Genomic DNA, 56669 nt, shown 5'->3' on the forward strand with positions numbered 1-56669 from the left:
CAGCGACGGTGCCGGCAGCATCGCCTACAGCCTCACGCTGGGCGCCACCAACGTGGCCACCGGCCTCTACGCGCTGGACGCCAACGCCGCCGATGGCCAGGGCGAGGCGATCGTGCTGGTCGACAACGGCGGCATCATCGAAGGCCAAGCCGGGGCGGGTGGGGACGTGATCTTCACCATCGACGTCAACGGCGATGGCGAGGTCACCTTCACGCAACTCGCCAACGTCTGGCACCCCGACGACACGGACGCCGACGACGTGGTCAGCCTTGTTCTAGACGCCGACGAGCTGACACTGGAGCAAACGGTGACCGATGCCGACGGCGACAGCGTCAGCGCCGCCATCGACCTCGGCGCGGGCGGTCTGTTCAGCATCCGCGATGACGGCCCGAGCATCACCACCGATATCAGCCAGCTTGATGAACTTGTCGTTAATGAAACCTTCCTTGCCGATCCCGATAGCAGGGAGTTTGCCTTCGTGGACTATTCGGCTGCATTCACCATCGACTTCGGTGCCGACGGTGAGAAGAGCCTGGAGTATGCGCTGAGCATCGACCCCGCTATTGCTACCGCCACTGGCTTGACCGATACCGTGAGCGGTGAGGCCGTGGTGTTGAGTTTGAACACACAGGGCCATGTAGAGGGAAGGACCGAAACAAGCAATGAGTTGGTCTTTACAGTCTCTACCTGGGGTAACGGTGTCGAGAGGTTGGTTCTGACTCAAGACCGAGCTATGAAACACCCGGCTGGTGGCGGTTCCAACGATGAGCTGACATTGCCTGTGAACGCCATTAGCTTCACGGCTACGGCCACCGACAACGATGGTGATAGCACCAGCGAAAGCCTAGCTATCGGCGCGAAGGTGGTGTTCCTGGATGATGAACCCTCTATCACGACGATCGCCGGCAACCTGGAGACTCTGACTGTTGATGAATCCGCATTGGGAACTGCGGCAACCGCCAATTTCGCCAATACCTTTGACATCGATTTCGGTGCCGACGGTGAAGGCCGGGTGGAATACGAGCTCGGTATCAATACCAGTATCGCCACCAACCTGGTCGATACCGCCACGGACCACGCGGTGGTGTTGAGTGTGGTCGGTGGGGTCGTGGAAGGCCGCACCGAGAACAGCGATCAGCGGGTATTCACCGTCAGTGTCGACGGTAATGGCAATGTAACGCTGACCCAGGAGCGTGCACTCAAGCATCCGGATGAGACCGACCCGAATGATGCGGTGAGGTTACCCGCCGAGGCCATCAACTTGACGGCCAGAGCCTTCGACGGTGACCTCGATAGTGTGAGTGGCACCGTGAACCTGGGGGCCAACCTGGTGTTCCGCGACGACGGCCCGAGTGTGGAAGACGATTCCGCCACCCAAGCGAACAGGGGAGACCCGGTCATCATTGACGTCGTCGCCAACGACGACGCGGGCGCTGATGGGGTCGAGCTGGCCACCGGTGTGAATTATGTTGACGGCAGCCTCAGTGGCAACGGCACATTGATCAATAACAACGACGGTACTTTCACTTACGAACCAGCGCCGGCGGAGAAGGGCGATGTCACTTTCCAGTACACCCTCACTGACCGGGATGGAGACACCAGCGCCCCGGCAACTGCCACGATAACCCTGCAGAATAGCGTGCCCACGGCCTCGGATGCCGACGAGACTATGGAGAGCATCCCCGTGACACCCACGACCAACGTGACCTTTATCGTGGATGTGTCAGCGTCGATGAGCGACCGGGATATTGACCTGACCGAAGATGCGATCGATAGCATCATCAGCCAGTATCTGAAAGACAGTAATGTCAACGTCAATATTGTGCAGTTCTGGGGGTACAATTCAGAGTCAACCGGTTGGCAGGATGGGTCAGGCACCAATGCGCAAGGCTTCCTTTACAAGGATAAGGGGGGGACCGACCCCGGCGAAGGGCTTGAAGCGGTCGTAAACGCGTATAACGCAGGGGTGCCCTCTGCCGACCAGGAAATCGCCTATTTTATGGGCGATGGCTCACCCTATGAATTCACGGGTAGCGATTATCGAAATTATCAAGACACCTATGAGAATATTCTGCTCGCCTGGCAGGACTTGGTAAAAAATGTGTTCGACAGAGTACAGGCCTTCGGTATCAATGAAGATGCAGACGGTAATCAGTTGCTGTCGGAGATGCTGGAGCAAATTCTCTCCGATGGCGATTCGCAGGTGGAAGACCCGATCTACGTCGAGGATACTGATGACTTCGACGATATCGTGGATGGCATCGTGATTCCCGGTGCCTTCTCGCTCACCGGCAACTTGCTCGATAGCGTGACTGGTGGGGATGGTGACATCCAGGTCGACAGTATCGTCGTCGATGGCGTCACCTACACGGCTGATGGTGCGGGTGGCACCACGCAACTGCCCGACGGTGGCGTGCGTATCGATGGGCAGGGCAGGCTCGAGGTCGATTTCGATACCGGGGCGTATGCCTATAATGTGTACAATACCTATTCCGAAGACATCCCTGAAAAGACCTTCGGCGTCAATGTGTCTGACGAGGATGGCGATATTGCTACCTTTAATGTCGTGATCAATACGCCTGAGACCGATGATGGTGAGATAAACAGCCTGATGACTGCGTCAGCCTACTCCGTCGAAGCGGAGAATGAGACTCTGATGGGCGGGGATGAGGATGATGTTCTGGTCGGTGGTGCGGGCAATGAGTTGATCGTCGGCGGGGCTGGTGATGACACCCTGACAGGCGGTGCCGGCGATGATGTCTTCGCCTGGTACCTGGGTGACGAGGCCGAACCTGGTCAGGAGGCCGCGGAGGATGTCATTACCGATTTCGGCAATGGTAACGATGTGCTCGATCTTGCCGAAATCCTGGGCGATGCCGATGCGGATACCATCGGGGAGTATATCTATGCCGAACAGGATGGCAGCGATACCGTGCTTTCCATCAAGTCGGGAGGGGGCATCGATGCCTACGGCAGCAATGCCGACCAGGTCATCACCCTGGAAGACGTTACGGTCAGCGGCGGTGACTCGGCTTCCATACTCGAGCGGATGCTGACGGAGCAGCAGTTGAAGCTCGACCAGTGATTCGCCATGCAACCGTGTGGATGATCTTACCTGGCAGGTGCCGGGTAAGGTCTATTACCATGACGTTTACTTTTACCGGGATCGCCGCATTTAGTTGCTATCTGTTAGGAGTTAACCATGTACGTCAAACGTGGCGACGATGGTCGCATCGAACTGGTCAGCCGTGATCAAACACCTGAGTGCAGTGAGTCGCTGGCGGCGGATTCACCCGAACTGCTGGATTTCCTGATGGAGGAGTCCGCCGGCGGGGGGCGAGCACGTTTTCATGCATCAGATCTGGCATTTGTGCGTGTGCTCGAAGATGTCATCGAGCTGATGATGGATAAAGGCGTGATTCGATTCATGGACCTCCCCGAGGCCGCCCAGGATAAGCTCATGGATCGCCAGTCGCTACGTCGCCGGCTTAATGGTTTGAATCTGGTGGGTGGCGATGAAGACGACGATGAAGTGATCTGATGTGACTCACTTCATCGTCGACTTCCTGGATTCATGGAATAGCGGCATCACCCGGGCCTGTCATGCTGGCGAATGCCGGGTCCCGTCACGCCATCCAGGCCGAGTTCGACCAATACCTCGCGTTCCTTGAGGGTATCCACGCCTTCGGCGATAGCCAGTATGCCTACCGAATGACTGAGGGTTGCCATGCCGCGCAGTATTGTCTGCTGCTCGGGGCTGTTATCGACCCCCTTGACCAGCGAGGCATCGAATTTCAGGTAAGCCAGGCCAAGATCCTGCAGATCCGAGATACGGCGGAACTCCCGACCCACGTGCTCGAGGCCAAGTTTGCAGCCGAAGGGTTGAAGTTCGCGACACAGGCTGCGGAAATTCTCGAGATCATGCAGCGCCACGGATTCAGGCAGTTCAACCCACAGTTGGTTGGCCAATTCCCGCTGAGACTCCAACAGGGCTCGAAAATCCAGAACGAACCGCGCACTCCGAACCGATGATGCCGAGAGGTTGATGCCGAGTGGCTTGCCATGCCGGGCGATTTCCTTGAGTGATGCACGCGCCACGGCCATATCGAGTTCTTCATTGAGTTCGAGCCGGGATATCCACGGCATGAAGACGCCGGCCGGCCGCCACTCGTTCTTGAGACGCAACCGAGAAGGACATTCCAGATGCAGCAGGTGATGTTCCCTGTCCAACACCGGGAAGTGACCAAGGTAGACGCCGGTCTGCATGGCCTCTTGCAACGCGGTACGCCATTCGGCATGGGTATTGAAGAGCGCTAGCCGTGCAGAGCCCTCGGCAATCAGAGACACAAGATCCCCTTGCTCTTCCGCAGCGGCCAGCGTGCCGTCGAGACTCGACATCAGTGCACCCACACGATCGCCTTGTGAGTAGGCAATGAACGCCGATGGTAGGCCCAGCGATACATGAGTTTCCGACGCCTTGAGCGTGGCCAGCATGGCGGCTAATTCATCTGCCAACGCGGCAGGTTCGACATGTCCTGGCACCAGCACTGCGAAGTCACCCCCGCCGAGTCTGCCAACCACCCCGTCACCATGGTTGTCGCCGAGCACTTCGAGCTGTCCTGCCAGGGCTTTCAGCAAGGCGTTGGTTTGATGATGGCCGAGTGTCGCGCTGACCTCACCGAGGCGACTCAAGCGGACTAGCGCCAGCGTGCCCGAGGCACGTTGATCGCCTCGCTCCAGGGTGATGCGAAGCTGACCCATGAAGGCGTCGCGATTCAGCACGCCGGTGACGGCATCATGCTGAAGGCGACGTCGCAGTTGATCCAGCCTTTCGCTTTCGTTTGCCAGCATGTCCCGAACGCTGGTGGATAACTGGTTCATTGCTTGAACCACTTCGCGCAGCTCGAGAGTACGAGGCTCATCGGATACGGTGAAACGGCGAACGCCGATGTCGCGCGCCTGTTCGACCACGGCGCTCAGCGGACGCTTGATGGTGCGTACTATCCATGCAGCAAGGGCCAGACTCAGCAAGCCTGCCACTGCAAACCACCCGGCCAATTCAAGTGTGCTTCGCCATAATGAGCGGTAGGCGAAACTATGCTGGCTCTGCAGGTGCAGTGTGCCGTATTGCCGCCAGCCATCCTGGATGACCGCTTGGCCGGGAGCGACGTCGAAGCGAACCAGGTTGACGAACCAGGCGGGCACATCGTCGATGTGTGTCTCCGCTTCGCGGCGTTCGATGATCTCGCCTTCAGGGGAGCGAAGTTCGATCAGGCGATAGTGGCCCGTATCGAATTGTGCCGCCAACAGCAACGACATGTTGACCGGGTCCTTGTCGAGCTGAGTCATCGAGAGTGCCAGTGCGTTGGCGTTGTCGGTATTCTTGATCTCCACTTCCTGCTCGATGTAGTGCCGGCTGCTCGAGACCCCGATGAACAGGCTGCCGCCGAAGGCCAGCAGCAGCAGCACCAGAATGGTCAACCATATCTGCTTGATAAGCGACATGTTGTTGTTCTCCCAGGAGGTGTAGTACCCGCGTGATGAGTGTGAATCAACTGAAACCCTGTTCCTGCATGCGCACGACAACGCTGCGCCAACGTGACAACCTGGCCAGAGGGTCGGCGCGCGAATTACTGCTCCCGCCGGCCCACAGGCCCACGCTGTTGAAGCTGAACAGCGGATCCAGGTCGCTGCGACGGGATGCGGGAGAGATCGACGAGACCAGGTTGTCAAGAATCTGCGGTTCTGCGCTGGGTGTGGTGTAGTAGCCCAGCACCATGTGCGCTTGAGTGGTTTGGCTGCGTCCTATGCGGGCACGAACATAAATCATGCGCAACTGCTGCCCTGGGACACCGAGCTGTTTGAGGGTCACATATTTGGCGATGGCATAGTCCTCGCAGTCGCCTTGTCCGTTGCCCATGGTTTCCAGCGGAGTGGCCCAGAAATCCTCCTGACCCCAGGCCTGTCTGTCATCGACCCAGCGCACGCGGCGGTTGAAGAAGTTATTGACCTCGCGCAGCTTGGCGTCCAGAGAGGCACCGGCGAGACGTCCGAGGAGATCGAACCAATCCTCCAGGACCCTGACACCAGCGCTTCCATAGCGTTGGTGCATGGTCTCTCGCAACTTGGATGTGTCGAGGTTGGCATCCACCGTTGCAGGGCCCAAGCCCAGCCCGACAGCCGCCATCAGTGTCCCGAGGCCCACCAGGAAATGGCGGCGCCCGTGCGACACGCTATGACGCGGTGGCAAAGGAGGCATTGGCGAGCTCGAAGCGAATAAGTAATCTCTTAATTCTAGGTGGGTTAGGCAATGAAGGCGAGGATTCCTAAGCCATTGGGCTTAGTGGTTGCTTGCCCCTCAGTGCGTCGCTTGTCAATACCAACACATTGAATTAGTTGATTTTGAGTGTCAGAGGCATGAGATGGCCTGGTGAACCCGCATGTCCATAGGAAGTCACACGATACTGAACCAGCACAGGAGCACAACATGCTCGAATCCGTTCAGCGCTTTTTTCGGCAGGTCATGGCCAACCCAGGGCAGCCAGACGAGTCATCACCGACGCTTGAATTGGCGGCGGCGGCCCTGCTGTGTGAAATCATGCGCGCTGACTTTCATACGGCCCCGTCGGAGCTGGCGACACTGCGGGCGCTGTTGACGCAGCACTTTCGGATGAGTGAAGCCGATATCGATGAGCTAATGGCACTCGCCCAGGATGAGGTGGAGAATTCCGTGGACCACTATCAGTTCGTTAGCCTCGTCAAGCAGCACTATTCCTACCAACAGCGCGTCGAGCTCGTGCGCATGATGTGGGCGCTGGCCTTGGCCGATGGGGAACATCATCCTCTCGAAGAGCATCGTATCCGCCAGTTGGCGGACCTGATGCATGTCAGTCATGCTGATTTTATTCGTACCAAGTTGCAGGTCAAAGGCGAGTGAGTCGCGACACCCTGTTAGACTGTCGTCACCAATGCTTGGGCTCGGAGCACGTTGGCGCAAGTGCAGCAGCATCGGCAGGGAGGAGCTGAGATGTCTCGTGAGATCATTGTCCTTGGAGCGGGCATGGTCGGCGTATCCGTAGCCTGGCACCTGGCCAGCCGTGGGCATGCCGTGACCCTGGTAGACCGCCGGGAGCCGGGCGGTGAAACGTCGTTTGGAAATGCCGGCATCATCCAGCGCGAAGCCGTACGCCCCTATGCGTTCCCCCGAGACCTGAGGACGTTGATGCGTGTCTTGCCTAACCGGCAGGTTGATATCCGCTATCGCCCTGGCGGCATGGTCAGCTCCGCATTGCCATTGCTGCGCTACTGGCACCATTCGGCCCCGCAGCGCTATTCACGCATCGTTTCCGATTACGCCTCGCTGATCGCACTCTCACTGCAGGCACATGCCCCGATGATCAAGGCTGCCGGCGCCGAGGGGCTGATCCGCAAGCAAGGCTGGCTCGAGGTATATCGCAGCGCTGAAGGGCTTGCCGAGCGCAGCCGCGACGCCGATCAGGATGCCCAGCGCTTTGGCATTGCTTCCCGTGTGCTCGATGCGCAAGCACTTTCCGCCATGGAACCGCATCTTGTGGATGGGCTTGCGGGCGCCATCCACTGGGAGCAACCCTGGACGGTTGCTGATCCTGGAGGCTTGGTGAAGGCCTATGCAGAATCATTCAGGCAGCAGGGTGGGCAACTGGTTCAGGCTGGGGTCACCGGAATTTCTCGAGACGGCAAGGGGTGGCGTGTCAGTACCGACCAAGGCGCGATCGAGGGTGAGAGAGTCGTCATGGCGTTGGGGCCATGGTCCAGTAATTGGCTTGCTGGGTTCGGCATTCCCGTGCCTTTATTCGTCAAGCGGGGCTACCACATGCATTACGCGATGCCCGATACGGCAAGCCTCGATCACTGGGTGATGGATGCCGAAGTGGGATATCTGCTGGCACCCATGCGGGCCGGCATCCGCTTGACCACCGGTGCGGAACTGGAGCGACTCGAGGCGCCACCCCATTGGCAGCAACTGGCGGCGGCCGAGAAGGTGGCGCGTGGGTTGTTCCCGCTCGGTAAGCGAATCGATCCCGAACCCTGGAAGGGCGCACGTCCCTGCATTGCGGACATGAAACCGGTGATCGGCCCCGCCCCAGGCCAGCCCGGGCTGTGGTTGGCGTTCGGCCATGGCCATCATGGTTTTACCCTGGGCCCCGTCACGGGGCACTTGCTGGCCCAGATGATGGAGGGAGAGACCCCGGATGTGCCGATGGCTCCGTTTCGGGCCGAGCGCTTCTGAGTGTTTCTGCACTAGACCTGCGATTTCCCGCGCTGCCTGATCAGGTGTATCAGTAGCTTGAGTAGCAGCGTCGCCACGAACACCAGCCATCCGGCGGTAGCCAAAACATTGAAAAGCAACACCTTTTGAACACCGCTCAAAGGGGGAAGTAGCGTTTCAGCGATCACCGCGATCAGAAAGGCCAGGGTCAGGGGTAGTGCGAGAATATGCATCCACATCTCGGTGCGTCGCTTGCGCACATGGTAGCGCCGCAGCAAGATTCTGATCGGACGATGCACGAAACTCACCAGCACCAAGGTGCCCAGCAGCAGCAGTGCGGCCAGGGTGGGTTCGATGCTTCCAAGCCAAGCCGACAAGCTGATCGACCAGAACACCAGCAGCCACATCAGGCCGGCCAGGATCGCAACCAGATCGGCATAGTGGCGTACCTTCGGCATAGTCTATCCCCCGAGTGTGTTGCCGGGCATGATACGGGAATTCAGCGCAGGGTGAAGCGCTTGCGACGCCAATATCGACAATTGGCTATTCGGAACGATCAATTGGCCCATCACCAGGACAAGTACCTCATGGCAAGTGCTTGCCAAAGGCTTCCGGTATACTGGCCATCCACTCCAGCCAAACAATGACAGGATAGCCCGTGACGTCACTGACCCTGACACGCCCCGATGACTGGCACCTCCACCTGCGCGATGGCCAGGCCCTTGACGCCGTTGTACCGGCAAGCGCTCGCCAGATGGGTCGCGCGATCATCATGCCGAACCTCAAGCCACCAGTGACCACCACCCGGCAGGCCTTGGCCTATCGCGAGCGTATTCTAGCCGCGCTGCCGGAAGACAGCAGTTTCGAGCCACTGATGACGCTGTATCTCACCGACATGACACCAGCCGAGGAAATCGAGCGCGCCCATGCCAGTGGCCTGGTACATGCGGTGAAGCTGTATCCTGCGGGAGCCACGACCAATTCAGACTCCGGTGTCACGGATATTGCCAACTGCGATGAGGCCATCTCGGCAATGGCGCGTCTGGGTATGCCGCTGCTGGTTCACGGCGAGGTAACGCATGCCGAGATCGATATCTTCGATCGCGAGGCGGTATTCATCGAACAGGTGATGAAACCGCTGCTTGCTCGTCATCCGACCCTGAAGGTGGTCTTCGAACACATCACCACGGCTGACGCCGCGGAGTTCGTGTCCTCCGCCCCGGCCAATGTGGCGGCGACCATCACCGCTCATCATCTGTTGTTCAACCGCAACCATATGCTCGTCGGCGGGATACGCCCACATTACTATTGCTTGCCGATCCTCAAGCGTGAACGGCATCGTCAGGCGCTACTGGCGGCTGCCACCTCGGGTAGTGGCAAGTTCTTCCTGGGTACCGACAGCGCGCCGCACGCCCAGGGTGACAAGGAGAGTGCCTGTGGGTGTGCCGGTGCCTATACCGCGCCGATCGCCATTGAACTCTACGCCGCGGCGTTCGAGCTGGCGGGCGCGCTGGACAAGCTGGAGGGATTCGCCAGTCATTTCGGCCCCGACTTCTATGGCTTGCCGCGCAACACGTCCACCATCACGCTGGTTCGTGAGCGCTGGGAACTTCCTGCGTCATTACCCTATATCGGTGACCATCGCATCGTGCCTCTGCTGGCCGGTGAGGCCCTGGACTGGAAGCTGGTCGGCTAGCGCATTGGGGCTAATCATTGCCGATTTGCCGGTCGAGGAAGTCGAGACCAGCATCGATGGCGCCACCACGCGTGAGAAAGCTCAGGAAATGCCCCCGCCAACGCTGTAAATAGAGCTCCGCCTCCACGCCGTTGGCGACCAGGGCCTCATGGAAGTCGGTGGCATGGTCCACTGGCACCAGCTGGTCCCAGGTGCCATGGAAGAGAAAGAACGGCGGGGCCTGCTGGCTGAGCTGGCGAGCCGGCGAGGCCAGGCGATACTGATCGGGGACTTCGGCGCGGGTACCGCCAAGGAATTCAACGACCAGGCGCCCGTCGTCAAACTTGAACAGGTCCGTTGGCGTTCCGCCAGCGAGCACCGCCGCCAGCTGTGCATGCTCTCCGCCATGTGGATCGGCAAGCGGGCCACCGGCCCCACCCAGGGCCAGCAGACTCACCAGGTGGCCCCCTGACGAGTAGCCAACCCCCACAATGCGGTCAGTGTCGACTCGCCAAGCCTCGGCATTGTCATGCAGCCAGTGCATGGCCTGCTGAAGGTCGTGCAGTTGAGCGGGGAACCGGTACTCGGGGGCGAAGCGATGTTCGATGTTCACCGTCACATAACCGCGTGCGGCCAGCTGTTCGGCGATTTCATCCATGTCGCTAGGGGTGCGATTCCGCCATCCGCCCCCGTGAACCAGCAGGGCGGCAGGCCGTGCTGCGGTGTCGCGGGAGCTGGGCAGGTTGACCCGGGCGGTAAGCGGTTCAGGCCAGTCGGGCGGGGTATATATCTGCCGGGGAAGCGACGCGAAGGCATGGGGCCTGGCACTCGTCGAGAGCATGTCGGGCGCGGCCAAGCCGTTGCTTGTCAGGTGCGTGGCCGTTGTGCCACAGCCGCCCAGCAGCATCGACACACCCAAGGCGAGAACCAGCGCCACGGCGGGGCCGTGACGCCATGCTCTACGCCTTGGCGTCGTGTACGTCGGGCTGAAACGCGTCATGTTGCGCAAGCCTTGCCACCATGGCTTCCACCATGCGAGCAGAGTGGGTGGCAGCCTTTTCGAGGAACTGTTCGAAACTCAGATGGTTGTCACCACCACCGGCGATATCCGACAGCGCGCGAATCACCACGAAAGGACACCCGTAGAGATGGCAGGTCTGGGCGATTGCCGCGGCTTCCATCTCGGCGGCAAGCATGGTCGGAAAACGCGAGCGCGTTTTGGAAACAAGCTCGGGGCAGGCCATGAACACATCGCCGGTGGCGATCAGGCCTTCGACAACCCGAACTTCACCAAGCGATTCCACGCATTCCCGGGCTATGGCAACCAGCCGTGAGTCCGCATGGTAGGCAGCGGGCATGTCGGGAACCTGGCCGTGCTCGTAGCCGAATACCACGGCGTCGACGTCGTGGTGGCGAACCTCGCTGGATACGACGATATCGCCGATCGCAAGCCCCTTGCCAAAGCCACCGGCGGAGCCGGTGTTGATGACCACTTCTGGCTGATAGATGTCCAGTAGCAGTGTGGTACCCACGGCGGCGTTCACCTTGCCGATGCCGGATTGCAGGATGACCACTTCAACCCCATGCAGTCTTCCGCTATGAAACGTAGAGCCTACATGGCGGCGGGTTTGCCGATCTTCCAGCAGGGCGGCGAGACGCTCGACCTCCTGCGCCATGGCGCCAATGATGCCAATCCGTTTCATGCAAAGACGTCCGCCCATTCGTTGCGTTTCGCCAGGAAGTCGCGGGCCAGCTGTTGCGCGCCCTCGAGACTGTGGCTGGCCGCCCAGCCGCACTGCAACTCGGTGCAGGCGGGAACTTCCGTTGCGACCAGTATGTCTTCCAGGGTCTTTTGCAGCAGCTCGAGAACACCTTCGTAATCGTCGTGGTTGAGCATCGCGATGTAGAAGCCGGTCTGGCAGCCCATCGGGCTGATGTCGACCACCTTGTCGGAGTGGTTGCGTGACATTTCGGCCATCAGGTGCTCGAGGGAGTGCAGTGCCGGCATATCCATGTGCGCCTGGTTGGGCTGGCAGATACGCATGTCGTACTTGTGGATGCGATCACCGCGTTCGCCGGTCTTGATGTCAGCCAGGCGTACGTAGGGAGCCTTCACCTTGGTGTGATCAAGGTTGAAGCTTTCGACGTTCATCTTCTTGTCGCTCATGGGCGAACCTCGCATCGGGAATTCAGATCAAGCGACCATTCTAACCAAGTGCGTCATGCGCTGCGAATGCGCCAGAATAGACTCACTCTTCGTCGATCAGTTCGTGGCGTCGTGCAGGTCGGCCGCATGGACCGTGTTCTCGAGTAATGTGGCCACGGTCATCGGGCCAACCCCGCCGGGCACCGGAGTGATCCAACCGGCATGACGTGAAGCGATCTCGAAATCCACGTCGCCGACGAGTCGGCCGTCATCCTGACGGTTGATGCCCACATCGATGACGATCGCCCCGTCGCGTACCCATTCGCCCCTTACCAACCCGGGCTTGCCAACGGCCACCACAAGCAGCTCGGCACGCCGTACGTGCTCTTCGAGGTTGCGTGTGAAACGGTGGCAAACCGTCGTGGTGCAGCCGGCCAGCATGAGCTCCAGTGCCATGGGGCGGCCAACGATATTGGAGGCACCCACCACCGTGGCATCCAGGCCACGTACCGCAAGGCCTGATTCGCTGAGCAAGGTCATCACGCCCTTGGGTGTGCACGGTCGCAGCAGCGGCATCCGCTGGGCCAGTCGACCGAGGTTGTAGGGGTGAAAACCATCGACGTCCTTGTCCGGTCGTATGCGCTCCAGGATCGGACGGGCATCGAGATGCGCGGGTAGGGGCAGTTGGACGAGAATGCCATCGATGCGTGGGTCGGCATTGAGTTGATCGACCAGAGACTCGAGATCGGCCTGGGAGGTATCAACAGGCAATTGATGTCGAAACGATTCGATACCGGCCTCGAGGCAAGCATTATGCTTGTTGCGCACATAAACGGCGGACGCTGGATCCTCACCCACCAGCACAACGGCTAGCCCTGGAGCACGCGCCCCCGCAGCGTTACGTGCCTGCACTTGGCGGGCAACGCGCTGGCGAACTTGGCTGGCTATGGACTTGCCATCGATCAGTTGGGCGGTCATCGAGCATCCTCGAGCGGGTAGGGTGGGTGATGCGGCTGCTTGTCGTGCATGGCAGCCACGGGTGAAAGTGCCATGATTTTCGCATGGCGGGGCGGGGAAACAAAGCGCTGCCGAACGGGATGCGGCTCTGGGTGCTTGACTCCGCAGGGAAGTCACGTAGAATACGCATCGCTCGACGAGGCCCCTGCGGTGGCGTCAGGCCCGTTGTTTGCCGGCGGAGTGTAGCGCAGTCTGGTAGCGCGCCTGCTTTGGGAGCAGGATGTCGGGGGTTCGAATCCCTCCACTCCGACCACAACATATTGATCTGAAGGATTTTTCTGATCAATGTTGCGGCACGGTGACCTGGTAAGTAGAATGCGCCCATAGCTCAATCGGATAGAGCAACGGCCTTCTAAGCCGTAGGTTGCAGGTTCGAGTCCTGCTGGGCGCGCCATGCGGTCAAGATGGCAACCCTCAGGCACGTTGCGATATGGTGGATGTAGCTCAGTGGTAGAGCCCCGGATTGTGGTTCCGGCTGTCGTGGGTTCGATCCCCATCATCCACCCCATTTCGAAGCGTGACAGCACTGACAATGCCTTACAGGTCTTTCAGCACTTACTGCGGTACATGTGACATCGTGCTCGCAGCAATAGGTGCCCGCAGTATGCGTAAAGCAGTGGTGGATGTAGCTCAGTGGTAGAGCCCCGGATTGTGGTTCCGGCTGTCGTGGGTTCGATCCCCATCATCCACCCCATTGCTTTGGCTATCAATGCTCAGCGGTTACCTATCAGCCGTTTCTTGAATATTTCCCTGTCAATGAAGACTTTCCGTCCAGAATCACATGCCTTGTCGAGAGGTGTGTACATTTCGCGTACGGCGTTTTGGCGATTCCCTGCAGGTTCCTGATCACAGGCAACGTGGCGCCCCTGTGACAGCGTCGCGCGCCATCGGTGACAACTTTTCCTCAGACGTCCCTTGTTTTGCACACGCTTGCCCCCATCTGTTGGGCATGGCGCTTGCCAGTATCGCGCGGGGTTCTTAAAATCCCCCCTTGGTCTTTTCACGCATTCAACAGAACGCCCCCAGTCGGTAGAGGATATTTCATGCAAGTTTCCGTCGATACGACCTCCCAGATCGAACGTCGCATCACCGTTCAGGTGCCGGCAGCCGAGATCGACGAGGCCGTCGCCGCCCGTCTCAAGGACGCCGCCAAGAACGTCCGCATGGACGGCTTCCGCAAGGGCAAGGTGCCGATGTCGGTGATCCGCCAGCGCTACGGCCACGACGTGCGCAACGAGGTGGTGGGCGAAGTGATGCGCGAGCGTTATGTCCGTGCGATTTCCGAGCACGAGCTCAACCCGGCCGGTTTTCCGCAGATCGAGCCCACCGTCAATGAATCCGGCAAGGATCTCGAATTCGTGGCGACGCTTGAGATCTATCCCGAGATTGAACTTGCCTCCATCGAAGGTACCGAGGTAGAGCGTCCGGTGGTCGAGGTGTCTGAGGCCGACGTGGACGAGATGATCGAGACCCTGCGCAAGCAGAATGCTGCCTGGGAGGCCGTTGAGCGTGCCGCCGAGGATGGCGACCAGGTGACCATCGATTTCCAGGGCTTCCTGGGTGATGAGCCTTTCGAGGGTGGCAGCGCCGAGGGTCATGAGCTGGTCATCGGCTCCAATTCCTTCATCCCCGGCTTCGAAGAACAGTTGGTGGGTGCCAAGGCCGGCGATGAGAAACAGCTCAACGTGACCTTCCCCGAGGATTACCAGGCTGAGCAACTGGCCGGTCAGGAAGCGAACTTCAAGGTCAAGGTTCACAAGGTCAGCGGCCAGGCACTGCCCGAGGTCGATGCCGCCTTCGTCGAGAAATTCGGTGTCGAGGATGGCGATGTCGAGAAGTTCCGCGCCGAAGTCACCAAGAACATGACGCGCGAGGCCAAGCAGGCAGTCGACAATCGCGTCAAGCAGCAGGTTCTTGACGCACTCAAGAAGGCCAATGATTTCCCGGTCCCGCAGGCGCTTGTCCAGCAGGAAACCGACGGACTCAAGCGCCAGGCGGCCCAGCAGTTCGGCCTGGGTGAGGACTTCGATGTCTCCCAGTTGCCCAACGAGCTGTTTGCCGAGCAGGCCAAGGGGCGTGTTCAGGTGGGGCTGCTGCTGGCCGAGGTGATCAAGTCCAAGGAGCTGGATGCCAGCGACGATGAGATCAAGGCCAAGGTCGAAGAGCTTGCCCAGCAGTACCAGGACCCCGAGCAGGTGGTCGAGTATTACATGGGTAACGACCAGATGAAGACTCAGGTCAAATCGGCGATTCTCGAGGAAAAGGCCGTTGACACTCTGCTCGAGCAGGCCAGCGTCAAGGACGTCTCCATGACGTATCAAGAGGCCTTGGCCGCTGCCCAGCAGCAAGCCGAGGCCGACGAGGAAGAGAGCGCCGAGGAACAGGCGAGCGGTTCCTGATCGTCTTTCGCCACACACCCTGCCGTGACTCCTGGCAGATGCCAGGCGTCACGGTTTGGTGCCCCCATTCATCGGATGCAAGGACATCACACAGATGAGCAACGAGTTCGATATCCAGAACGCCGGCGGCCTGGTGCCGATGGTGGTCGAGCAGAGCGCGCGTGGTGAGCGGGCGTACGACATCTATTCCCGCCTGCTCAAGGAGCGTGTGATCTTCCTGGTGGGTCCGGTGGAAGATTACATGGCCAACCTGGTGGTGGCGCAATTGCTGTTCCTGGAGTCCGAGAATCCGGACAAGGACATCCATCTCTACATCAACTCACCGGGTGGTTCGGTCACGGCCGGCATGTCGATCTACGACACCATGCAGTTCATCAAGCCGGATGTCTCTACCGTGTGCATCGGTCAGGCAGCCAGCATGGGGGCGCTGCTGCTGGCGGGTGGCGCGGCTGGCAAGCGCTACTGCTTGCCTAACTCGCGCATGATGATCCATCAGCCGCTGGGTGGCTATCAGGGGCAGGCATCGGACATCGAAATTCATACGCGTGAGATTCTCGGTATCCGTGACAAGCTCAATCAGATCCTTGCGCACCACACAGGACAGGAGATCGAGACCATCGCGCGTGATACCGACCGTGACAATTTCATGAATGGCCAGCAAGCCACCGAGTATGGGCTTGTCGATGCCATGCTGGATAAGCGGCCGACATCCTGATAGCGTGATCAACATCACGCCATGATATCGTCCTCGGCGGCCTTGTCCGCCGAGGCGAACCCGACGGTCAGGTTCCATTGACCTGCCGTCATCAAGAATGAGGTATGCGAATGGCCGACGGCAAAGGCAAGGACGAAGGTGGCAAGCTTCTCTACTGCTCGTTCTGCGGCAAGAATCAGAACGAGGTACGCAAGCTGATTGCCGGCCCGTCCGTCTATATCTGCGATGAGTGTGTCGATCTGTGCAACGACATCATTCGCGAGGAGGTGCTCGATGCCGATGCCGAGAGCGACGAGGAGCGTCTGCCTGCTCCCCGCGAGATTCGACACACCCTCGACGACTATGTGATCGGCCAGGACCGCGCCAAGATGGTGTTGTCGGTGGCGGTGTACAATCACTACAAGCGCCTGCGTTCCGAAGTCAAGAACGACGATGTGGAGCTTGGCAAGTCGAACATTCTGTTGATTGGTCCCACCGGTAGCGGCAAGACGCTGTTGGCCGAGACCCTCGCCAGATTGCTCAATGTGCCGTTCACCATCGCCGACGCTACCACGCTGACGGAGGCGGGGTATGTCGGCGAGGATGTCGAGAACATCATCCAGAAGCTGCTGCAGAAGTGCGATTACGATGTGGAGAAGGCCCAGCGGGGTATCGTCTACATCGATGAGATCGACAAGATCTCGCGCAAGTCCGACAACCCCTCCATCACTCGTGATGTATCCGGCGAGGGGGTGCAGCAGGCGCTGCTCAAGTTGATCGAGGGCACCACGGCTTCGGTGCCGCCGCAAGGTGGCCGCAAGCACCCGCAGCAGGAGTTCCTGCAGGTCGATACCGGCAATATCCTGTTCATCGTCGGGGGCGCTTTCGCTGGCCTCGACAAGGTGATCCGTGACCGTGCCGAAAAGGGCGGTATCGGTTTCAGCGCCGAGGTGAAGAGCAAGGATGAGTCACGTGGTGTCGGCGAACTGCTGGCCGATGTAGAACCTGAGGACCTGGTCAAGTTTGGGCTGATCCCGGAGTTCGTGGGTCGCCTGCCAGTGATCGCCACGCTGACCGAGCTCACCGAGGATGCCTTGATCCAGATCCTCACAGAGCCCAAGAACTCCCTGATCAAGCAGTATGCCAAGCTGTTCGAGATGGAGGACGTCGAGCTCGAGTTTCGCGAAGATGCCCTGCGCGCGGTCGCTGGCAAGGCGATGGCACGCAAGACGGGTGCCCGTGGCCTGCGCTCGATTCTCGAGTCCGTGCTGCTCGACACCATGTATGAAATTCCCTCTCTGGAAGGTGTCAGCAAGGTGGTGATCGATGCCTCTGTGATCAGTGGTGAGAGCGAGCCGTTGTTGATCTATTCCCAGCAGCAGGAAGAGGCTCGGGTGGACGGCACCGACGGCTGAGACACCTGATCGTGGTCTGACGCGGGAGCGATTTTCCCTTGTGAGGTGCCGACCCGGTAACGGGTGGTGCTCATTCGGGGTTCGCTCCCGCTTTCTTTTGCGCCCTGAGTGATGGCCAAACTTGCAAAACCGTGGCATCGCCCCCACTGCATGGTTATTCATCAAGGCCATTCATCCGTATTGTTTGAGGAACGTCTGCGATGCAGCAGAACGCCGAACAGACTCTGAGTCTGCCCCTTTTGCCGCTGCGGGACGTGGTTGTCTACCCGCAGATGGTCATCCCGCTGTTCGTTGGCCGGGAGAAATCGATCCAGGCCCTCGAAGCGGCGATGAGTGCCGACAAGCGGGTGCTGCTGGTCGCTCAACGCGAAGCCAGCAAGGATGATCCTGACAGCGAAGACCTGTTTTCCATCGGTACCGTCGCCGACATCATGCAATTGCTCAAGCTGCCGGATGGGACCGTCAAGGTGCTTATCGAAGGCGTCTCGCGTGCCGATGTCGGTGAGATTCAGGTCGACGAAAGCTACAGCCGTGCCAAGGCGGTGCTGCGCGAGAGCGTGCCGCTCAGTGAGCGTGAGCAGGAAGCCCTGGTACGCGTGCTGCTCAATCAGTTCGAGCAGTACGTCAAGATGTCCAAGAAAGTGCCCAACGAGGTGCTTAACTCGTTATCGGGCATCGAAGATCCGAGCCGGTTGGTCGACACCATCTGTGCGCATCTTTCGTTGAAGATCGATGACAAGCAGCAGTTGCTGGAAATGGACAAGGTGCGTGATCGCATCGAGCATCTGATGGCGCTCATCGAGTCGGAAATCGATCTGCTGCAGGTCGAGAAGCGTATCCGCTCGCGGGTCAAGGAGCAGATGGAGAAGTCCCAGCGTGAGTACTATCTCAACGAGCAGATGAAGGCCATCCAGAAGGAGATGGGCGAGCTCGAGAATGTGCCCAATGAGGCTGAGAAGTACGAGCAGGAGATCAACGACTCAGGCATGCCCAAGGAAGCCCGTGACAAGGCGCTTCAGGAATTGGGCAAGCTGAAGATGATGTCGCCGAACTCCGCCGAGGCAACGGTGGTTCGCTCCTACCTCGATTGGTTGGTGTCGGTACCCTGGAAGAAGCGTACCCGCGTCAAGCATGACCTGGTGCATGCCCAGAAGGTCCTCGACGAAGACCACCATGGCCTCGAGGAGGTCAAGGCGCGCATCCTTGAATACCTCGCCGTGCAGAAGCGGGTACGCAAGCTCAAGGGGCCTGTGCTGTGTCTGGTGGGCCCGCCAGGGGTCGGCAAGACATCCCTGGGCCAGTCCATTGCGCGTGCCACCAACCGCAAGTACGTGCGCCTGGCGCTGGGGGGGGTGCGCGATGAGTCCGAGATTCGTGGCCATCGTCGTACCTACATCGGGTCGCTGCCCGGCAAGATGATTCAGCGCATGAGCAAGGCGGGTGTCAAGAATCCGCTGTTTCTGCTCGACGAGGTCGACAAGATCGGCATGGATCATCGTGGCGACCCCGCTTCGGCGTTGCTCGAGGTGCTCGACCCCGAGCAGAACAACAGCTTCAGCGACCATTACCTGGAGCTCGACTACGACCTCTCCGAGGTGATGTTCATTTGCACGGCCAACTCCATGAACATTCCCGGGCCGTTGCTGGATCGCATGGAGGTGATTCGTCTACCCGGTTACACCGAAGACGAGAAGCTGGCCATCGCCAAGCGCTATCTGGTGCCCAAGCAGTTGACCGCCAATGGCCTCAAGGAGGATGAGCTGAGCTTGTCCGACGACGCGGTGATGGAGTTGATTCGCTACTACAGCCGCGAGGCGGGGGTGCGCGAACTCGAGCGCCAGATCGCCAAGGTGTGCCGCAAGGTGCTGCGGGAGCGTCTCGAGCAGGAAGCCAAGGAGGGCGCGCTGGCGCCTGTCACGCTGGCTGCTGCCGATATCGAGCCCTATGCCGGGGTGCGGCGCTACAGTTACGGCCTGGCGGACCAGCAGGACCAGGTGGGCCGCGTGACTGGCCTCGCCTGGACCTCGGTGGGTGGCGAGCTGCTGGTCATCGAGTCGGTGGTGACGCCAGGCAAGGGCCGCATCAACAAGACCGGCTCACTTGGTGACGTCATGAAGGAGTCGGTGAGCGCCGCCCAGACTGTGGTTCGCGCACGCGCCGAGCAACTGGGGATCGACCCAGAGCGCTTCGAGAAGGAGGACGTGCACATTCACGTCCCCGAGGGCGCAACGCCCAAGGATGGCCCGAGCGCGGGTGTCGCCATGGTGACGGCGATGGTCTCCGCTTTCACTGGTCGCCCGGTGCGCTGCGATGTCGCCATGACCGGCGAGGTCAATCTGCGCGGTGAGGTCATGCCGATTGGCGGGCTGAAGGAGAAATTGCTGGCTGCCCGGCGCGGTGGTATAAAGATCGTGCTGGTGCCGGAAGAGAATCGCCGCGACCTCAAGGAGGTACCGGACAACATCAAGGATGCTCTCGACATCAAGCCTGTTCGCTGGATCGACGAAGTTCTGGAAGTGGCATTGGCGAAAAGTTCAGAGCCTGTCAGCGAGGAATCCCGTGCGGATGACTCGGCTACTTCACACTCGATGATCAGCACGCATTGACCATAAATATGTCATCATGACCCAACAAAAGTCCCGTCATGATGGGGTTCGCGCCTTAGGTTGCTTGACAGGCGTTTCACCGCATTGCTATAAACTGCGCCATGCTGTGATCGTGTATGTCTTATGACGTCTGTTTGCCGAAAAGGCGCGCCGATTAGAGCCATTTTCTGAATACAGTCAAGGGGTGAAGTGTGAATAAATCCGAGCTGATCGAAGCCATTGCCGCGTCTGCCGACATTCCCAAGGCCGCTGCTGCCCGTGCACTGGACGCCATGGTTGACACCGTCACCGATAGCCTCAAGAAGGGTGACAGCGTTTCCCTGGTGGGTTTCGGCACTTTCGCTGTGAAAGAGCGTGCCGCTCGCACCGGCCGCAACCCGCAGACCGGCAAGCCGATCGAGATCAGCGCTGCCAAGGTGCCGAGCTTCAAGGCCGGCAAGGCGCTCAAGGATTCCGTCAACTGAGTGACGTGTGTTTCGCACCTCACTGAATGTTGAGACTCTCACAGGCGTGTCGCCCACCGGCGATACGCCTGTTTTCGTTGTATTGATTACCGTATGATCGTAATCCGTTTTAGCGCTATCTGCCGAGGCTTGCATGCTGCAAAGTATACGTGATCGCTCCCGAAGCTGGGGCGCCAAGATCATCGTTGGTGCCGTCGTCGTCACCATGGCACTGTTTGGTGTCGAATCCCTGGTGGGGTTGCTTGGGGGAAGCGCTGATGAGATCGCCCAGGTCAATGGTGAGCCTGTCACGCGGCAGCAGCTGGAACTCGAGGTTCAGCGGGCGATCCGTAGTGGTCAGGTGCCGCCGGAACAGGAGCGTGCCCTGCGTACCCAGATGCTCGATCAGTTGATCACCGATCGCTTGTTGACCCAGTACGCGGAAGAGGGCGGTTTTTACCTTTCCGAGCAACAACTCGACCAACTGATCGTCTCTCTGCCTGAGTTCCAGAACCAGGACGGTGGCTTCGACAGCGAACTGTTCCGTAACCGACTGGCTGGCGCCGGTTATACGCCAACCTCGTTCCGCGAGGAACTTCGCGTAGACATGAAGCGCCAGCAGCTGCAACAGGGGTTGGCCTTCAGTGATTTCACCTTGCCAAGTGAACAGGAAGCCCTGGCCAGTCTGCAGCGTCAGACACGTAGCTTCCGCTATTTCATGCTTGGTGCCGATGAGCTGGACCAGCAAGTGGAAGCCAGTGACGAGGCCCTTCAGCGCTACTACGAAGAGCATGCCGACCAGTTCGTTCGTGAGGAACAAGTGCGCCTGGAGTATGTGGTCATCGACCGCCAGCAGATGGCCGAGCAGGTCGATATCAGCGAGCAGGCCCTCAGGGATGCCTGGCAGGACCGCACCCGTGACGCCGACCGCCGCATCGCGCACATCATGCTTACCTTTGGTGACGAGCGTACCCGCGATCAGGCCGAGGAAGAGCTCGAGTCACTGCGTGCCCGTCTCGAGGACGGAGAGGCGTTCGAGGAACTTGCTGTTGAAGCTTCCGATGATCCGGTGTCGGCCGAGCAGGGCGGTGACCTTGGCGTGATCAGTCGCGGGTTTTTCGGCGATGAGTTCGATGATGCGGCATTCTCGCTGGATGAGGGCGAGGTGTCAGACATCGTCGAGACCGACAACGGCTTGCACCTGCTCAAGGTGACCGGGTTGGAGCGCGAGTCCTTCGAGTCGCTACGTGACGAGTTGCGCAGTGAACTGGCGCGTTCCGAGGTGTCCGGCGAATTCAACGAGCGGGTCCAGCAACTCATCGACGATAGTTTCGCCGCCGATGACCTGCAGAGCGTGGCAGAGGACCTGGATCTCGACCTGCAGACCAGTGATTGGGTGTCGCGTGACATTAGTGAAGGGGTGCTTTCCGAGCCGGGCGTGATGGCTCAGGCATTCAGCGAGGATGTGCTCGAGGAGCGGTTCAACAGCGAGGTCATCGAGCTCGACGAGGACCGGCGCATGGTGTTGAGGGTGGCCGAGTATCGCGAGGCGACAACCCTGCCGCTCGACGATGTCCGCGACGAGGTTCGCCAGCGTGTGGAGGCTGAGCTCAGGCGCGAGGCACTGGTCGAACTCGCCCAGGCCCGTGTCGAGGCGCTGCGTGATGGTGAAGACTTGGCGATCGACTGGCAGCAAGCCGATCAAGTTGGTCGTCAGTCATCCGGCGAGGTATCCGAGGATGTTGTCGATGCAGTTTTCCGGCTGCCGGCTCCGCAAGGGGATGATCCCGTCTATGGCCATGCCGTGAGTGACGATGGCGTCGTGGTGATGGCGCTCGAACGCGTGGAGGAGGGCGAGGTCGACACCGATGTCGAGCAATTCGTCTCTTCCATGGCTGAGCGCCTGCGCGCCCAGGCGGCCATTCAAGGCTTGCTCGATGATCTGCGAAGCAGTGCGGACATTGTGCGTCAATAACGTACTACGCCGCGCCTTAGGCTGAAAGGCGCGGTCCAGGGAACCACCCGCGAAACCCCGCCGAGTCAACCACTCGGCGGCCCGATCCCCGCGGCTCGACGGCGACAGGCCTAACGCGGACACGCTGTGAACCCATCCATGGGCGCTAGCTTTTTCATCCCTGAAAAAGATGTCCGCTACGCCCTGTCCCCTACGCCGCTTGTGGCCTGCCGTTCGACCCCGCCGCCTGACTTGCGTAGTGTTACTGTATAACACTATTGCTTGCCCATCCCGAGACGCGTCCATGCCACAAACACTGAGCGATATCCCCGTCCACCTGATCACCGGATTTCTGGGCAGTGGCAAGAGTACGCTGATAAACCGCTTGATCGAACAGAAGCCAAACGATGAACGCTGGGCGGTGGTGATCAATGAATTTGGGCAGGTCGGCATCGATCAGGCAATGTTCAGCGAACGTGACGACCTGGTCGTCAAGGGATTGCCCGGTGGGTGCCTGTGCTGCCAACTGGCGTTCGTGATGCAGGCAACGCTGGTCAATCTGTTGCATCGTCAGCGTCCCGATAGACTGATCATCGAGCCTACCGGGCTTGGCCATCCCGCTGGGCTGCTCGAGGTCCTGCGTGGTGAGGCGTTCGCCGGTGTGCTTGATGTGCGTGACATCATTGCCGTGCTGGATCCCCGTCGCCTGGACGACCCAAGGTCCAGGGAGCACGCGACCTTTCGTGACCAGTTGGCGGTGGCCGACTCCGTGGTATTGACCATGACCGATCTTGCCACGCCCGAGCAGCTAGCCGCTGCCCATCAGTATGCCAGTGCGCAGTGGCCGAAGAGGCGCTGGGTGGCTGAGGCGGCGTATGGGGAGGTGCCGATCAGCTTGTTGATCGACGCTGGCCGGCATCGCGGTGAGCTACCCCAGACTGATGGGTCCGCGCCGCATGACCACAAGGCGCTGCGTGAAGCAGCCGGTAGTGTGGTGATGCTTGACGATTTCGCACTCGTCGAGCCACGCACCGGTGAGCCCGTTCACGAGTCAGGTCACGCGCTTGGCTACGACACCTTGGGCTTTCGCTGGCACCCGGCGGATGCCTTCGATCTTGACCGGGTCACGGCACTGCTGGGTGCGTTGCCTGCCGCCTTGAGGGTCAAGGCGGTGTTGCATACCGAGGCAGGTTGGAAGCTCTACAATCGCGCCGAGGGCACGGTGAACCTTGGCGATTGTGCCTGGCGAAGGGATTCACGGCTGGAGGTGATCGGTGAGCAGGGCACGCTGCCGGAGGCCGAGTGGCTGGTGGCACGTCTGCGGGAATCCTTGCTGCCGTAACGCAGCTTTCACGGCGTAGGGCTTTTCTCCTAGACCGCTTCGAGGTCGGTATGGGCGATAAACACAGCCATCAACGCTTCGATGCCGGCTTGATCCTCGGCAGTGAAGCGACCGACGGTCGGGCTGTCCAGGTCCAATACTCCCCACAAGCTGTCGTTCACCATGATTGGAATCACCAGTTCTGCATTGGAGGCCGCATCGCAGGCGATGTGATCCGCCACCGCATGGACGTCGTCGATTCGCTGAGCCTGCCGAGTGCGGGCGGCGGCACCACACACGCCCTTGTCGAAGGGAATGGGATGGCAGGCAGGCTTGCCCTGGAAAGGGCCGAGTGACAGCATCCTCGGGCTCCGTTGGAGATAGAAGCCGACCCAGTTCAGGTCATCGAGCATCTGCATCAGAAAAGCACAGGTCTGGGCGCTGTTGGTCAACCAGTCGCGGGTGTCGAGCAGTGCCTCGAGCTGGCGTACAAGCAGCCGGTAGTCGATGGTAGCCATCGCAGGCTCCGTTGCGCGATTTAAGAAACAAGATAAGAAAGAGCCGGCTCTCGGCCGGCCCTTTCGTGGACATGATCGTGTGGCAGATCGCGTCCGCAAGCTTACTTCCAGCCAGGTACCGCCGCCGGGCCGAACAGCTCGGCGGCCTTGGCTGCTACCTCGTCGGTCTGGTAGGCCTCGACCAGTTGCTGGATCTCCTCGCGCTCCTGGTCACCACCGCGAACCGCAATCAGGTTGACGTAGGGTGATTCGGGGCCTTCCTTGATCAGCGCATCGTCCAGGCTGAGGCCGGCCGGCTGGGCGAAGGTATTGTTGATGAAGGCCATGTCGACATCCGGCAGCACGCGCGGCAACTGGGCAGCCTCTATCTCGCGGAAGCGGAAGTCCTTCGGGTTCTCGACCACGTTGAGTGGTGTGGCCTCGAGGTTGGTCGGATCGTCCAGTTCGATCAAGCCCTCATTGTGCATCAGGATCAGCGCGCGGCCTTCGTTGGAGGGGTCGTTGGGCAGCGCGATCTGGGCGCCTTCGGGTAATTCATCGATGCTTGAGTATTTTTCGGAGTAGGCACCGATGGGGTAGACGAAGGTCAGGCCTGCGATGGTGAAATCGTAGCCGCGGTCCTCGACCATGGAGCGCATGTAGGGCTCATGCTGGTAGGCGTTGGCGTCCAGGCTGCCATCGGCCAGCGCGGCATTGGGGGTCACGTAGTCGGTGAACTCGATGATCTCGACATCCAGGCCGTATTCGCGCTCTGCAATCTCGGCGGCCACGTGCATGACGTCGGTCTCGGGACCGGCCACGGTGCCGACCTTGATGCTGTGGTCATCGGCTGTCGCGGTCCCCGCGCCCAGGATGACGGCTGACGCCAGTACACCTTTGGCGAGCCGTGAGATAGCGGAAGTCTTGGTCATGAGAGGCGTCTCCTTGTCTGAATGAACTTGATGTTAACGGAATAACGATGAGAATTTTAATAGTTTTTGGTTATCAAGCTTACTTATGATCGCTCTTGCGGACGAGGTAATCGCCAAGACTCTGGAAGCCCTGCACCATCACCACCAGGATCGCGACCGTGATCAGCATGATGGTGGGGTTGAAGCGGTTGTAACCGTAGCGGATCCCCAGGTCGCCTAGGCCGCCGCCGCCGACCGCGCCTGCCATGGCCGAATAGCTGATCAGGGTCACGACGGTAACGGTCAGCGCCGTGAAGATGCCGCCACGTGCTTCGGGCAACAGCACGCGGGTAATGATCTGCCAGGGCGTGGCACCCATGGATTGCGCGGCTTCAACAAGTCCTGGATTGATCTCGTTCAGTGCGCCTTCGACTAGCCTGGCAATGAATGGGATCGCGGCGATGGTCAGTGGCACGGCCGCCGCATTGGTGCCGATAGAAGTGCCGACCAGGGCGCGGGTGAACGGGATGATCGCCACCATCAGGATGATGAAGGGGATCGAGCGTCCGATATTGGTGACCACGCCGAGCACTCCGGCCAATACCGGTTGGGCCAGCACTTGCCCGGGGCGCGTCACGTAGAGCAGAACCCCCAGCGGGATGCCGATCAGGGCGGCGATCACGCCGGAAATGGCCACCATGTAGAGCGTATCGAGGGTCGCTGTCAGGATCAGGTCAATCATTGCGCTGGACATGGCCGAGCACCTCCACGTTCAGGTCATGGGATTCCAGATATTCGATGGCCTCAAGGGTCTTGGCCGGCGAGCCCATCAGTTCGGCGATCATCAGCCCCAGGGTACGTTCCTGGATCGACTCCACCTTGGCCTGCAGTATGCTGACGTCCACGCCACACTCCCGGGCCAGCCGTGAGATCAGCGGAGTGGAGACGGCATCGCCGGAAAACGCCAGGCGTACCACCGGGTGAGTATGTTCCCCGGGGGCTTCCACCAACCTTTCGATGAGTGCGCGGGGAGGCTCGAGCTCGAGAAAATCGTTGAGGAAGTTGCGCCCCAGCCGTGTCTTGGGGGCGGTGAAGAAATCCCCCACGTCGGCTTCTTCCACCAGTTCGCCGCCTGAAATCAGGCTCACGCGGTGGCAGATCGACTTGACCACTTCCATCTCATGGGTGATCAGCAGGATGGTCAGCCCCAGGCGCTGGTTGATGTCGCGCAGTAGCGCCAGGATCGATCCGGTGGTCTGTGGGTCGAGCGCCGATGTGGCCTCGTCGCACAGCAGTACCTTGGGTCGGCTGGCAAGGGCCCTGGCGATCGCTACACGCTGCTTCTGTCCCCCTGAGAGCTGCGCGGGATACTGGTTGGCCTTGTCGGCCAACCCCACCAGTTCCAACAATGGAGCGACCCGTTCACGAATCTCGCCACGCTTCATGCCCATCAATTCCAGCGGCAGGGCAACATTGGCAAATACACTTCGGTTGGTCAGCAGATTGAAGTGCTGGAAGATCATGCCGATGCCGTGGCGAGCGGTATTGAGCGCCTTGCCGGAGAGTCGAGTGAGCTCCTGGCCATCCACACTCACCGTGCCGGAAGTGGGGCGCTCGAGCAGGTTGACGCAACGGATCAGGGTCGATTTGCCGGCGCCCGACAGGCCGATGACGCCGTGGATTTGGCCCTGAGGGACATGCAGGTCGACATTCTTGAGTGCCTGAACCGATGTTGACGAGGCACCCGATTCGCTTGCCTCGGCACGTCGATCCTGCCTGTTTGGTTTCTTGATGAAGAAGGTCTTGGATACGTTGTGGAGTCGGATCATGAAAGCCACCGCAATGGGCGCCTTGGCGGGCAGGGCAGCGGCAGCCAAAAAAAAGGCCACCCTTGCGGGTGGCCATCAACGCTGGACACACCCGTTTAGCTGCACTTCACGCCGCGGCCGGCCTGACAGGATAACCGCAGCGCTGGCGCCCGCAAGCTGGGTACAAATCGGCGCCGTCAAAATGAGGCAGACAACCTTATGTTTCATACAAGCGTCTGTCAATATGCCTGGGCCATGTCACCCTGAAATGAACGGCTTGGCGGTTTATTTTCATGAAATACGTTAATGTGCAGGATAATCGACTGGAAATAGATGGTGTTCGATAGGCTCAAGTTTGCCACCGTCTCTCTACCGATGAATTCCCACCCCGGATGGATTTCCCTAAACTAGGCCAGTCAAAACGGCTCATACCTTGTGTCGTATTCCCATCATTCGAGGAGACGCCATGTTTACCGGCATCGTGCAGGGCACCGCTGAAGTGGTGGCCATCGAAGAGGCCGAGTTGTTTCGCACCCATGTGATATGCCTTCCTGGATCACTTCGAGAGGGACTGGTACAGGGTGCATCGGTGGCGCACAACGGCGTCTGCTTGACCGTTACGGCCATGGACCGCGATCTCGTGAGTTTCGATCTGATGCGTGAAACGCTCAAAGTGACCAATCTTGGTGCAGTCAAGGTGGGGGATCGGGTCAATATCGAACGCGCGGCTCGCTTCGGTGACGAGATTGGTGGCCACGCAATGTCCGGTCATGTCATGGCCACGGCGGAACTCGTGGAGCTCGATGAGGCGCCCAACAACCGGCGCTTGTGGTTCGAACTGCCAGCTCCACTGGGGCGCTTCGTGTTCGATAAGGGCTATATCGGTGTCGATGGCATCAGCTTGACCATCGGAGAGGTGCGCAAGGCCACCGAGGCCAATGGGCCGCGTTTCTGCGTCAACCTGATTCCCGAGACACTGGAGCGAACCACGCTTGTAGACCGAGTGCCGGGGGATGTCGTGAACATCGAGATCGACCCCCAGACCCAGGCGATCGTCGAAAGCGTCGAACGGGTCCTGGAAGCTCGTGGCCTCTAGCCCATTGTCATTGGATTGACCATTCCGTCAGGATTGCGTTGGTAGCCTGGGTGGCGGCTGGCCCGGAGGTTGCTTATATAGAAGCGTACGAGAGCACGTGTGACAGGGTCGGCGTCTCGCATCAAGGAGGGCATGCGGTTACCATAGTTGGCTTTTTTACCCCGCAGCTCTCTTGAGCGCTCGCCACGACATCATCGACGACCTCTCTTGCAACGACAATCAACGAGTCTCCTGCGCAGGAACGACAACCATGCTGAAACGCTTGATCGACAATCATTTCAAGTTGGCAGAGCACGATACCAACGTAAAGACCGAGGTCATTGCCGGGATTACCACCTTCCTGACCATGGCCTACATCATTTTCGTCAACCCGAGCATCCTCTCCGAGGCCGGCATGGACTACGGCGCGGTATTCGTCGCCACATGCCTGGCGGCGGCCATCGGCTGTCTGATCATGGGGATATGGGCCAACTACCCCATCGCACAGGCCCCTGGCATGGGGCTCAACGCCTTCTTCACTTATGGCGTGGTGCTGGGCATGGGGTACACCTGGGAAGCCGCCCTCGGCGCAGTGTTCTTCTCCGGCCTGTGCTTCTTCCTGCTCAGCGTATTCAAGATCCGTGAGTGGATCATCAACTCGATTCCTCTCTCGCTGCGTCTGGGCATTGCCGCCGGTATCGGGTTGTTCCTGGCGATGATCGCACTGAAGAATGCCGGCATCGTGGTCGCCAATCCGGCGACCTACGTGGCACTGGGCGATCTCAGCGAGCCAGCGGCACTGTATGCGCTACTTGGCTTCTTCGTGATCACAGCACTGGCCTATCTCAGGGTCACGGGTGCGGTGATGATCGGTATCCTCGGGGTCACCATCCTGGCCACGTTATTCGGGCATAACGAATATGGAGGCTTGATGTCCATGCCACCCTCCATCGCCCCGACCTTCCTGGCGTTGGACCTCTGGGGCGCGCTTGATGTCGCCATGCTGAGCGTGATCTTCGCCTTCCTGTTCGTGGACCTGTTCGACACCTCCGGTACCCTGGTGGGTGTGGCGCATCGCGGCAAGCTGCTCGACAAGGACGGCAAGCTACCGCGTCTTGGCCGGGCGATGATGGCGGACAGTGGTGCTTCCATGTCCGGCGCGCTGCTGGGTACGTCCACCACGACCAGCTACATCGAGTCTACCGCGGGCATTGCCTCGGGTGGACGCACCGGCCTGACCGCCGTGGTAGTGGCCGCGTTGTTCCTGGTCAGCCTGTTCTTTGCCCCATTGGCAGGCTCTATCCCGGCGTATGCCACCGCGGGCGCACTGCTTTACGTCGCGGTGTTGATGGCGGGAAGCCTGGCCCATGCCAACTGGGAAGATCCCACCGATGCGGCGCCAGTGTTGATTGCCGCGCTGGCCATGCCGCTGACCTTCTCCATCGCCGAAGGCATCGCGCTCGGCTTCATCAGCTACGCTGCCATCAAGGCCCTGTCCGGTCGTTTCAGTGACCTGAACCCTGCCGTGATCACGCTGGCGCTGCTGTTCGCTGCGAAGTTCCTGTTCCTGGATTGAACAGGGTGCATGCATCATGACACTGGCCGGTCATACTTGACCGGCCAGTGTCATGGTTGGCACCGATTCACACTCAGTTTCACATTCAGCCACCGAGAACCGTAATGAGCATCTACGGCGACTACATCAAGTCCGTGATTCGTACCGTCCCCGATTGGCCACAGCCGGGAGTCAACTTTCGTGACATCACGCCGCTGCTCCAGAACAGCGCGGCGTTTCGCAAGCTGATCGATAGCTTCGTGCACCGCTATCAGGAGATGGATCTCGATGCCATCGCCGCCATCGACGCGCGTGGCTTCATCATCGGCGCGCCGCTGGCCTATGAACTTGGCTGCAGCTTCGTGCCGGTGCGCAAGAAGGGCAAGCTGCCGTTCAAGACCATCAGCGAGACCTATACCCTGGAGTATGGTCAGGCCGAGGTGGAGCTCCACTCCGACGCTTTCAAGCAGGGTGATCGTATTCTGATCGTCGATGACCTGATCGCCACCGGTGGCACCATGCTGGCTGCCGCCAAGCTGATCACTCGCAGCGGTGGCCAGGTGGTCGAGACCGCAACGATAGTCGATCTGCCCGATCTCGGCGGGTCGGCGCGCATTCGCGAAGCAGGGTACAGTGTCTTCGCGGTCTGTTCTTTTACCGAGGACGAGTGAGACCAACGCCATGAGCACCCAACGATATCACCAGCATTTCACCGTCTCCTGGGATCAGTTGCATCGCGACGTTCGCGAACTCTGCCAGCGGCTGATGGAACGCGACTTCAAGGGCATCGTCGCGATCACGCGTGGTGGGTTGATTCCCGCTGCGTTGATCGCTCGCGAGCTCAACGTTCGCTTGATCGATACCGTGTGCATCAAGAGCTACGACCATATGGACCAGGGCGGCCTGGACGTGCTGAAGGGCGTGGATCATGACGGTGAAGGCTGGCTGCTGGTCGATGACCTTGTCGATACCGGCAAGACCGCCCGCAAGGTGCGCGAAATGTTGCCCAAGGCGCATTTCGTGACCATCTATGCCAAGCCCGAGGGCCGCCCGCTGGTCGACCAGTATCTTACCGAAGTCGCACAGGACTGCTGGATTCAGTTTCCCTGGGACATGGGAGTGGCCTATGTCGAGCCACTGGTCGATCAGGTCAAGCGCTGACGTCGTCCACCCAGAGAGGAGGGTGCTGTGACTTGCCCATTACCGGAGAGCTGGCAACAGTGGCTCGGCAATGAATTCGATGCTCCCTACATGCACGAGTTGCGAAACTTCCTGGCAGCCGAAAAAGCCGCCAGGAAGGTCATCTACCCGCACTCATCGGACTGGTTTCGTGCCTTTGAGCTGACCCCTATCGATCAGGTCAAGGTGGTCATTCTCGGCCAGGACCCGTATCACGGACCGCACCAGGCCCATGGGCTGTGCTTTTCGGTACGGCCCGGAGTACGAGTACCGCCGTCTTTGGTCAATATCTACAAGGAGCTCGCCCAGGATGTGGGCTTCCAGCCAGTCGATCACGGCAACCTGGAGCATTGGGCGCGCCAGGGTGTGCTGTTGCTCAACACCTCGCTGACCGTGGAGCAGGGCAAGCCGGCCTCCCATCGCGGCAAGGGGTGGGAAGTCTTCACCGACCGAGCCATCGCCGCCGTCAATGAACATGCCGCACCCAGCGTGTTCCTGTTGTGGGGCAGTCATGCGCGCTCCAAGAAGGCGTTGGTCGATACCTCGCGCCATCTGGTGCTGGAGTCTCCGCATCCATCGCCGCTATCGGCGCATCGTGGTTTCTTCGGCAACCACCAGTTCTCACGCGCCAACGCTTTTCTCGTCGAGCAGGGGCGCACGCCCATGGACTGGCAGTTGCCCAGCGAGCCGTGAGCGTCTCTTGAATGCACTGCCGTGCTGACGATGGCTTAACCTCGACAGCCCATGCGGTTAGAATGTTGCGCAATTTGTCGGCCTGGCCGCTAAGGCATTGGTCATCGTCTCCCCGCCCCGAGAGGTCATCCCATGAGCGTTCACGCCATCAAGCATCCCCTGGTTCAGCACAAGCTGGGGCTAATGCGCGAAGCCGGCATCAGCACCAAGAGTTTTCGTGAACTGGCAGGCGAGCTGGCCAAGCTTTTGACCTACGAAGCGACCCAGGATCTCGAATCGCAGACTCAAGACATCGAAGGTTGGAACGGCAAACCCATTTCGGTGCGGTTGCTCAAGGGCAAGAAGGTCACCATCGTACCTATCCTGCGTGCTGGTCTCGGCATGCTCGATGGCGTCACCGATTTGATACCCAGCGCTCGAGTCAGTGTGGTGGGGCTTTATCGCGATGAGGAGACGCTTGAGCCGGTACCCTATTTTGCCAAGTTCGCAGGCGACCTCGACGAGCGCATGGCGATCGTCATCGACCCGATGCTGGCCACCGGTGGCAGCATGGTCGCAACGCTCGACATGTTACGCGAACGTGGTTGCAAGCAGATGAGGGTGATCGTGCTGGTGGCGGCCCCCGAGGGCATCAAGCGGGTGCAGGATGCCTACCCGGACATCGAGATCTATACCGCCGGGATCGATGACCACCTCGATGAAAATGGCTACATCGTGCCGGGGCTGGGCGATGCAGGGGACAAGATCTTCGGCACACGCTGAGTGGGTGTCTACAAATTACTGCGCTCGGCCATTCGACGTTGAAATTACCCTCGGGCGCGAGTCCGATCAAAATGCTCATTTACACCCTCGTAAACTGCGCTTTTTCAGCTAATTTCGCCTTGCCTGGCCTTCGCTCGTTGTTTTTGTAAACACCCCCTGATAACCACACAAAAATGGAGCCCCCCATGACAGACCAGACGGCAGCCGCTCAGGTGCCTGTGGATTCTCCGCTCAAGACGCTTCTCACCGGCGCCCAGATGCTTTTCGTGGCCTTCGGCGCGCTGGTGCTGGTGCCACTGCTCACTGGACTCGACCCCAGTGTGGCGTTGTTCACCGCCGGGGTTGGGACATTGGTATTCCACGGGATCACCCGTGTCACGGTGCCGGTGTTTCTGGCCTCGTCATTTGCCTTCATCGCGCCCATTCAGGGCTCGGTGGCCAATTTCGGTATTCCGGCCACCATGGGCGGGCTGATGGCGGCGGGACTGGTCTACGTGGTCATCTCCCAGGCGGTGCGCATGAAGGGCACGGTCTGGTTGCACCGACTGCTGCCGCCGGTGGTGGTGGGACCGGTGATCATGGTGATTGGTCTGGCGCTGGCGCCAGTGGCAGTGAGCATGGCCACCGGTGAAACCAGCGATAATATCGACTATGGGCCAGCGATCCTGCTCTCCATGGTGAGCCTTCTGGTGACGCTGGTACTGGCGGTATTCGGGCGTGGCCTGTTGCGGCTGGTGCCGATCATGGGGGGGATCGTCACCGGCTATGCCCTGGCGCTGGCCATGGGGCTGGTCGACTTCTCCCCGGTCCATGAAGCCGCTTGGCTTTCCATCCCCGCCTTTACCGCTCCGAGCTTCCACTGGGCGGCCATTCTGTTCATGATCCCAGTGGCCATTGCGCCCGCGGTGGAGCATATCGGTGACATGGTGGCCATCGGCTCGGTGACCGGAAAGAACTACCTCGACAAGCCAGGACTGCATCGCACCCTGTTGGGTGATGGTGTGGCCACGTCCATGGCGGCCCTGTTTGGCGGTCCGCCCAATACCACCTATTCCGAGGTCACCGGAGCGGTGACGCTGACCCGCGCGTTCAATCCCGTGATCATGGTGGTGGCCGCCTGTTTTGCCATCGGCCTGGCGTTTGTCGCCAAGCTTGGTGCGTTGTTGCAGACCATCCCGGGGCCCGTGATGGGCGGCATCATGACGCTGTTGTTCGGTTCGATCGCGGTGATCGGCATGAATACCCTGGTACGCGCTGGTCACTCGCTCACCGCCCCGCGTAACCTGGTAGTGGTATCCTTGATTCTGGTGTTCGGCATCGGCGGGATGCAGTTCGGTGGTGGCCAGTTCACCCTGCAAGGGGTCAGTCTTGCTGCCCTGGTGGGTATTTTGCTCAACTGGTTATTACCTGACGAAGAAGAGCAGCACTGATCAAACCTGGTTTGTCTTGGCCTCGGCATGCCGAGGCTGAAGGTTTGTCTCATTCACTTCCCGATCCCGACATTGCCCCATTCCTCGAGCTGTCAGGCGTGGTGTAGCTCCTGTCCGCCGTCGGAGAAGGTGGGCGGTGTGTTGGCGCTGACGATGACACACTCATGATTGCCGATATTGCGAAAGCGATGGGGCAGTCGCGAGTCGAAATAATAGGCGTCACCAGCGCGCAAAACCGCCACCTCCCGGGCGACAGTGATCTCGATTTCGCCGGAGATCACCACGCCGCCTTCCTCACCGTCGTGCTCGAGCATGTCGGTGCCGGTATCCGCTCCCGGTGGATAGCGTTCATGGATGATCGACATGCTGCGGTCGGGTCGTCTCGCCGCCACAAGTCGCCAGGAAAGATGGCCATCCCCAATGTCGGTCATCTCATCCGCGCGAAAGAAGGGCTGTGGCTGGCTGGGTGCATCGCCGGCGAAGAAGTCGCTGATCGACACCGGCAGGGCATCGAGAATCTTCTTCAGTGAGCTGACCGAGGGGCTGACGCTGTTCTGTTCGATCAGCGAGATGGTGCTGTTGGTCACCCCAGCACGTTTGGCCAGTTCGCGTTGCGAAAGGTCTCGACTCTTGCGCAGATGGCGCAAGCGTGAACCCACGTCGAATCCTGCTTCCATGTCCGCATCCGTCAAATATTGTGGACATATGATAGCGTTTCGACGGCGCGAGGATAAGTCATGGCGAGGGGTGTGTGCAGGCGGGATGATACATGGCACCGTGGAGCCGCCTCAGGCATCATGACTTGACGTAAACTGGGATCATGATTGGGGTTGAACCATCGAGGAATTCATCGACGTGCCCGTTATCCATCACAACGAACTCACTGGGATGATCCTGGCCGGTGGCCAGGGCCGCCGCATGGGCGGTCGCGACAAGGGGCTTGAACCCTTCAACGGCAGGCCGCTTGTCGCGCATGTTCGTGAGCGCCTTGAGGGGCGCGTCGCCGAGGTTCTGGTGAGTGCCAATCGCCATCATGACGACTATCTTGCGTTGGCTGATCGGGTAGTCAGTGACACTGAATCGGGCTACCACGGGCCACTGATGGGCATCTACAGCGGTCTGCGGGCTTCCCATACCGCGTGGTTGCTGGTCGTGCCCTGCGACAGCCCGGCGTTGCCCTGGTCGCTTGTCGAGCGCCTGATGGGGGGGCTTGCCGGTGGTGATATCGCCGTGGCGCACGATGGTGAGCGCCTGCATCCGGTGGTGGCCCTGATCAGGGTGGCTCTGGCCGATGATCTGGCCAGGGCAATGGCGGGAGGAGAGCGCAAGATCGATCGCTGGTATGCCCGCCATGACTGCCGTGAGGTGGATTTTTCTGATTGCCCGGAAGCGTTTGCCAACCTCAACACCGACGCCGACAAGCGCCACCTTGAACAGTTGCTGGGCAAGGGGGCCGCGTCATCATGAAGTCGCTAGACGCTCGCCCGCTGACGCTTGCCGCGGATCTCCCGCTGCTTGGCATCGCGGCGTGGAGTGGCACCGGCAAGACGACGCTGCTCGAACACCTGTTGCCGGCGTTGGCCGAGCGGGGGTTGAGGGTAGCGGTGATCAAGCACGCGCACCATGCCTTCGATGTCGACCAACCTGGCAAGGACAGCCATCGATTGCGCCAGGCGGGAGCCTTGCCGATGGTCGTGGCATCCCGGGCGCGAGTGGCGTTGATGATGGAAACCCCGACTCAGGATGAGGCCGACCTTGTCCAGTTGATCGACATGGTGCGTCCCCAGGCGCCAGACCTGGTGCTTATCGAAGGCTTCAAGGCGTGGCCGCTGCCCAAGCTGGAGCTGTATCGTTCGTCCCTCGGCAAGCCGCTGCGCTGCGGTGATGATCTCTGGATAAAGGCGCTGGCGAGCGACGCTGAGTTGGCGGTGCCGGAAGGGGTCGAGGCGCTGGATCTCAATGACCTCGCGGCCCTCGTCGATTGGGTGGCGGCATGGCCCGCGCGCTGGTTGCATGAGCGCCACCCGCGTAACCAGCGTGTGGGAGCTCCGTCATCATGACCCTGTCATGCTTTGAACTCGGCGAACGCATGCTCGACGTCGATCAGGCTCGCCAGGCGATTCTCGGCCTGGCCGAGGGAGTGCTTGAAAGCGAATCGCAACCGCTGACGGCGTTGCATGGCCGTGTCCTTGCCGCTGATGTGGTCTCGCCGATCGATGTTCCCCAGCACACCAATGCGGCCATGGACGGTATTGCGCTTGCCTGGACTGGCACTGTTTCCAGGCCGGCCCGGTGGCGCCAGGTCGGCGAGGTGTTTGCTGGCATGCAAGACGAAACATGGCTCGCCGCAGGGGAGTGCGTGGCGATCACTACCGGTGCGCCTTTGCCGAAGGGGGCCGATAGCGTGATCATGCGCGAGCAATTGCGGCGAGCCGAAGACGATGCTTGCGAGGTGTCAGTGGACCGCCCCGAGCGCGTGAAGCAAGGCCAGAATGTGCGCCGCGCCGGAGAGGATATCGCCCGTGGTGAGGTAGCATTGCGGGCCGGCACCCGCCTGACGTCTGCCGAGCTTGGCGTCATGGCTTCTCTGGGTATCGCCGAGGCCGATGTGGTTCGAAGGCCCAGGGTCGCGGTGTTTTCCACCGGCAACGAGGTCACGGCACCCGGTGCGTCTTTGCCGGCAGCGGGGATCTTCGATGCCAATCGATTCAGCCTGGCGGGGCTTGTCGGCGAGCACGGCGGCGAGGTGGTGGATCTGGGGATTCTGCCTGATGACCAGGCCGCGATCGCCCACGCGTTGCAGGAGGCAGCTAGCCATGCCGATCTGGTCTTGACCAGCGGTGGGGTCTCGGTGGGAGACGCCGACCACACCCGTGCCGCGCTGATGGAGAGCGGTGATCTCGGCTTCTGGAAAGTGGCGATTCGACCGGGACGACCGCTGGCTTGCGGGAGGCTTGGTTGTCGCGGCGTGCCCTTCCTTGGTCTGCCCGGCAACCCTGTCGCCGCCATGGTCACTTTTCTGCAGTTCGTGGCGCCGTTACTGGCCAGGTTTCAGGGGCGTCCCGAGTCGCCCCGGCGACTGACAGCGATCGCCGAGCATGCCATGAAGACTCGCCTCGGGCGTGCCGACTACCTGCGCGGACGCTATCACAGTGACGGCGAGGGAAGGCTCAGGGTCGAGGTCACTGGCGCCCAGGGCTCGGGCATACTCTCTTCGATGGTCATGGCCAACTGCTTGATCGAGATCACCACCGAACGCGAAGCGGTTGACGCCGGCGACGTGGTGATCATTCAACCCCTTTTTCGTTATCCATGAGGTGAATTTTCCATGTCACTGACCCATCTCAACGCCCGTGGTGAGGCTCATATGGTGGATGTGGCTGACAAGCCGGAAAGCCGCCGAGAGGCTAGCGCTTCTGGGCGCATCCGCATGCAGCCCCAGACCCTGGCGTTGCTTCTCGAGGGCGGCCTGCCTAAGGGCGATGTGCTGGCCACGGCACGTATCGCCGGGATCCAGGCCGCCAAGCGCACCCATGAACTGATTCCCCTTTGCCACGCGCTAGCGCTATCCAAGGTCAGTATCGATTTTCATCCCGACGTCGAGGCGTCGTGCGTAGATATCGTGGCCACCTGTCGCCTCAATGGGCGTACCGGCGTCGAGATGGAGGCACTGACGGCTGTATCGGTCGCCTGTCTGACGCTGTATGACATGTGCAAGGCGGTGGACAAGGGGATGGAGATTGGCGATATCCATGTGGATACCAAGACCGGTGGCAAGTCGGGAGATTATTCGCGCGCTTCCCTGGACCTGGCGGATGAGGCCCCGATGGTGGCGCCCATCGTCACGGGCACTGGCCAGGATGGCGAAGTCTCGCTTGGCAATCGCTGCGATATCCACTCCGCCTGCATTCGTGTGAAGTGCCTGGCGGAGTTGCGCGAACGCCTCGGAGTGGGTGAGGTATCGGTACCGCTGGACAGTTTGATCAGCGCCGATGTCGCGGGGCTCAAGGCGGCCTTGAAGACACTGGACCCGCGTTTTTCGCGTCTTGACGAGGGACGGATTCTTTGCGCGGTGAATCAGGTGATGGCGGCTGATTCCACGCCGATCACCGATGAGGACGAGGTGGCGTTTTTCCCGCCCGTCACAGGAGGTTGATAATGATTCGCGTGCAACAGGCCCCTTTCGATGTCGGCACTGAACAGCGCAGGCTGCTGGCGGGGCGAAGTGACATCGGGGCGGTGGTCAGTTTCACCGGGCTTGTCAGGGACTTCAATGAGACCCCGGATGTCACGGCGCTTACCCTTGAGCACTACCCCGGCATGACCGAATCGGCGCTTGAACAGATCGTCATGGATGCCGAGACACGCTGGTCACTGGAAGGCGTCTGCGTCATCCATCGGGTTGGACGATTGGCCCCTAGTGACCCTATCGTGTTAGTGATGGTGGCAAGTGCACATCGTCGTGCCGCGTTCGAGGCCTGTGACTACATCATGGATTACCTCAAGACGCGTGCGCCCTTCTGGAAGAAGGAGCATGCCGCAGCCGGTGACTATTGGGTGTCGGAACGTGAATCCGACCTCATTGACGCTCGCCGCTGGAAGTGAATATCCCTGGAGACCGGATAATGACAATACCCCAGGAACTGATCGATGATTTCGGTAGACGCGTCAGCTACGTGCGTATTTCGGTAACCGACCGGTGCGACTTCAGGTGCGTGTACTGCATGAGTGAGGACATGACCTTTCTTCCACGCGCCCAGGTGCTGACGCTCGAGGAGCTTGCCTTGGTGGCGCGGGCCTTCATCGAACTGGGAGTGGAAAAAGTACGTTTGACGGGTGGTGAGCCACTGGTGCGCCGGGATATCGATCAACTGGTCGAGCAGGTGGGTGAGCTGCCAGGGCTCAAGGATTTCGCCATGACCACCAATGGTGCGGGACTTCCGAAGCACGCCAGACGGTTACGCGAGGCTGGACTCAAACGGCTCAATATCAGCCTGGATTCGTTAGACCGGGAACGTTTTCGCAAGCTGACGCGTACCGGCGATCTTGATCGTGTGATCGAGGGAATCCGTGCCGCCAAGGAGGCCGGTTTCGAGCGCATCAAGCTCAACGCGGTGATTCTCAAGGGGCGAAATGACGACGAGGTCGTCGACTTGGTCGAGTTTTCGCGCAATGAAGGGCTGGATATCAGCTTCATCGAGGAGATGCCGTTGGGTGACGTGTCGGATCACCGGCGTGACGAGACATATTGCTCGAGCGATGACGTACAGGCGTTGATTGAAGCACGCTACCCATTGTTTCCCACCACCGAGACCACGCTTGGCCCCTCACGCTACTTCCGCATGGCTGACAGCGAGACACGGGTGGGCTTCATCTCCCCGCATAGTCACAATTTCTGTTCTACCTGCAATCGCGTCAGGGTGACCGTGGAGGGGCGCTTGCTGCTGTGCCTTGGTAATGAGCACTCGGTTGACTTGCGCAAGGTGTTGCGTCGATACCCTGGTGATATCGATGCCTTGAAACGCGCCATCGTTGCGGCGATGCCCCTAAAGCCCGAGCGCCATCACTTCACCACGGATGGTGATGTGCAGGTTGTTCGCTTCATGAACATGACGGGTGGATAAGCCTCATCAGTCTATCAATCACTTTCTCGACGGCGCCCCAGGGCGCCGTCTTCATATCAATTCGTTCCGGTTGGTGGTGTGAATTTAACGTGGCATTGGCAAGAAATAAATGGGTGACCTGCCTTGCCAATCGGGTAAGTGTGCATATACTTTCCATGTTAGGTATTGCGAATAACCTACTTCATTTATCCACTTTCATTTACCCACTTTCATTCACTCAGAGACGGAGGGGGCAATGTCCACCGAATCCCTGGAGCGCATCGCACGCAACAAGAACGTGGCTCGCGCCGCGGCAAGGCAGCTCAGTACGGAACAGCTTCACAAGCTGGCCGAGGTGATAGATGAAGTCATCGAGCAGAAGAAGGATGAAGAGCGTCTGCGCCAGGAGGAAGAGGTTCAGAAGGAACGCAAACTCGCCGAGATTCGTGAAGCCATGAATGATGCTGGGCTTTCCCTCGACGATCTGGTGGCCGAACAGCCCCGGCGCAAGCGGGGACGTCCGCCAAAAAATGCCAAAAATGGCAATAGCGCTAGTAATACGAGTAACGCCAAGAGCTCAAAGAGTGCCAAGAAGGCCTGAACAAGAAGATCTGAACAAGAAGGCCTGAACAAGAAGGCCTGACCTCCAGGCTTGCAAGTCGGGCATCAGCTATGCGCGCTATGATCGATCCTTGATACGCAGCAGGGTTGATATGGAGCAGGGTCGATATGACTGACAGTCGGCAAGTCTACCGGGGGAAGATGGCAAGAGGGGTTACGAAAATCGATCAGGGTCAAGTCATGGAAGTAAATCGCCGGGCGGCAAGTTCGATGCTCGAGCATTAACCGCATCAGGTGACAGGCATACGGGAGGTGATCCACTGGACTCACCTCCCGTCCGTTCCATCAGCCGGATGTCTGTTGTCGTTGACAGTTGCTCAGTCCAGGTCACTGGTGCTGGGGGCTTCCACGGCGAGAATCTGCAGATGTATATCTGGCAAGCGACGCAGATGATCAGCAAACCAGGCCAGCAGCCTTGGCTGCAGCGCCACGCGCAGTTCCGACAGGGTATCGGCACGCAGGGAGTCCAGCGTCTCGTCCAGCCAGTCGCTGAAAGCGTCTTCGTCCAGTGGGCTTGCCTGGCTTGCATCCAGCATCAGGCGGCCTATCCGCGTCCATCCACCCGCGTCGGTTGCAGTGACCGACAGCGCCAGGTATAGGCTGCCATGGTGCGTTCCGCGCGATGCAGCGCCAGCCAGGCCAGGTAGAGGAGCTACGGCATTCTTGCTGATGATGCATGGGGGCTGTGGGTGGCGAGCTTCAAGCGTTATACCGTCGCTATCGAGGCGGATCAGATCACCATTCACGGGCACCAGTGGTGCCTTGATACCCAGTGACTCGGCGAGTTCCCGATGGACCTGCTGATGGCGGTATTCACCATGAACAGGTACGAGATGGCGTGGCTTTACCCAGCCGTAGAAGGTGCGTAGCTCATCCTGGGCAGGGTGGCCGGAAGCGTGCAACTCCGGATGGCTGAATTCATCGAGTAACGTGACGCCCAGCATGCGCAGGCCGCCCTTGAGCCTGTCGATGAGAATTTCGTTACCCGGAATGGCCTTGGCTGAAAAGATCACGCTGTCACCGGAACCAAGTTCCAGCGTCGGGTGACGCCCCCGAGCAAGACGATGCAGGGCCGCGCGAGGCTCTCCCTGGCTACCGGTGGCGATCACCAGCACCTCATCGGGCGGCAGGTAGCCGAGATCGGATACTGGCACCAGGGGCGGAAAGTCATCCAGATAGCCCAACCCCCGGGCGACTCCCACCATGCGTTCCATTGAACGTCCTATCAGGCTGACTCGACGCCCACAGCGTTGCGCCGCTCGGCCAATGGCAAGTACGCGAGCCAGGTTGCTGGCGAAGCATGAAACCACCACCCGGCCCTTGCACGCGGCGATGGAATGCTCAAGGGCTCGGGCGACGTCTCCTTCGCTTCGCGAGTGACCGGGGGTGGGGGCATTGGTAGAATCCCCCACCACGAGATCGACAGGGGCGATGGCGCGAAAGCTGGCCGCGGACATGGCATCACCAATCAACGGCTCCGGGTCAAGCTTCCAGTCTCCGGTATGCAAGACTCGATGACTCCCCGCGACAATCAACAGCGCGCAGCTCTCCGGGATCGAGTGGGTCAAAGGCAGATAGCGCAGCGTAAATGGTCCGCATTCCAATGCTTCCCCAGGTTCGATGACGTGAATGGCATCGGTGGCAAGGCCACGCTCCATGAACTTTGCGCGCAGCAGACCAGCAGCCAGCGGGGTGGCGTGGATCGGGCACCCCCAGCGAGGCCACAGCCAGGCAGCCGCTCCAATATGATCCTCATGGCCATGGGTGATGATCAGTGCACAAGGGGTAATGCCAAGCGCCCTGGCGGTGTCGAGATTGGGTACCTGCAGCGGAGTGTCAGGAAGATCCTGGCGGATCATCATGCCGCAATCGACGGCGATCCACTGCGAATCAAAGCCATACAGGTTCAGGTTCATGCCAATTTCGCCGGAGCCACCTAGCGGAAGGAAATGCAACGGAGGTCGGCGACGGGGGCGGATCTGTACTCGAGGCTGTGGCATCGGCACGCACATGCTGGGAAATGAGTGATTTCACTATACGGGATCGTGCCTTGCGGTCACAACGAGCATGCGCATGACAGTGCCTGGTCAGGGGCGATTCGCTACAATACAGGCAAGCGATAATTCGAAACGGACGGCTTGAACAGGTGGTCTTGTGGTATTGCGTTCGATCCTTGTATTTCATCCTTCGGGCTCGGCGTATTAGCCCGGCAATTTGTCTACACATTCTATGGATAGCCGATGTCACATTATTATCGCCTGATGGTGTCTTGCCCCGACCGAGTGGGGATCGTTTCAAGGGTGTCCGGTTTCATTGCCGGCCACGGGGGCTCCATTACTGAAGCGAACCAGCACTCTGATCTCGACACCGGTTGCTTCTTCATGCGTTACGAGATTCTTGCCGATTCCATCGGTATGTCGGCGGATGAGCTTCGCCAGGCATTCGCCCCGATTGCCGAGGAATTCGACATGACATGGGCGCTGACCGATACCCGTAAGCGGCCAAGGGTGGTGTTGATGGTCTCGCGGGAATCCCACTGTCTGGTGGATCTGTTGTATCGCTGGACAGCTGGTGAACTGAATTGCGATATCGCCGCCGTGGTGTCCAACCATGAAGCGATGCGCGGGTTGGTCGAGTGGCACCAGATTCCCTATTACCGTGTGCCGGTAAAGGCAGGCGAAAAGCAGCAAGCCTTCGATGAAGTTCAGCGGCTGGTCGATGCGTCACGTGCCGACTGCGTGGTGCTTGCGCGCTACATGCAGATTCTGCCGCCAGCGCTGTGTGAGCGCTATGCCGGCCGCGTGATCAATATCCACCACAGCTTCCTGCCATCTTTCGCCGGTGCCAAGCCTTACCACCAGGCGTATCAGCGAGGCGTCAAGCTGATCGGTGCCACCTGCCACTACGTGACCGAGGAGCTCGATGCTGGTCCGATCATCGAACAGGACATCCATCGCGTCACCCATTGCCACACCCCCAATGATCTTGTGCGATTTGGACGCGATGTGGAAAAGGCCGTGCTGGCTCGCGGTTTGCGTTGGCATCTCGAGGATCGGGTGCTGATTCATGGCAACAAGACGGTGGTTTTCGCCTGAGGAAGTTGCCATGGAAGTCATGTGATGTCGTTCATCGAGCCGGTGCTGGCGCCCTGGCTATTGATCCTTGCCGGGCTGCTGTCGAGCCGTGTGCGTTGAGTTTGGTCAGATCGGCAGGGCAAGCTGGGATTGCTGAATCGGTGAGGCCAGCCTGACCCCGACACCCAGCAGGCGAACCGGGCGCTTGCCGCGTGACCAGGCTTGCTCGAGTAGCCTTGCGAAGCTGTCACGCGAAGGAGCCAGGCCGCGGCTCTCGAGGGTGGTGAGGCTGAAGTCGTTGAAACGTACCTTGACGAACACCCCGGCAAGCGATGGGTGTCCATGGCGTGCCAGGCGCTCGTTCAACCGCTCACCGAGTGGTTCGAGTGCCTCCAGGCATTGGGCCATGTTCGGCAGATCCTGTGCGAAGGTGGTTTCGACACTCACTGACTTGCGTTCGCGTTCCACCTTGACCGGTCGTTCGTCGATGCCTCGGGCCAACTCGAAAAGACGCTTTCCAAACTTTCCGAACTCGTCGACCAACTGCTCGAGTCCCAGTTGGCCAAGCTCTTCACAGGTGGTGATCCCCAATGCGGCGAGCCGGTTGCCAGTGGCGGGGCCAACGCCGTGCAGTTTCCTGACCGGCAAGGTGCGCAGGAAACGTGTGACGTCATCGGGAGGAATTACGGTCAGCCCATCGGGCTTGTCCCAGTCGCTGGCGATCTTGGCGAGGAACTTGGTGGGTGCAACGCCAACCGATACGGTGATCCCGGTGCGAGCCAGGCACTCCTGCTTCAGCCAGCGGGCCATCCAGGTAGCGCTGCCCTTGAAGCGGGTGACATCAGTCACATCGAGAAACGCCTCGTCGAGAGACAGCGGCTCCACCAGAGGCGTCAACTCATGGAACACCGCCTGGATCTGGTGCGATACCTCACGGTAACGCTCGAAATCGCCAGGCAGCAGCGTAAGGGTAGGGCATAGCCGCAGGGCCCGGGCGGTGGGCATTGCCGAGTGGATACCAAAGGCCCTGGCCGGGTAGTTGCAGGTGGCAATCACCCCTCGGCGTTCCGAACGACCGCCAATGGCCAGCGGGATGTCGCACAGGCTCGGGTCATCACGCATTTCCACGGCCGCGAAGAAACAGTCGCAGTCGGCATGCAGAATCTTGCGTACCTGGCTCATGGCGACCTCATGGCATCAACCGAGAGCCTGGCCATTGCCACCGCGAATCACTCCTACCCCGACTCCCTCGATCTCGAGTGCGTCATGGCGCAGATCCACCTCGATGGGGGAGAAGTCTTCATTTTCCGCCGTGAGCGTCACGCGATGTCCCTGTCGGTGAAAGCGCTTGACGGTGACATCCTCCTCCAGGCGCGCCACTACGATCTGGCCATCACGAACGCGATCTGTGCGATGCACCGCCAGCAGGTCACCTTCGAGGATCCCAATGTCCTTCATCGAGAGGCCGCGCACGCGCAGCAGGTAGTCTGCCCGGGGAGTGAAATATTCCGGTGGAAGAGGGCAGTAGCGGTCAATGTGCTCGGTGGCAAGGATGGGGCTGCCGGCGGCGACTTCGCCGATGATCGGCAACCCAAGGCCCTGCAGGGGCGGTTCGTCGTCGCTGGCTTCACTCTCCTGGGCGGGATCCTGGGCGGGCAGACGAATGCCTCGGGAGGTGCCGGCAATCATGCGAATCACACCCTTGCGCTCCAGGGCGCGCAGGTGTTCCTCGGCGGCATTCGGTGAGCGAAAGCCCAGGGCGCGTGCGATCTCTGCACGAGTGGGCGGATAGCCGAACTCGCTGATTGTCTTGACGATGACATCGTAGACATTCTGCTGGCGTTGGGTGAGGGGGCGTGACATGCGACCTCCGGTGACGGGTTGCAGCGATGGGACATCGCGAGAGGATTTCTCGATACGCTTGCCTGCCATGGGCGCCTTCTGAAGGGTGGGTGATCTCAAGAGCCATGCGCTATTTCGAGCAGTTCATTGGTCAAGTATACAGCATGGAAGTTCATCCAGTAAAAGTTGTCTTGCATGGCGTGGGGTGATGGATTGCGGGAAAGTGGCGTTTGAAACGCTGTCACCATCCGCGTTTAGGCTGATATCCTTAGTGAAGTAGACTTCTTGAACGTTTGAAACAGCTGTTTTCTGACAGGAACGATGAGTTTATGGACCAGACCGATACCGTCACGCGGATTCTTGACACGGCCGAGGTGCTGTTCGCTGAACGTGGCTTCGCCGAAACCTCGCTGCGCAACATCACCGGGAAGGCCCGGGTCAACCTGGCGGCGGTCAACTACCACTTCGGCTCCAAGAAGTCACTCATCCAGGCCGTGTTCTCCCGGTACCTGGACCCTTTCACCGAGCGCTTCCACCGTGCACTGGACGATCTAGAGGCGCGCTACCCTGACAAGGACATACCCCTCGAGGAGCTGTTGGAGACCATGGCGCGAACGGTGCTGGAGGTGCCTGCCGAGCGCCACAGCCTCAAGGTTTTCATGCGCCTGCTTGGCTTGGCCTACAGTCAGGCTCAAGGCCACATGCGGCGCTATATTCAGGAGGAGTATGGCAGCGCGTTCACGCGTTTCACCGAACTCGTTCGCCAGGCCACGCCGACCCTGCCCGATGCAGAACGCTTCTGGCGACTGCACTTCGTGCTGGGCTCGGTGATTTTCACCCTCTCGGGTCTCGATGCGTTGCGCGATATCGCTGAGAAGGATTACGGCGAACATGTCACCGTGCGCGACCTGATACGCCGCATGCGCCCCGTGGTGGTGGCGGCGTTGCAGGCGCCGCTGCCACCGGTACCTGCGCTGAGGAGCGAGGCCAGCGGATGATCACGCCGCGGCTTGCGGAGTTGCCGCCTGAGCAAGGGGGGTGGGTGTCGATCGACACGACGGCACAATGCCTCACGGTATGGCAAGGCAGGCTGGAGCTGAGCCACTTTCCGGTGTCGACTGGAGAGGCAGGCACCGGCCAACAGGAGGGGAGTGGCCAGACGCCGCTTGGATGGCATTACGTACGTGCCGCCATCGGTGATGGACTTCCGGCGGGCACGGTATTTCGTGGGCGCCGCCCCACCGGTGAGCTGTATGGCGACGCCTTGGCGCGTGCCCACCCGGGGCGCGACTGGATTCTGACCCGAATCCTGTGGTTGTGTGGCCTGGAACGTGGCGTGAATCGAGGTGGCAACGTCGATTCCCAGCGCCGCTATATCTATCTGCATGGCACACCACCCGACCAGCCCATGGGGCAAGCCCGCTCGCATGGCTGTGTGCGCCTGCGTGACGCCGACCTGCTGTCACTATTCGCGGTGGCTGTACCCGGGACGCCCGTATGGCTCCACGACTAGTCGAAGGAACTGCTCAATGACCAAGATGCTTGGTCCGGTGATGCTGGACCTGGAAGGCACTCGATTGACACCCGAGGAACGAGCGCTGCTGGCGCTGCCGGAAGTCGGTGGTGTGATCCTGTTCGCCCGCAATGTGGAGTCGGCGACGCAGGTGCGAGAGTTGTGCGACGCCATTCGCCGCATACGCCCGGGGCTGTTGCTGGCCATCGACCAGGAGGGCGGGAGAGTTCAGCGGTTGCGTAGCGGCGTCACCCGGCTGCCTTCCATGGGGCGGCTGGGTCGGGATTTCCAGGAATTACCGGAAGTCACCCTCAGGTTGTGCCGGGATGCCGGCTGGCTGCTGGGTATGGAGATGGCTGCGTGCGGTCTCGATCTCAGCTTTGCGCCCGTGCTCGACGTTGACGACGGCGTCTCGACGGTGATTGGCGACCGTAGCTTCGCGGCCGACCCAAGGGCCGTCAGTGCCATGGCGGGTGCCTTCGTCGATGGCCTGCATGAGGCCGGCATGGTGGCGGTTGGCAAGCACTTTCCCGGACATGGAGGCGTTGTCGCCGACTCCCATCATGAGCTTCCCGTGGATCCACGCCCGTTGGATACGCTGCGTGGCCACGACCTGGTACCGTTCACTGACCTGGCCTCGCGACTCGACGGCGTAATGCCGGCCCATGTGGTCTATTCGTCATTCGACCCACGGCCGGCAGGCTTTTCGCCTGCCTGGCTCGGAATGCTTCGCGAGAGCCTTGGTTTCAAGGGTGTGATCTTTTCCGACGACTTGAGCATGGCGGGCGCCGCGGCCACGGGGACGCCTGCCGAACGCGCCACGGCGGCGCTCTCCGCCGGATGTGACATGTTGCTGGTGTGCAATGATCGTGCGGCAGCCCTCGAGGTACTGAAGGCCTGCCAGGGTCGCGTTGCGCAGCGACTCTCGAAGCTGCGCTATGCCCGCGCCAGGCCCGAGATGGCAAGCCTGGGCGCGTTGTCCCGATGGCGCCGGGTGCATGCGCGCCTCGAGGCGTTGGCCAGCAGCCATCGCGAGAATCGAAACAATCATGAGTAGTGAGTCGATGCCGAAACTTGATCCTGATTATCATCAGCCCCTTGCCGAAATGCGCGAGATGATGGATACCGCCGATTGCCTGATCGACCAGCAGCAGGTCGAACGAGCCCTCGATCGCATGGCCGACGAAATCACCCGTGACCTGGGCGACAAGCTGCCGGTCTTCTATTGCGTGATGAATGGCGGATTGATTACCACGGGGCATTTATTGACTCGCCTGGGTTTTCCGCTCGAGGTCGACTACCTGCACGCCACCCGTTACCGGGGTGGGCTACGCGGTGGCGAGTTGTTCTGGCGAGTCTCGCCGGAGATCCCCATGGCCGGCCGGCATGTGGTGATCGTCGATGATATTCTTGACGAAGGCGCGACCCTCGCGGCGATCCTTGCCTACTGTCGCGAAGCGGGTGCGGCGAGCATTGCCACGGCGGTACTGGTCGACAAGCGCCATGATCGCAAGGCCGTCCCGGGTCTCAAGGCAGACTACTGCAGCCTTGAGGTGGTCGATCGTTACGTGTTCGGTTTCGGCATGGACTACAAGGGCTACTGGCGCAACGCTCCGGGGATTTTTGCCCCGAAGGGGTTGTAACCGCCCCTTCGGGGCGAGCTTTAAGCTGTCAGCTATAAGCTGTGAGAAAGACCCTACGAGCGCCAATTCTCGTAGGGTCTACTTACAGCTTCCGGCTTACAGCTCCCGGCGTAGCCGGGTTACAGTCCCAGTTCGTGGGTGGCTTCCTCACGCATCTTGAACTTCTGGATCTTGCCGGTGACCGTCATCGGGAACTCGTCGACGAACTTGACGTAGCGCGGCACCTTGTAATGGGCGATCTTGCCCTTGCAGAACGCCTTGAGCTCGTCGGCGGTCAGTTGCTGGTTCTCGGCAAGCTTGACCCATGCCATGACTTCCTCGCCATACTTTTCGTCGGGTACGCCAATTACCTGCACATCGGAAATTGCCGGGTGGGTGTAGAGGAAGTCCTCGATTTCGCGCGGGTAGATGTTTTCACCACCACGGATGATCATGTCCTTGATGCGTCCGACGATCGCCACATACCCCTCGTCGTCCATGGTCGCGAGATCGCCGGTATGCATCCAGCCGGCCTTGTCGATCGCCTTGTCGGTGGCTTCCTGATTGTTCCAGTAGCCGAGCATGACGCTGTAGCCGCGTGTGCAAAGTTCGCCGGTTTCCCCTCGTGCTACCGCCGCACCGGTCTCGGGGCTTACCAGCTTGACCTCGAGGTGAGGGTGGATGGTGCCGACCGTGGTCACGCGTTTCTCGAGTGGCGCGTCGGTCTGAGTCTGGAAGCTGACAGGGCTCGTCTCGGTCATGCCGTAGCAGATGGTCACGTCCTGCATGTTCATCTTGTCGATGACCTTGCGCATCACTTCGATGGGGCAGATGGAGCCCGCCATGATGCCGGTGCGCAGTGACGACAGGTCGTAGCTCTCGAAATCGGGATGTTCGAGCTCAGCGATGAACATGGTCGGTACGCCATAGAGCGTGGTGGCCTTCTCTTCAGCCACCGCACGCAGCGTGGATTCAGGATCGAAGCCATCTCCCGGGTAGATCATGGTGGCGCCATGGGTCACGCAGCCGAGGTTGCCCATCACCATGCCAAAGCAGTGGTACAGCGGAACCGGGATCACCATGCGGTCGGCTTCGCTCAAGTTCATGGTGCGAGCCACGTAGAACCCGTTGTTGAGAATATTGTGATGCGACAGGGTGGCGCCCTTGGGGGCGCCGGTGGTGCCGGACGTGTACTGGATATTGATCGGCTCATCGAACTGCAGGGTCGACTGACGTTCGGCCAACTGCTCGGCGGATACTTCATCGGCATGCTCAAGCAAGCCCTGCCAGGTGAGCATGCCGCTGAGCGCACGTTCCGCGTCCAGGCATATCACGCGCTTGAGCTCAGGCAAGCGCTGACAGGAAAGCGTACCGGGCACACCCTCACTCACCTCAGGGGCCAGCTCGGCCAGCGTGGCCACGTAGTCGGAAGACTTGAACATGCCCTGCAGGATCAGGGTCGAGGCGCCGGACTGCTTGAGCGCATACTCGAGCTCATGGCTCCGGTAGCTCGGGTTGATATTGACGAGGATGGCGCCGATCTTTGCCGTGGCGAACTGGGTGATGGTCCATTCCGCACAGTTGGGCGACCAGATGCCGACACGATCTCCCTTGTCGACGCCAAGCGCCAGCAGTGCACGTGCCGCCTGGTCGACAGCCTGCTGCAACTCGGTCCAGGTGTAGCGCAAGCCCTGGTGCAGGCTCAGCAGGGCATCACGATCGGCAAAGCGCGCAACGGTATCGTCGAAGCAGTCGCCAATGGTCTGGCCTTTCAGGGGCGTGTCACTCGTGCCGCTGACATAGCTGATCGGAGTGTGTTGGCGTGTCATGGTTTCCGTCTCTGATGGTGGCAAATTGTTTTACTGATTGTTGCTTCAGGGTCCGGGGTGCAAGCCGTCTGCAGGTGAGTTAAGCCGCTGTCGGTGTGTTATCAGTCGCCCAGGGTGTTCTCCAGGTTGGAAAGCACATCGCGTGCCCGGGTTTCGACGTCATCGAGCTCACGATGCATCAGGCGAATGTCCTCCAGCTGGCGCTCCAGGTTGGCCCGCTTGTCGGCAAGAATCTCCAGGAGGCGTTTCAACTGGCGCGCGTTTCCGTCGGGCATGGCGTCATACATCTCGACCACCTCGCGAATCTCGGCCAGCGAGAAACCCAAGCGCTTGCCGCGCAGCGTGAGCTTGAGGCGTACTCGATCCTTCTCACGATAGATTCGTGTCTGCCCTCGCCGCTGTGGCGCCAGCAGCCCTTCCTGCTCATAGAAGCGAATCGTGCGGGGTGTCACTTCGAACATCTTGGCCAAGTCGCCAATCGTGTAGGTTCGGCGCTGAAGGGCCAGGCCGCGGTTTGGCAGCGTAGCGTCCGATGTGCGCTGGTTCATTGGGTGTGTTCCTTTGTTTTTTGGCGGGATGGGCGCAACCCCGCCGCCTGTTGGCAACACTAGCCGAGGTTTACGTTAACGTAAAGTGTCTGTGAGGTCGGTCTTGTTCTACCATGGGGGTATTTGTGATGAACCTAGCAAGTGCTAGGTTGGTTTTCCGCATCCTGTCTTAAACCTCATACGATACAACGCACACCACAACGCGCAACACGAGGATACCGTGATGGACTTCTCCTTGACCGATGACCAGAGGGCGCTGGTCCAGGCCGCTGCCGATTTTTCTCGCGCCGAGCTCGCCGATCACGCCGCCGACTGGGATGCACGCTCGCATTTTCCCATCGATGTCATCCGCCGTGCGGGAGAGGCGGGGTTTCTCGGCGTCTACACCCCTGAAGCGCATGGTGGGCTTGGCCTCTCGCGTCTCGAGGCCTCACTGATCTTCGAGCAGTTGTCCCAGGGCTGTATCTCGACCACGGCCTATCTGACCATCCACAACATGGTGACCTGGATGGTGGCCAGTTGGGGAGACGATGCATTGCGTGAGCAATGGGTGCCCCGCCTGGTCAGTGGCGAGTGCCTGGGATGTTACTGCCTCACCGAACCAGGGGCAGGCTCCGACGCCGCCAACCTCAGGACTCGGGCGGTTCGCGAAGGAGATGAGTATGTGGTGTCGGGCAGCAAGATGTTCATTTCCGGTGCCGGGGCCAATGATGTCCTGGTGGTGATGGTGCGCACCGGTGAACCCGACAGCGGAGCGAGTGGCATTTCGACACTGCTGATTCCGGCTGATGCCGATGGCATCAGTTATGGCAAGAACGAAGAGAAGATGGGCTGGAAGAGCCAGCCGACCCGGCTGGTCAGCTTCGACGGCGTGCGGGTGCCGGTGGGTAACCGCCTGGGTGCCGAAGGCGAGGGCTTCAAGCTGGCCATGAAAGGGCTCGACGGCGGCCGCCTGAATATCGCCAGCTGTTCGCTCGGCGCGGCCCAGCACGCGTTGACGCTGGCGCGGAATTACCTGGGTGACCGCAAGCAATTCGGTCGCGAGCTTTCGAGCTTCCAGGCACTGCAGTTCAAGCTGGCCGATATGGCGACCGAACTCGTTGCGGCACGGCTGATGGTGCGTCAGGCGGCCTGGCGGCTCGACCAGGGCGATCCAGAGGCGACCGCCCACTGCGCCATGGCCAAGCGATTCGCCACCGACATGGGCTTCAACGTATGCAACGAAGCCCTGCAGCTGCATGGCGGCTACGGTTATCTCAAGGAGTTTCCCCTGGAGCGCATGGTACGTGACACTCGAGTGCATCAGATCCTCGAGGGCACCAACGAGATCATGCGTGTGATCGTCGCACGCCGGCTGCTGTCCGATGGCGTGATCGAATCGCTGCAATAAGGAGAATGTGATTGATGTCGGAACTTCCTGTGCTGTTCGACGAACTGCCCACCCGTGACGGTGGACGCATCGGCATGGCAGTCCTCAACGCCCCACGTGCCTTGAATGCGCTGTCGCTGGAGATGATTCACCAACTCGCCGACAAGCTCGATGCCTGGGCTCTGGACCCTGAGATCGTGGCGGTGTGGCTCGATGGCAGTGGCGAAAAAGCCTTTTGCGCCGGTGGTGATGTCGTTGCGCTCTACCGTTCCCTGATCGAACAGGAGGGCAATGCTTCGGCCGACCGCGACAGCCAATTCGCCGAGGCCTATTTTACCGCAGAGTATCGTCTCGACTACCACATACATACCTACCCCAAGCCGGTGATGGTGTGGGGGGATGGCATCGTGATGGGGGGTGGGCTCGGCCTGATGGCCGGAGCATCGCATCGCCTGGTGACCGAGACCACGCGCATCGCCATGCCGGAAATCACCATTGGCCTGTATCCGGATATCGGCGCTAGTTGGTTCCTCAATCGCATGCCGCCAGGCATTGGTGCCTATCTGGGGTTGACCGGTGCCCAGCTCAACGCCCGAGACGCCATCGACCTGGGCCTTGCCGATCACGTCGTTGCGCGGGATCAGCGCCAGTCGCTGCTCGAGGGGCTTCAAGAGGCAAGCTACGCAGACCGATCCGCGGTGGCGCTCAGGGCCGCCGTGCAAGGCGTGATCGACAGCTTCGAGCGGCGCGACGTGGCGCCAGATGGGCAAGTGATGCCGCATCTTGACCATCTGCAAGCGCTGGTTGGCCAGGTCGATGCTGCCACCGCCGTCGCGCGGATCCTCGCCGATGGTCGCGATGATGACTGGCTTGCCGCCAACCGCGGGCGTCTCGAGGTGGGGTGTCCGATCAGCGCGCGCCTGGTATGGGCGATGCTCGAACGGCATGCCCATACCAGCCTTGCCGATGCCTTCCGTGATGAACTGGGGCTGTCGGTGCAGTGTTGCCGTGTGGGTGATTTCGTCGAGGGTGTGCGGGCGTTGTTGATCGACAAGGACAAGCATCCGCGTTGGCGCCATGCCGATGTCGCGCAGGTGTCGCGTGATGATCTATTCGAGTTGATGACCTCTCCCTGGAGCAGCGATGCGCATCCTCTGCGCGACCTGGGCGTTGGCCATCGCATCGGTTGAGAAATGGGTTGAGAAACAGCTTGAGAAACGACTACAGGAGTACGACATGAAAATCGCCTTCATTGGCCTTGGTAACATGGGTGGCCCGATGGCCACCAACCTGGTCAAGGCCGGTCTCGACGTGACTGTCTTTGATCTGTCCGAGAGTGCCGTGCAGGCGCTTGAGTCGGAAGGCGCGAGGCGTGGTGAGAGTGCCGAAGCCACCGTGCAGGGGGCCGAGGTGGTCATCTCGATGCTACCTGCCGGCGCCCATGTCCGTGGGCTCTATCTGGGGCGCGATGGCGCGCCGGGCCTGCTCGACACCCTTACCGCCAAGCCGTTGATCATCGATGCCTCCACCATCTCGCCGGAGGATGCGCGCACGGTGGGTGCCGCCGCCGCCAAACGTGGCCTCAGTTACCTCGACGCACCGGTTTCCGGGGGCGTGGGCGGCGCCAAGGCGGGGACCTTGACCTTCATCGTCGGCGGTGACGCTGCGGGATTCGAGCAGGCGAAACCGGTGCTCGAGGCGATGGGCAAGAATATCTTCCACGCTGGGGATATCGGGTCTGGTCAGGTCGCCAAGATCTGCAACAACATGCTGCTGGGCATTCTCATGAGCGGCACTGCAGAGGCACTGGCGCTTGGCGTCAAGAACGGCATGGACCCGGCGGTGCTCTCGGAGATCATGAAGCAGAGCAGTGGCGGCAACTGGGCGCTCAACGTCTACAATCCCTGGCCGGGTGTCATGGAGGGTTCCGCTGCCTCGCGTGACTACCAGGGCGGTTTCCTGACCGATCTGATGGCCAAGGACCTGGGCCTGGCCTGGGAGCTGGCGCTAGGGTCGAAATCGAGCGTGCCGATGGGCTCCCAGGCGCGCAACCTGTTCGCATTGCACAGCGCCCAGGGCAATGGCGGGCTTGATTTCTCCAGCATCCAGACCCTCTATCGGGCGGGTGACTCCTCCTGATAGGCGGGGAGGGCCAGTGACAGCGACGGGCACCTGCGGGTGCCCGTCGTCGTTTCATGATAGGGGTTGGCAACAGGACATTTTTGATCTACATTTAATCAAAATGTAGAAATTATTAACTTGGCCAGCGAGGACACGTCATGAGCCAGATTACCCCCGTCACCTGGGAAGACCCCTTTCGCCTGATCGACCAGCTCAGCGAAGAAGAGCGGATGGTCCAGCAGACCGCTCACGACTACTGCCAGGAAAAGTTGCTGCCGCGTGTGCTCGAGGCCAACCGCCATGAGCACTTCGATCCCGCCATCCTGAGCGAGATGGGTGAGCTTGGCCTGCTTGGCGCCACCATCGATGGTTATGGCTGCGCCGGGCTCAACTACGTAAGCTATGGGCTGATCGCTCGCGAGGTGGAGCGGGTCGATTCCGGCTACCGCAGTGCCATGAGCGTGCAGTCGAGCCTGGTGATGTACCCGATCCATGCCTTTGGCAGCGAAGCGCAGCGCGAGAAGTACCTGCCGAAACTCGCCACCGGTGAGTGGGTGGGCTGCTTCGGCCTGACGGAACCCGACCACGGGTCTGACCCGGGCGGCATGACGACCCGTGCGACCCGCACCGATAGCGGCTGGCGCATCAACGGCACCAAGACCTGGATCACCAACTCGCCGATTGCCGATGTCTTCGTGATATGGGCCAAGGACGACGAGGGTGTGATCAACGGCTTCATCCTCGAGAAGGGCATGAAGGGCCTTTCGGCACCCAAGATAGAGGGCAAGTTCAGCCTGCGTGCCTCGATCACCGGCCAGATCGCCATGCAGGATGTCGAAGTCTCCGATGAACAGCGCTTGCCTAACGTGACCGGCCTGAAGGGGCCTTTCTCGTGCCTCAACCGTGCCCGCTACGGCATCGCCTGGGGCAGCATGGGAGCCGCCGAGGCGTGCTGGCATGCCGCCCGCGAGTACACCATGGAGCGCAAGCAGTTCGGGCGCCCCTTGGCCGCCAATCAGTTGATCCAGAAGAAGCTTGCCGATATGCAGACCGAGATTGCCCTGGGGCTGCAGGCAGCGCTGCGAGCAGGGCGCATGATCGATGATGGCCAACTGGTGCCCGAGGTCATTTCGTTGATCAAGCGCAACAACTGCGGCAAGTCGCTGGATATCGCTCGTGTTGCCCGCGATATGCACGGTGGCAACGGTATTTCGGATGAATACCATGTGATCCGACACGTGATGAACCTGGAAGCCGTCAACACCTACGAGGGCACCCACGATGTCCATGCGCTGATCCTTGGTCGCGCCCAGACAGGGCTGCAGGCCTTCACCGGTTGAGTAACAGGCTGATGAAAACGCGGGGCGCCGGGGGCGCCTCCTCGGCGACCTGCCGCCGGGTCAGACCCGAGTGGTGCCACTATCGGCACACGGTAGCAAGGAGCTCAAGATGAGCGGACCGCTGGAGGGCATCACGGTGCTCGACATGTCGCGGGTACTGGCCGGCCCCTGGGCCGGCCAGCTCCTCGCCGACCTCGGTGCCAGGGTGATCAAGATCGAACATCCCAAGCGGGGTGACGATACCCGAGGCTGGGGGCCGCCCTGGCTTGGCCAGGGCGATAGCCCGCAGGAACATGACCTCGAACGGGTGGCGGCGTATTACCTGTGTGCCAATCGCGGCAAGCAGTCGCTCGCCGTGGATATCGCCAGCGAGCAAGGGCAGGCGCTGATTCGCCAGTTGGCCGAAGGCGCCGATATCGTGCTGGAGAACTTCAAGGTCGGCGGGCTTGCCCGCTACGGGCTCGATTACCCCTCCTTGCACAAACTCAATCCACGCTTGATAGGCTGCTCGATTACCGGCTTCGGCCAGGATGGCCCCTATGCGCATCGAGCCGGGTACGACTTCATGATCCAGGCCATGGGCGGGTTGATGAGCCTTACCGGTGAGCCGGATGGCATGCCGATGAAGACGGGTGTGGCAATCACCGATGTCATGACCGGCCTCTATGCCACGGTAGGCGTGCTGGCCGCCCTGCAGGAGCGCGCCCGAACGGGTCTGGGGCAGCACATCGACGTGGCGCTGCTCGATGTCCAGGTGGCCACTCTCGCTAACCAGGCGCTGAACACACTGGTCAGCGGTGCCTCACCGCAGCGCCATGGCAATGCTCACCCCAATATCGTTCCTTACCAGGCGTTCGCATGTGCCGATGGTCATCTCGTGCTCACGGTCGGCAACGATGCTCAATTCGCGCGTTTCGCAAGCCTGTTGGGTCATCCGGAGTGGGCCGAAGACCCAGCCTATGCGACCAATGCGGCACGTGTAGGTAACCGCGAGGCACTGGTGCCGATGATCCAGTCTCGGTTGCTAAACCGGCAGCGCGATGAATGGCTGGCCGACCTCGAGGCCCGCGGCATTCCGGCGGGGCCGATCAACTCGCTTGCCGAAGTGTTCGAAGACCCCCAGGTGTGTCACCGAAAGATGCAACGGACGCTTACCAGTGGTGGGCGCGACGTTCCACAGGTCGCGAACCCGCTGCGCTTCGATGGCGAGTCGGCGACAAGCGATGTGGCGCCACCCGGAATCGGCCAGGACAGCGACCGGATTCTCACCGAGATGGGGCTGACCCAGGACGACATCCTGCGTTTGAGGAACGCTGGCGTGGTGCGTTGAGGGTTGCCGCTTCGCGCACCCCGCACCGT

53 protein-coding genes and 4 tRNA genes are annotated in these 56669 nt (G+C 60.4%); 40 read left to right on the plus strand and 17 right to left on the minus strand.

Annotated features, from left to right (window positions below; all coding sequences use genetic code 11):
* Both C6V82_RS16240 and C6V82_RS16245 read left to right on the plus strand, forming a co-directional pair.
* Positions 1-3085 (plus strand): DUF5801 repeats-in-toxin domain-containing protein (locus C6V82_RS16240; protein ID WP_219908168.1); only part of this gene is annotated, 3085 nt, incomplete at its 5' end.
* A 117-nt stretch (positions 3086-3202) separates the two neighbouring features.
* Positions 3203-3541, plus strand: coding sequence for a tryptophan synthase subunit beta like protein (locus C6V82_RS16245; RefSeq protein ID WP_102587287.1), 339 nt, complete (start codon positions 3203-3205; stop codon positions 3539-3541).
* Between the two features lie 47 nt (positions 3542-3588).
* Here C6V82_RS16245 and C6V82_RS16250 read toward each other — a convergent pair whose 3' ends face one another.
* Positions 3589-5505 carry an EAL domain-containing protein gene (locus C6V82_RS16250; RefSeq protein ID WP_102587288.1) on the minus strand — a complete coding sequence of 639 codons (1917 nt, stop codon included), beginning with the start codon at positions 5503-5505 and terminating at the stop codon, positions 3589-3591.
* A 46-nt stretch (positions 5506-5551) separates the two neighbouring features.
* Positions 5552-6187, minus strand: a complete 636-nt coding sequence (locus C6V82_RS16255; RefSeq protein WP_102587367.1) for a transglutaminase-like cysteine peptidase — start codon at positions 6185-6187, stop codon at positions 5552-5554.
* 300 nt (positions 6188-6487) lie between these two features.
* Between C6V82_RS16255 and C6V82_RS16260 the strand changes: the two genes are divergently transcribed.
* Positions 6488-6937, plus strand: a complete 450-nt coding sequence (locus C6V82_RS16260) for a tellurite resistance TerB family protein (protein ID WP_102587289.1) — start codon at positions 6488-6490, stop codon at positions 6935-6937.
* A gap of 90 nt (positions 6938-7027) precedes the next feature.
* Positions 7028-8269, plus strand: a complete 1242-nt coding sequence (locus C6V82_RS16265) for an NAD(P)/FAD-dependent oxidoreductase (protein WP_102587290.1) — start codon at positions 7028-7030, stop codon at positions 8267-8269.
* Between the two features lie 11 nt (positions 8270-8280).
* Here the strand turns inward: C6V82_RS16265 and C6V82_RS16270 are convergent, their stop codons facing one another.
* Entirely contained in the window at positions 8281-8706 is a 426-nt protein-coding gene (locus C6V82_RS16270) for a hypothetical protein (RefSeq protein ID WP_102587291.1), read from the minus strand.
* A 200-nt stretch (positions 8707-8906) separates the two neighbouring features.
* Between C6V82_RS16270 and pyrC the strand changes: the two genes are divergently transcribed.
* The gene (pyrC, locus tag C6V82_RS16275; protein ID WP_102587292.1) at positions 8907-9944 is read left to right on the plus strand and encodes a dihydroorotase; all 1038 of its coding nucleotides are present in this window, start codon (positions 8907-8909) and stop codon (positions 9942-9944) included.
* Between the two features lie 10 nt (positions 9945-9954).
* Here the strand turns inward: pyrC and C6V82_RS16280 are convergent, their stop codons facing one another.
* The 4 genes from C6V82_RS16280 to folD all read right to left on the minus strand — a co-directional run bounded on the left by C6V82_RS16280 (position 9955) and on the right by folD (position 13047).
* Complete coding sequence (locus tag C6V82_RS16280; protein WP_229843242.1) at positions 9955-10830, minus strand: alpha/beta hydrolase; 876 nt, start codon at positions 10828-10830, stop codon at positions 9955-9957.
* Positions 10831-10882: 52 nt separating this feature from the next.
* Positions 10883-11626, minus strand: a complete 744-nt coding sequence (gene mtnN / locus C6V82_RS16285; protein ID WP_102587294.1) for a 5'-methylthioadenosine/S-adenosylhomocysteine nucleosidase — start codon at positions 11624-11626, stop codon at positions 10883-10885.
* A complete protein-coding gene (locus C6V82_RS16290; RefSeq protein ID WP_102587295.1) occupies positions 11623-12090 on the minus strand; it encodes an S-ribosylhomocysteine lyase in 468 nt (155 codons plus the stop codon). Before C6V82_RS16290 ends, mtnN begins: the two co-directional genes overlap by 4 nt.
* A gap of 96 nt (positions 12091-12186) precedes the next feature.
* On the minus strand, positions 12187-13047 hold the full coding sequence (gene folD, locus C6V82_RS16295; RefSeq protein ID WP_102587296.1) for a bifunctional methylenetetrahydrofolate dehydrogenase/methenyltetrahydrofolate cyclohydrolase FolD: 861 nt from the start codon (positions 13045-13047) through the stop codon (positions 12187-12189).
* A gap of 215 nt (positions 13048-13262) precedes the next feature.
* Here folD and C6V82_RS16300 point away from each other — a divergent pair.
* The 11 genes from C6V82_RS16300 (at position 13263) to C6V82_RS16350 (ending at position 23939) form a co-directional block, all read left to right on the plus strand.
* A tRNA-Pro gene (locus C6V82_RS16300) sits at positions 13263-13339 on the plus strand.
* 64 nt (positions 13340-13403) lie between these two features.
* Positions 13404-13480 (plus strand) — tRNA-Arg (locus tag C6V82_RS16305).
* A gap of 39 nt (positions 13481-13519) precedes the next feature.
* Positions 13520-13594, plus strand: a tRNA-His gene (locus C6V82_RS16310).
* A 111-nt stretch (positions 13595-13705) separates the two neighbouring features.
* Positions 13706-13780, plus strand: a tRNA-His gene (locus tag C6V82_RS16315).
* Positions 13781-14129: 349 nt separating this feature from the next.
* Entirely contained in the window at positions 14130-15485 is a 1356-nt protein-coding gene (gene tig, locus C6V82_RS16320) for a trigger factor (protein ID WP_102587297.1), read from the plus strand.
* 94 nt (positions 15486-15579) lie between these two features.
* Entirely contained in the window at positions 15580-16200 is a 621-nt protein-coding gene (gene clpP / locus C6V82_RS16325) for an ATP-dependent Clp endopeptidase proteolytic subunit ClpP (protein WP_102587298.1), read from the plus strand.
* 110 nt (positions 16201-16310) lie between these two features.
* Complete coding sequence (gene clpX / locus C6V82_RS16330) at positions 16311-17594, plus strand: ATP-dependent Clp protease ATP-binding subunit ClpX (RefSeq protein ID WP_102587299.1); 1284 nt, start codon at positions 16311-16313, stop codon at positions 17592-17594.
* Between the two features lie 200 nt (positions 17595-17794).
* Positions 17795-20200 (plus strand): endopeptidase La, encoded by a 2406-nt coding sequence (gene lon, locus C6V82_RS16335; protein ID WP_102587300.1) that lies wholly within the window; start codon positions 17795-17797, stop codon positions 20198-20200.
* Positions 20201-20391: 191 nt separating this feature from the next.
* On the plus strand, positions 20392-20664 hold the full coding sequence (gene hupB, locus C6V82_RS16340) for a nucleoid-associated protein HU-beta (protein WP_102587301.1): 273 nt from the start codon (positions 20392-20394) through the stop codon (positions 20662-20664).
* 133 nt (positions 20665-20797) lie between these two features.
* Complete coding sequence (locus C6V82_RS16345) at positions 20798-22618, plus strand: SurA N-terminal domain-containing protein (protein ID WP_102587302.1); 1821 nt, start codon at positions 20798-20800, stop codon at positions 22616-22618.
* A 283-nt stretch (positions 22619-22901) separates the two neighbouring features.
* The gene (locus tag C6V82_RS16350; protein WP_102587303.1) at positions 22902-23939 is read left to right on the plus strand and encodes a CobW family GTP-binding protein; all 1038 of its coding nucleotides are present in this window, start codon (positions 22902-22904) and stop codon (positions 23937-23939) included.
* Positions 23940-23968: 29 nt separating this feature from the next.
* On the opposite strand, the gene C6V82_RS16355 is transcribed toward C6V82_RS16350, so the two are convergent.
* The 4 genes from C6V82_RS16355 to C6V82_RS16370 form a co-directional block, all read right to left on the minus strand.
* The gene (locus C6V82_RS16355) at positions 23969-24436 is read right to left on the minus strand and encodes a GAF domain-containing protein (RefSeq protein ID WP_102587304.1); all 468 of its coding nucleotides are present in this window, start codon (positions 24434-24436) and stop codon (positions 23969-23971) included.
* 101 nt (positions 24437-24537) lie between these two features.
* Positions 24538-25347: a MetQ/NlpA family ABC transporter substrate-binding protein gene (locus C6V82_RS16360; protein ID WP_102587305.1), complete on the minus strand. Its 810-nt coding sequence runs from the start codon at positions 25345-25347 to the stop codon at positions 24538-24540.
* A 79-nt stretch (positions 25348-25426) separates the two neighbouring features.
* Positions 25427-26080, minus strand: a complete 654-nt coding sequence (locus tag C6V82_RS16365; RefSeq protein ID WP_102587306.1) for a methionine ABC transporter permease — start codon at positions 26078-26080, stop codon at positions 25427-25429.
* The gene (locus C6V82_RS16370) at positions 26061-27155 is read right to left on the minus strand and encodes a methionine ABC transporter ATP-binding protein (RefSeq protein ID WP_102587368.1); all 1095 of its coding nucleotides are present in this window, start codon (positions 27153-27155) and stop codon (positions 26061-26063) included. Before C6V82_RS16370 ends, C6V82_RS16365 begins: the two co-directional genes overlap by 20 nt.
* 445 nt (positions 27156-27600) lie before the next feature.
* Between C6V82_RS16370 and C6V82_RS16375 the strand changes: the two genes are divergently transcribed.
* The 7 genes from C6V82_RS16375 (at position 27601) to C6V82_RS16405 (ending at position 33828) form a co-directional block, all read left to right on the plus strand.
* Complete coding sequence (locus tag C6V82_RS16375; protein ID WP_102587307.1) at positions 27601-28230, plus strand: riboflavin synthase subunit alpha; 630 nt, start codon at positions 27601-27603, stop codon at positions 28228-28230.
* A 250-nt stretch (positions 28231-28480) separates the two neighbouring features.
* On the plus strand, positions 28481-29785 hold the full coding sequence (locus tag C6V82_RS16380) for an NCS2 family permease (RefSeq protein ID WP_102587308.1): 1305 nt from the start codon (positions 28481-28483) through the stop codon (positions 29783-29785).
* Between the two features lie 104 nt (positions 29786-29889).
* Positions 29890-30435 carry an adenine phosphoribosyltransferase gene (locus C6V82_RS16385; RefSeq protein ID WP_102587309.1) on the plus strand — a complete coding sequence of 182 codons (546 nt, stop codon included), beginning with the start codon at positions 29890-29892 and terminating at the stop codon, positions 30433-30435.
* A 10-nt stretch (positions 30436-30445) separates the two neighbouring features.
* Positions 30446-30925: a xanthine phosphoribosyltransferase gene (gpt, locus tag C6V82_RS16390; protein ID WP_102587310.1), complete on the plus strand. Its 480-nt coding sequence runs from the start codon at positions 30446-30448 to the stop codon at positions 30923-30925.
* Positions 30926-30952: 27 nt separating this feature from the next.
* On the plus strand, positions 30953-31636 hold the full coding sequence (gene ung / locus C6V82_RS16395; protein WP_102587311.1) for a uracil-DNA glycosylase: 684 nt from the start codon (positions 30953-30955) through the stop codon (positions 31634-31636).
* Between the two features lie 132 nt (positions 31637-31768).
* On the plus strand, positions 31769-32398 hold the full coding sequence (upp, locus tag C6V82_RS16400) for a uracil phosphoribosyltransferase (RefSeq protein ID WP_102587312.1): 630 nt from the start codon (positions 31769-31771) through the stop codon (positions 32396-32398).
* Positions 32399-32583: 185 nt separating this feature from the next.
* Positions 32584-33828, plus strand: coding sequence for a uracil-xanthine permease family protein (locus C6V82_RS16405; RefSeq protein WP_102587313.1), 1245 nt, complete (start codon positions 32584-32586; stop codon positions 33826-33828).
* Between the two features lie 92 nt (positions 33829-33920).
* On the opposite strand, the gene C6V82_RS16410 is transcribed toward C6V82_RS16405, so the two are convergent.
* Complete coding sequence (locus C6V82_RS16410; RefSeq protein WP_102587314.1) at positions 33921-34505, minus strand: cupin domain-containing protein; 585 nt, start codon at positions 34503-34505, stop codon at positions 33921-33923.
* A gap of 211 nt (positions 34506-34716) precedes the next feature.
* On the opposite strand from C6V82_RS16410, the gene mobA reads away from it, so the two are divergent.
* From mobA to C6V82_RS16445, 7 genes are all read left to right on the plus strand, one after another.
* Positions 34717-35295: a molybdenum cofactor guanylyltransferase MobA gene (gene mobA / locus C6V82_RS16415; protein ID WP_102587315.1), complete on the plus strand. Its 579-nt coding sequence runs from the start codon at positions 34717-34719 to the stop codon at positions 35293-35295.
* Complete coding sequence (gene mobB / locus C6V82_RS16420; RefSeq protein ID WP_102587316.1) at positions 35292-35888, plus strand: molybdopterin-guanine dinucleotide biosynthesis protein B; 597 nt, start codon at positions 35292-35294, stop codon at positions 35886-35888. Before mobA ends, mobB begins: the two co-directional genes overlap by 4 nt.
* Complete coding sequence (moeA, locus tag C6V82_RS16425) at positions 35885-37144, plus strand: molybdopterin molybdotransferase MoeA (protein ID WP_102587317.1); 1260 nt, start codon at positions 35885-35887, stop codon at positions 37142-37144. Before mobB ends, moeA begins: the two co-directional genes overlap by 4 nt.
* A 12-nt stretch (positions 37145-37156) precedes the next feature.
* Positions 37157-37984, plus strand: a complete 828-nt coding sequence (gene moaC / locus C6V82_RS16430; protein WP_102587318.1) for a cyclic pyranopterin monophosphate synthase MoaC — start codon at positions 37157-37159, stop codon at positions 37982-37984.
* Between the two features lie 2 nt (positions 37985-37986).
* A complete protein-coding gene (gene moaE, locus C6V82_RS16435; RefSeq protein WP_102587319.1) occupies positions 37987-38433 on the plus strand; it encodes a molybdopterin synthase catalytic subunit MoaE in 447 nt (148 codons plus the stop codon).
* 26 nt (positions 38434-38459) lie between these two features.
* Positions 38460-39452, plus strand: coding sequence for a GTP 3',8-cyclase MoaA (gene moaA / locus C6V82_RS16440; protein WP_102587369.1), 993 nt, complete (start codon positions 38460-38462; stop codon positions 39450-39452).
* Positions 39453-39687: 235 nt separating this feature from the next.
* Positions 39688-40032: an H-NS family histone-like protein gene (locus C6V82_RS16445; protein ID WP_102587320.1), complete on the plus strand. Its 345-nt coding sequence runs from the start codon at positions 39688-39690 to the stop codon at positions 40030-40032.
* Between the two features lie 337 nt (positions 40033-40369).
* Here the strand turns inward: C6V82_RS16445 and C6V82_RS16450 are convergent, their stop codons facing one another.
* Positions 40370-41968 (minus strand): ribonuclease J, encoded by a 1599-nt coding sequence (locus C6V82_RS16450; protein WP_102587321.1) that lies wholly within the window; start codon positions 41966-41968, stop codon positions 40370-40372.
* A 324-nt stretch (positions 41969-42292) separates the two neighbouring features.
* Here C6V82_RS16450 and purU point away from each other — a divergent pair, with 324 nt between their 5' ends.
* Complete coding sequence (purU, locus tag C6V82_RS16455; protein ID WP_102587322.1) at positions 42293-43147, plus strand: formyltetrahydrofolate deformylase; 855 nt, start codon at positions 42293-42295, stop codon at positions 43145-43147.
* A gap of 105 nt (positions 43148-43252) precedes the next feature.
* On the opposite strand, the gene dinB is transcribed toward purU, so the two are convergent.
* Both dinB and lexA read right to left on the minus strand, forming a co-directional pair.
* Positions 43253-44308 carry a DNA polymerase IV gene (dinB, locus tag C6V82_RS16460; protein WP_102587323.1) on the minus strand — a complete coding sequence of 352 codons (1056 nt, stop codon included), beginning with the start codon at positions 44306-44308 and terminating at the stop codon, positions 43253-43255.
* Positions 44309-44323: 15 nt separating this feature from the next.
* Positions 44324-44989, minus strand: a complete 666-nt coding sequence (gene lexA, locus C6V82_RS16465; protein WP_102587324.1) for a transcriptional repressor LexA — start codon at positions 44987-44989, stop codon at positions 44324-44326.
* Positions 44990-45297: 308 nt separating this feature from the next.
* Between lexA and C6V82_RS16470 the strand changes: the two genes are divergently transcribed.
* From C6V82_RS16470 to C6V82_RS16485, 4 genes are read left to right on the plus strand one after another with little or no spacing between them, the layout of a single operon-like run.
* Entirely contained in the window at positions 45298-45966 is a 669-nt protein-coding gene (locus C6V82_RS16470; RefSeq protein WP_102587325.1) for a TetR/AcrR family transcriptional regulator, read from the plus strand.
* A complete protein-coding gene (locus C6V82_RS16475) occupies positions 45963-46481 on the plus strand; it encodes a L,D-transpeptidase (RefSeq protein WP_102587326.1) in 519 nt (172 codons plus the stop codon). Before C6V82_RS16470 ends, C6V82_RS16475 begins: the two co-directional genes overlap by 4 nt.
* Before the next feature lie 16 nt (positions 46482-46497).
* Positions 46498-47538 (plus strand): beta-N-acetylhexosaminidase, encoded by a 1041-nt coding sequence (nagZ, locus tag C6V82_RS16480; protein WP_102587327.1) that lies wholly within the window; start codon positions 46498-46500, stop codon positions 47536-47538.
* A gap of 7 nt (positions 47539-47545) precedes the next feature.
* A complete protein-coding gene (locus tag C6V82_RS16485) occupies positions 47546-48124 on the plus strand; it encodes a hypoxanthine-guanine phosphoribosyltransferase (RefSeq protein WP_102587328.1) in 579 nt (192 codons plus the stop codon).
* 119 nt (positions 48125-48243) lie between these two features.
* On the opposite strand, the gene C6V82_RS16490 is transcribed toward C6V82_RS16485, so the two are convergent.
* The gene (locus C6V82_RS16490) at positions 48244-49932 is read right to left on the minus strand and encodes an AMP-binding protein (protein WP_102587329.1); all 1689 of its coding nucleotides are present in this window, start codon (positions 49930-49932) and stop codon (positions 48244-48246) included.
* A 101-nt stretch (positions 49933-50033) separates the two neighbouring features.
* Positions 50034-50480 (minus strand): MerR family transcriptional regulator, encoded by a 447-nt coding sequence (locus tag C6V82_RS16495; RefSeq protein WP_102587330.1) that lies wholly within the window; start codon positions 50478-50480, stop codon positions 50034-50036.
* 223 nt (positions 50481-50703) lie between these two features.
* On the opposite strand from C6V82_RS16495, the gene C6V82_RS16500 reads away from it, so the two are divergent.
* From C6V82_RS16500 to C6V82_RS16520, 5 genes are all read left to right on the plus strand, one after another.
* Positions 50704-51870 carry an acyl-CoA dehydrogenase family protein gene (locus tag C6V82_RS16500; RefSeq protein WP_102587331.1) on the plus strand — a complete coding sequence of 389 codons (1167 nt, stop codon included), beginning with the start codon at positions 50704-50706 and terminating at the stop codon, positions 51868-51870.
* 14 nt (positions 51871-51884) lie between these two features.
* Positions 51885-53039, plus strand: coding sequence for an enoyl-CoA hydratase/isomerase family protein (locus tag C6V82_RS16505; RefSeq protein WP_102587332.1), 1155 nt, complete (start codon positions 51885-51887; stop codon positions 53037-53039).
* Between the two features lie 46 nt (positions 53040-53085).
* Entirely contained in the window at positions 53086-53988 is a 903-nt protein-coding gene (gene mmsB, locus C6V82_RS16510) for a 3-hydroxyisobutyrate dehydrogenase (RefSeq protein WP_102587333.1), read from the plus strand.
* A 140-nt stretch (positions 53989-54128) separates the two neighbouring features.
* Complete coding sequence (locus tag C6V82_RS16515) at positions 54129-55310, plus strand: acyl-CoA dehydrogenase (RefSeq protein WP_102587334.1); 1182 nt, start codon at positions 54129-54131, stop codon at positions 55308-55310.
* A 109-nt stretch (positions 55311-55419) separates the two neighbouring features.
* Positions 55420-56640, plus strand: coding sequence for a CaiB/BaiF CoA transferase family protein (locus C6V82_RS16520; protein WP_102587335.1), 1221 nt, complete (start codon positions 55420-55422; stop codon positions 56638-56640).
* Positions 56641-56669: the final 29 nt, after the last annotated feature.

This window comes from Halomonas urumqiensis, from assembly GCF_003028575.1.
GTDB classification, from domain to species: domain Bacteria; phylum Pseudomonadota; class Gammaproteobacteria; order Pseudomonadales; family Halomonadaceae; genus Halomonas; species Halomonas urumqiensis.

Coding starts and splice junctions, on each gene's coding strand:
- C6V82_RS16380 (WP_102587308.1), top strand. CDS start 28,481: ATGCTGAAACGCTTGATCGACAATCATTTCAAGTTGGCAGAGCACGAT.
- C6V82_RS16375 (WP_102587307.1), top strand. CDS start 27,601: ATGTTTACCGGCATCGTGCAGGGCACCGCTGAAGTGGTGGCCATCGAA.
- dinB (WP_102587323.1), bottom strand. CDS start 44,308: ATGAGCCAGGTACGCAAGATTCTGCATGCCGACTGCGACTGTTTCTTC.
- moaE (WP_102587319.1), top strand. CDS start 37,987: ATGATTCGCGTGCAACAGGCCCCTTTCGATGTCGGCACTGAACAGCGC.
- folD (WP_102587296.1), bottom strand. CDS start 13,047: ATGACCGCCCAACTGATCGATGGCAAGTCCATAGCCAGCCAAGTTCGC.
- lon (WP_102587300.1), top strand. CDS start 17,795: ATGCAGCAGAACGCCGAACAGACTCTGAGTCTGCCCCTTTTGCCGCTG.
- upp (WP_102587312.1), top strand. CDS start 31,769: ATGAGCGTTCACGCCATCAAGCATCCCCTGGTTCAGCACAAGCTGGGG.
- C6V82_RS16520 (WP_102587335.1), top strand. CDS start 55,420: ATGAGCGGACCGCTGGAGGGCATCACGGTGCTCGACATGTCGCGGGTA.
- lexA (WP_102587324.1), bottom strand. CDS start 44,989: ATGTCACGCCCCCTCACCCAACGCCAGCAGAATGTCTACGATGTCATC.
- C6V82_RS16445 (WP_102587320.1), top strand. CDS start 39,688: ATGTCCACCGAATCCCTGGAGCGCATCGCACGCAACAAGAACGTGGCT.
- C6V82_RS16450 (WP_102587321.1), bottom strand. CDS start 41,968: ATGAACCTGAACCTGTATGGCTTTGATTCGCAGTGGATCGCCGTCGAT.
- C6V82_RS16255 (WP_102587367.1), bottom strand. CDS start 6,187: ATGGCGGCTGTCGGGCTGGGCTTGGGCCCTGCAACGGTGGATGCCAAC.
- gpt (WP_102587310.1), top strand. CDS start 30,446: ATGAGCACCCAACGATATCACCAGCATTTCACCGTCTCCTGGGATCAG.
- C6V82_RS16280 (WP_229843242.1), bottom strand. CDS start 10,830: ATGCTGCTGGGCGGCTGTGGCACAACGGCCACGCACCTGACAAGCAAC.
- C6V82_RS16365 (WP_102587306.1), bottom strand. CDS start 26,080: ATGTCCAGCGCAATGATTGACCTGATCCTGACAGCGACCCTCGATACG.
- C6V82_RS16245 (WP_102587287.1), top strand. CDS start 3,203: ATGTACGTCAAACGTGGCGACGATGGTCGCATCGAACTGGTCAGCCGT.
- C6V82_RS16470 (WP_102587325.1), top strand. CDS start 45,298: ATGGACCAGACCGATACCGTCACGCGGATTCTTGACACGGCCGAGGTG.
- moaC (WP_102587318.1), top strand. CDS start 37,157: ATGTCACTGACCCATCTCAACGCCCGTGGTGAGGCTCATATGGTGGAT.
- C6V82_RS16500 (WP_102587331.1), top strand. CDS start 50,704: ATGGACTTCTCCTTGACCGATGACCAGAGGGCGCTGGTCCAGGCCGCT.
- C6V82_RS16355 (WP_102587304.1), bottom strand. CDS start 24,436: ATGGCTACCATCGACTACCGGCTGCTTGTACGCCAGCTCGAGGCACTG.
- C6V82_RS16475 (WP_102587326.1), top strand. CDS start 45,963: ATGATCACGCCGCGGCTTGCGGAGTTGCCGCCTGAGCAAGGGGGGTGG.
- C6V82_RS16290 (WP_102587295.1), bottom strand. CDS start 12,090: ATGAGCGACAAGAAGATGAACGTCGAAAGCTTCAACCTTGATCACACC.
- C6V82_RS16385 (WP_102587309.1), top strand. CDS start 29,890: ATGAGCATCTACGGCGACTACATCAAGTCCGTGATTCGTACCGTCCCC.
- C6V82_RS16410 (WP_102587314.1), bottom strand. CDS start 34,505: ATGGAAGCAGGATTCGACGTGGGTTCACGCTTGCGCCATCTGCGCAAG.
- mobB (WP_102587316.1), top strand. CDS start 35,292: ATGAAGTCGCTAGACGCTCGCCCGCTGACGCTTGCCGCGGATCTCCCG.
- mobA (WP_102587315.1), top strand. CDS start 34,717: ATGATCCTGGCCGGTGGCCAGGGCCGCCGCATGGGCGGTCGCGACAAG.
- mmsB (WP_102587333.1), top strand. CDS start 53,086: ATGAAAATCGCCTTCATTGGCCTTGGTAACATGGGTGGCCCGATGGCC.
- C6V82_RS16505 (WP_102587332.1), top strand. CDS start 51,885: ATGTCGGAACTTCCTGTGCTGTTCGACGAACTGCCCACCCGTGACGGT.
- C6V82_RS16260 (WP_102587289.1), top strand. CDS start 6,488: ATGCTCGAATCCGTTCAGCGCTTTTTTCGGCAGGTCATGGCCAACCCA.
- C6V82_RS16515 (WP_102587334.1), top strand. CDS start 54,129: ATGAGCCAGATTACCCCCGTCACCTGGGAAGACCCCTTTCGCCTGATC.
- C6V82_RS16270 (WP_102587291.1), bottom strand. CDS start 8,706: ATGCCGAAGGTACGCCACTATGCCGATCTGGTTGCGATCCTGGCCGGC.
- clpX (WP_102587299.1), top strand. CDS start 16,311: ATGGCCGACGGCAAAGGCAAGGACGAAGGTGGCAAGCTTCTCTACTGC.
- clpP (WP_102587298.1), top strand. CDS start 15,580: ATGAGCAACGAGTTCGATATCCAGAACGCCGGCGGCCTGGTGCCGATG.
- C6V82_RS16360 (WP_102587305.1), bottom strand. CDS start 25,347: ATGACCAAGACTTCCGCTATCTCACGGCTCGCCAAAGGTGTACTGGCG.
- C6V82_RS16265 (WP_102587290.1), top strand. CDS start 7,028: ATGTCTCGTGAGATCATTGTCCTTGGAGCGGGCATGGTCGGCGTATCC.
- C6V82_RS16495 (WP_102587330.1), bottom strand. CDS start 50,480: ATGAACCAGCGCACATCGGACGCTACGCTGCCAAACCGCGGCCTGGCC.
- mtnN (WP_102587294.1), bottom strand. CDS start 11,626: ATGAAACGGATTGGCATCATTGGCGCCATGGCGCAGGAGGTCGAGCGT.
- purU (WP_102587322.1), top strand. CDS start 42,293: ATGTCACATTATTATCGCCTGATGGTGTCTTGCCCCGACCGAGTGGGG.
- moeA (WP_102587317.1), top strand. CDS start 35,885: ATGACCCTGTCATGCTTTGAACTCGGCGAACGCATGCTCGACGTCGAT.
- C6V82_RS16485 (WP_102587328.1), top strand. CDS start 47,546: ATGCCGAAACTTGATCCTGATTATCATCAGCCCCTTGCCGAAATGCGC.
- C6V82_RS16350 (WP_102587303.1), top strand. CDS start 22,902: ATGCCACAAACACTGAGCGATATCCCCGTCCACCTGATCACCGGATTT.
- C6V82_RS16405 (WP_102587313.1), top strand. CDS start 32,584: ATGACAGACCAGACGGCAGCCGCTCAGGTGCCTGTGGATTCTCCGCTC.
- tig (WP_102587297.1), top strand. CDS start 14,130: ATGCAAGTTTCCGTCGATACGACCTCCCAGATCGAACGTCGCATCACC.
- C6V82_RS16370 (WP_102587368.1), bottom strand. CDS start 27,155: ATGATCCGACTCCACAACGTATCCAAGACCTTCTTCATCAAGAAACCA.
- C6V82_RS16490 (WP_102587329.1), bottom strand. CDS start 49,932: ATGACACGCCAACACACTCCGATCAGCTATGTCAGCGGCACGAGTGAC.
- C6V82_RS16250 (WP_102587288.1), bottom strand. CDS start 5,505: ATGTCGCTTATCAAGCAGATATGGTTGACCATTCTGGTGCTGCTGCTG.
- C6V82_RS16345 (WP_102587302.1), top strand. CDS start 20,798: ATGCTGCAAAGTATACGTGATCGCTCCCGAAGCTGGGGCGCCAAGATC.
- nagZ (WP_102587327.1), top strand. CDS start 46,498: ATGACCAAGATGCTTGGTCCGGTGATGCTGGACCTGGAAGGCACTCGA.